The organism is Micromonospora chersina, assembly GCF_900091475.1.
GTDB classification, from domain to species: Bacteria; Actinomycetota; Actinomycetes; order Mycobacteriales; family Micromonosporaceae; genus Micromonospora; species Micromonospora chersina.
The window spans coordinates 6541599-6598657 of record NZ_FMIB01000002.1; the positions used below are offsets into that span (position 1 = coordinate 6541599).

General features: G+C 73.1%; 55 protein-coding genes and 1 pseudogene (2 of these 56 cut by a window edge). 35 read left to right on the forward strand and 21 right to left on the reverse strand.

Going from position 1 to position 57059, the window contains the following annotated elements:
• The 4 genes from GA0070603_RS30420 to GA0070603_RS30435 form a co-directional block, all read left to right on the forward strand.
• Positions 1–657, forward strand: the 3' portion of a protein-coding gene (locus GA0070603_RS30420; protein ID WP_167544616.1) for an ornithine carbamoyltransferase. The gene continues 294 nt to the left of window position 1, outside the view; only the last 657 of its 951 coding nucleotides appear in the window; its start codon lies off the left edge, out of view; its stop codon occupies positions 655–657.
• The gene (gene ectB, locus GA0070603_RS30425; RefSeq protein ID WP_091321113.1) at positions 654–1907 is read left to right on the forward strand and encodes a diaminobutyrate--2-oxoglutarate transaminase; all 1254 of its coding nucleotides are present in this window, start codon (positions 654–656) and stop codon (positions 1905–1907) included. Before GA0070603_RS30420 ends, ectB begins: the two co-directional genes overlap by 4 nt.
• A gap of 24 nt (positions 1908–1931) precedes the next feature.
• Complete coding sequence (locus GA0070603_RS30430; RefSeq protein ID WP_091321115.1) at positions 1932–3503, forward strand: glycosyltransferase; 1572 nt, start codon at positions 1932–1934, stop codon at positions 3501–3503.
• 339 nt (positions 3504–3842) lie between these two features.
• Positions 3843–4541 carry an SDR family oxidoreductase gene (locus GA0070603_RS30435; RefSeq protein WP_244282658.1) on the forward strand — a complete coding sequence of 233 codons (699 nt, stop codon included), beginning with the start codon at positions 3843–3845 and terminating at the stop codon, positions 4539–4541.
• A gap of 237 nt (positions 4542–4778) precedes the next feature.
• Here the strand turns inward: GA0070603_RS30435 and GA0070603_RS30440 are convergent, their stop codons facing one another.
• From GA0070603_RS30440 to GA0070603_RS30455, 4 genes are all read right to left on the reverse strand, one after another.
• On the reverse strand, positions 4779–5123 hold the full coding sequence (locus GA0070603_RS30440) for a hypothetical protein (protein WP_139131957.1): 345 nt from the start codon (positions 5121–5123) through the stop codon (positions 4779–4781).
• A 129-nt stretch (positions 5124–5252) separates the two neighbouring features.
• The gene (locus GA0070603_RS30445) at positions 5253–7001 is read right to left on the reverse strand and encodes a hypothetical protein (protein WP_091321122.1); all 1749 of its coding nucleotides are present in this window, start codon (positions 6999–7001) and stop codon (positions 5253–5255) included.
• A 172-nt stretch (positions 7002–7173) separates the two neighbouring features.
• Positions 7174–7839, reverse strand: a complete 666-nt coding sequence (locus GA0070603_RS30450) for a response regulator transcription factor (protein ID WP_091321124.1) — start codon at positions 7837–7839, stop codon at positions 7174–7176.
• Positions 7815–9026: a sensor histidine kinase gene (locus GA0070603_RS30455; protein WP_091321126.1), complete on the reverse strand. Its 1212-nt coding sequence runs from the start codon at positions 9024–9026 to the stop codon at positions 7815–7817. The genes GA0070603_RS30450 and GA0070603_RS30455 overlap by 25 nt, the downstream gene beginning before the upstream one ends.
• A gap of 106 nt (positions 9027–9132) precedes the next feature.
• Here GA0070603_RS30455 and GA0070603_RS30460 point away from each other — a divergent pair, with 106 nt between their 5' ends.
• From GA0070603_RS30460 to GA0070603_RS30475, 4 genes are all read left to right on the forward strand, one after another.
• On the forward strand, positions 9133–9891 hold the full coding sequence (locus tag GA0070603_RS30460; RefSeq protein WP_091321128.1) for an ABC transporter ATP-binding protein: 759 nt from the start codon (positions 9133–9135) through the stop codon (positions 9889–9891).
• Positions 9888–11774 (forward strand): FtsX-like permease family protein, encoded by a 1887-nt coding sequence (locus GA0070603_RS30465; RefSeq protein WP_091321131.1) that lies wholly within the window; start codon positions 9888–9890, stop codon positions 11772–11774. The genes GA0070603_RS30460 and GA0070603_RS30465 overlap by 4 nt, the downstream gene beginning before the upstream one ends.
• A gap of 106 nt (positions 11775–11880) precedes the next feature.
• On the forward strand, positions 11881–12135 hold the full coding sequence (locus GA0070603_RS30470; protein WP_091321133.1) for an RNA polymerase sigma factor: 255 nt from the start codon (positions 11881–11883) through the stop codon (positions 12133–12135).
• Between the two features lie 45 nt (positions 12136–12180).
• Positions 12181–12639, forward strand: a complete 459-nt coding sequence (locus GA0070603_RS30475; protein WP_091321135.1) for a peroxiredoxin family protein — start codon at positions 12181–12183, stop codon at positions 12637–12639.
• Here GA0070603_RS30475 and GA0070603_RS30480 read toward each other — a convergent pair.
• Positions 12594–13142, reverse strand: coding sequence for an HPP family protein (locus GA0070603_RS30480; protein WP_208862972.1), 549 nt, complete (start codon positions 13140–13142; stop codon positions 12594–12596). The two genes, GA0070603_RS30475 and GA0070603_RS30480, sit on opposite strands and share 46 nt — an antisense overlap.
• 4 nt (positions 13143–13146) lie before the next feature.
• Complete coding sequence (locus GA0070603_RS30485) at positions 13147–14016, reverse strand: alpha/beta fold hydrolase (RefSeq protein ID WP_091321138.1); 870 nt, start codon at positions 14014–14016, stop codon at positions 13147–13149.
• A gap of 90 nt (positions 14017–14106) precedes the next feature.
• Here GA0070603_RS30485 and GA0070603_RS30490 point away from each other — a divergent pair, with 90 nt between their 5' ends.
• Entirely contained in the window at positions 14107–14667 is a 561-nt protein-coding gene (locus GA0070603_RS30490; protein WP_091321140.1) for a TetR/AcrR family transcriptional regulator, read from the forward strand.
• Positions 14668–14737: 70 nt separating this feature from the next.
• On the opposite strand, the gene GA0070603_RS30495 is transcribed toward GA0070603_RS30490, so the two are convergent.
• The 4 genes from GA0070603_RS30495 to GA0070603_RS30510 form a co-directional block, all read right to left on the reverse strand.
• A complete protein-coding gene (locus GA0070603_RS30495; RefSeq protein ID WP_091321142.1) occupies positions 14738–15109 on the reverse strand; it encodes an ArsR/SmtB family transcription factor in 372 nt (123 codons plus the stop codon).
• 109 nt (positions 15110–15218) lie between these two features.
• Positions 15219–16088 carry a DUF6745 domain-containing protein gene (locus tag GA0070603_RS30500; protein ID WP_091321144.1) on the reverse strand — a complete coding sequence of 290 codons (870 nt, stop codon included), beginning with the start codon at positions 16086–16088 and terminating at the stop codon, positions 15219–15221.
• 119 nt (positions 16089–16207) lie between these two features.
• A complete protein-coding gene (locus tag GA0070603_RS30505; protein ID WP_139131958.1) occupies positions 16208–17254 on the reverse strand; it encodes a hypothetical protein in 1047 nt (348 codons plus the stop codon).
• Positions 17255–17390: 136 nt separating this feature from the next.
• Positions 17391–17879, reverse strand: a complete 489-nt coding sequence (locus GA0070603_RS30510; protein WP_091321148.1) for a hypothetical protein — start codon at positions 17877–17879, stop codon at positions 17391–17393.
• A gap of 122 nt (positions 17880–18001) precedes the next feature.
• Here GA0070603_RS30510 and GA0070603_RS30515 point away from each other — a divergent pair, with 122 nt between their 5' ends.
• The gene (locus GA0070603_RS30515; protein WP_091321150.1) at positions 18002–18856 is read left to right on the forward strand and encodes a DUF4253 domain-containing protein; all 855 of its coding nucleotides are present in this window, start codon (positions 18002–18004) and stop codon (positions 18854–18856) included.
• 28 nt (positions 18857–18884) lie between these two features.
• On the opposite strand, the gene GA0070603_RS30520 is transcribed toward GA0070603_RS30515, so the two are convergent.
• Complete coding sequence (locus GA0070603_RS30520; protein WP_091322457.1) at positions 18885–20000, reverse strand: MerR family transcriptional regulator; 1116 nt, start codon at positions 19998–20000, stop codon at positions 18885–18887.
• Between the two features lie 692 nt (positions 20001–20692).
• On the opposite strand from GA0070603_RS30520, the gene GA0070603_RS30530 reads away from it, so the two are divergent.
• Together GA0070603_RS30530 and GA0070603_RS30535 are read left to right on the forward strand one after the other, a co-directional pair.
• Positions 20693–21907 (forward strand): hypothetical protein, encoded by a 1215-nt coding sequence (locus tag GA0070603_RS30530; RefSeq protein WP_091321154.1) that lies wholly within the window; start codon positions 20693–20695, stop codon positions 21905–21907.
• A 140-nt stretch (positions 21908–22047) separates the two neighbouring features.
• On the forward strand, positions 22048–22461 hold the full coding sequence (locus tag GA0070603_RS30535; protein WP_208862973.1) for an MmcQ/YjbR family DNA-binding protein: 414 nt from the start codon (positions 22048–22050) through the stop codon (positions 22459–22461).
• 22 nt (positions 22462–22483) lie between these two features.
• Here the strand turns inward: GA0070603_RS30535 and GA0070603_RS30540 are convergent, their stop codons facing one another.
• Positions 22484–23107: a TetR/AcrR family transcriptional regulator C-terminal domain-containing protein gene (locus GA0070603_RS30540; RefSeq protein ID WP_244282659.1), complete on the reverse strand. Its 624-nt coding sequence runs from the start codon at positions 23105–23107 to the stop codon at positions 22484–22486.
• Here GA0070603_RS30540 and GA0070603_RS30545 point away from each other — a divergent pair.
• Positions 23081–24361: an FAD-dependent oxidoreductase gene (locus GA0070603_RS30545; RefSeq protein WP_244282660.1), complete on the forward strand. Its 1281-nt coding sequence runs from the start codon at positions 23081–23083 to the stop codon at positions 24359–24361. The two genes, GA0070603_RS30540 and GA0070603_RS30545, sit on opposite strands and share 27 nt — an antisense overlap.
• 190 nt (positions 24362–24551) lie before the next feature.
• Entirely contained in the window at positions 24552–25979 is a 1428-nt protein-coding gene (locus GA0070603_RS30550) for a DHA2 family efflux MFS transporter permease subunit (protein WP_091321158.1), read from the forward strand.
• Between the two features lie 99 nt (positions 25980–26078).
• Here GA0070603_RS30550 and GA0070603_RS30555 read toward each other — a convergent pair whose 3' ends face one another.
• On the reverse strand, positions 26079–26720 hold the full coding sequence (locus tag GA0070603_RS30555) for a TetR/AcrR family transcriptional regulator (RefSeq protein ID WP_091321160.1): 642 nt from the start codon (positions 26718–26720) through the stop codon (positions 26079–26081).
• Positions 26721–26754: 34 nt separating this feature from the next.
• On the opposite strand from GA0070603_RS30555, the gene GA0070603_RS30560 reads away from it, so the two are divergent.
• A complete protein-coding gene (locus GA0070603_RS30560) occupies positions 26755–27093 on the forward strand; it encodes a rhodanese-like domain-containing protein (RefSeq protein ID WP_091321162.1) in 339 nt (112 codons plus the stop codon).
• Here GA0070603_RS30560 and GA0070603_RS30565 read toward each other — a convergent pair.
• From GA0070603_RS30565 to GA0070603_RS32705, 4 genes and pseudogenes are all read right to left on the reverse strand, one after another.
• Positions 27083–28075, reverse strand: a complete 993-nt coding sequence (locus GA0070603_RS30565) for a glycosyltransferase family 2 protein (RefSeq protein ID WP_341864950.1) — start codon at positions 28073–28075, stop codon at positions 27083–27085. The two genes, GA0070603_RS30560 and GA0070603_RS30565, sit on opposite strands and share 11 nt — an antisense overlap.
• A gap of 35 nt (positions 28076–28110) precedes the next feature.
• Positions 28111–29892 carry a putative glycosyltransferase family protein gene (locus tag GA0070603_RS30570; protein ID WP_341864951.1) on the reverse strand — a complete coding sequence of 594 codons (1782 nt, stop codon included), beginning with the start codon at positions 29890–29892 and terminating at the stop codon, positions 28111–28113.
• A gap of 69 nt (positions 29893–29961) precedes the next feature.
• On the reverse strand, positions 29962–30282 hold the full coding sequence (locus GA0070603_RS32275; protein ID WP_091321165.1) for a DMT family transporter: 321 nt from the start codon (positions 30280–30282) through the stop codon (positions 29962–29964).
• 315 nt (positions 30283–30597) lie between these two features.
• Positions 30598–30960: pseudogene (locus GA0070603_RS32705) on the reverse strand (NAD(P)H-dependent oxidoreductase); the annotation flags it as partial.
• 139 nt (positions 30961–31099) lie between these two features.
• Between GA0070603_RS32705 and GA0070603_RS30585 the strand changes: the two are divergent.
• The 4 genes from GA0070603_RS30585 (at position 31100) to GA0070603_RS30600 (ending at position 36901) form a co-directional block, all read left to right on the forward strand.
• On the forward strand, positions 31100–31675 hold the full coding sequence (locus GA0070603_RS30585) for a TetR/AcrR family transcriptional regulator (protein WP_091321167.1): 576 nt from the start codon (positions 31100–31102) through the stop codon (positions 31673–31675).
• Positions 31676–31756: 81 nt separating this feature from the next.
• Positions 31757–32824 carry an FAD-dependent oxidoreductase gene (locus tag GA0070603_RS30590; protein ID WP_208862975.1) on the forward strand — a complete coding sequence of 356 codons (1068 nt, stop codon included), beginning with the start codon at positions 31757–31759 and terminating at the stop codon, positions 32822–32824.
• A gap of 82 nt (positions 32825–32906) precedes the next feature.
• Positions 32907–36242 (forward strand): bifunctional lysylphosphatidylglycerol synthetase/lysine--tRNA ligase LysX, encoded by a 3336-nt coding sequence (gene lysX / locus GA0070603_RS30595; protein WP_244282661.1) that lies wholly within the window; start codon positions 32907–32909, stop codon positions 36240–36242.
• Entirely contained in the window at positions 36239–36901 is a 663-nt protein-coding gene (locus tag GA0070603_RS30600) for a DUF998 domain-containing protein (protein WP_091321171.1), read from the forward strand. Before lysX ends, GA0070603_RS30600 begins: the two co-directional genes overlap by 4 nt.
• 49 nt (positions 36902–36950) lie before the next feature.
• On the opposite strand, the gene GA0070603_RS30605 is transcribed toward GA0070603_RS30600, so the two are convergent.
• Positions 36951–37601, reverse strand: a complete 651-nt coding sequence (locus GA0070603_RS30605) for a fasciclin domain-containing protein (protein ID WP_091321172.1) — start codon at positions 37599–37601, stop codon at positions 36951–36953.
• Positions 37602–37766: 165 nt separating this feature from the next.
• Here GA0070603_RS30605 and GA0070603_RS30610 point away from each other — a divergent pair, with 165 nt between their 5' ends.
• The 15 genes from GA0070603_RS30610 to GA0070603_RS30680 all read left to right on the forward strand — a co-directional run bounded on the left by GA0070603_RS30610 (position 37767) and on the right by GA0070603_RS30680 (position 52832).
• Entirely contained in the window at positions 37767–38945 is a 1179-nt protein-coding gene (locus tag GA0070603_RS30610) for a sensor histidine kinase (protein WP_091321174.1), read from the forward strand.
• Entirely contained in the window at positions 38942–39619 is a 678-nt protein-coding gene (locus tag GA0070603_RS30615) for a response regulator (RefSeq protein WP_091321176.1), read from the forward strand. Before GA0070603_RS30610 ends, GA0070603_RS30615 begins: the two co-directional genes overlap by 4 nt.
• A 91-nt stretch (positions 39620–39710) precedes the next feature.
• The gene (locus GA0070603_RS30620) at positions 39711–40631 is read left to right on the forward strand and encodes an ABC transporter ATP-binding protein (RefSeq protein ID WP_091321178.1); all 921 of its coding nucleotides are present in this window, start codon (positions 39711–39713) and stop codon (positions 40629–40631) included.
• Positions 40628–41455, forward strand: a complete 828-nt coding sequence (locus GA0070603_RS30625; RefSeq protein ID WP_091321180.1) for an ABC-2 transporter permease family protein — start codon at positions 40628–40630, stop codon at positions 41453–41455. The genes GA0070603_RS30620 and GA0070603_RS30625 overlap by 4 nt, the downstream gene beginning before the upstream one ends.
• Before the next feature lie 114 nt (positions 41456–41569).
• The gene (locus GA0070603_RS30630; protein WP_091321182.1) at positions 41570–42826 is read left to right on the forward strand and encodes a cyanophycinase; all 1257 of its coding nucleotides are present in this window, start codon (positions 41570–41572) and stop codon (positions 42824–42826) included.
• Between the two features lie 193 nt (positions 42827–43019).
• Positions 43020–44444 carry a hypothetical protein gene (locus GA0070603_RS30635; RefSeq protein ID WP_091321184.1) on the forward strand — a complete coding sequence of 475 codons (1425 nt, stop codon included), beginning with the start codon at positions 43020–43022 and terminating at the stop codon, positions 44442–44444.
• Between the two features lie 95 nt (positions 44445–44539).
• Positions 44540–45421, forward strand: a complete 882-nt coding sequence (locus GA0070603_RS30640; protein ID WP_091321186.1) for a MurR/RpiR family transcriptional regulator — start codon at positions 44540–44542, stop codon at positions 45419–45421.
• A 94-nt stretch (positions 45422–45515) separates the two neighbouring features.
• On the forward strand, positions 45516–46463 hold the full coding sequence (locus GA0070603_RS30645; protein ID WP_091321188.1) for a transporter substrate-binding domain-containing protein: 948 nt from the start codon (positions 45516–45518) through the stop codon (positions 46461–46463).
• A gap of 116 nt (positions 46464–46579) precedes the next feature.
• The gene (locus GA0070603_RS30650; RefSeq protein ID WP_091321190.1) at positions 46580–47434 is read left to right on the forward strand and encodes an amino acid ABC transporter permease; all 855 of its coding nucleotides are present in this window, start codon (positions 46580–46582) and stop codon (positions 47432–47434) included.
• Positions 47431–48192, forward strand: a complete 762-nt coding sequence (locus tag GA0070603_RS30655) for an amino acid ABC transporter ATP-binding protein (protein WP_279627507.1) — start codon at positions 47431–47433, stop codon at positions 48190–48192. Before GA0070603_RS30650 ends, GA0070603_RS30655 begins: the two co-directional genes overlap by 4 nt.
• Positions 48192–49397 carry a M20/M25/M40 family metallo-hydrolase gene (locus GA0070603_RS30660; RefSeq protein WP_091321193.1) on the forward strand — a complete coding sequence of 402 codons (1206 nt, stop codon included), beginning with the start codon at positions 48192–48194 and terminating at the stop codon, positions 49395–49397. Before GA0070603_RS30655 ends, GA0070603_RS30660 begins: the two co-directional genes overlap by 1 nt.
• Before the next feature lie 79 nt (positions 49398–49476).
• Entirely contained in the window at positions 49477–49830 is a 354-nt protein-coding gene (locus tag GA0070603_RS30665) for a cupin domain-containing protein (RefSeq protein WP_091321195.1), read from the forward strand.
• A gap of 151 nt (positions 49831–49981) precedes the next feature.
• A complete protein-coding gene (locus tag GA0070603_RS30670; RefSeq protein WP_091321197.1) occupies positions 49982–50755 on the forward strand; it encodes a (Fe-S)-binding protein in 774 nt (257 codons plus the stop codon).
• A gap of 53 nt (positions 50756–50808) precedes the next feature.
• Complete coding sequence (locus GA0070603_RS30675) at positions 50809–52218, forward strand: lactate utilization protein B (RefSeq protein ID WP_091322465.1); 1410 nt, start codon at positions 50809–50811, stop codon at positions 52216–52218.
• A complete protein-coding gene (locus GA0070603_RS30680) occupies positions 52215–52832 on the forward strand; it encodes a LutC/YkgG family protein (protein ID WP_091321200.1) in 618 nt (205 codons plus the stop codon). Before GA0070603_RS30675 ends, GA0070603_RS30680 begins: the two co-directional genes overlap by 4 nt.
• Here GA0070603_RS30680 and GA0070603_RS30685 read toward each other — a convergent pair.
• Both GA0070603_RS30685 and GA0070603_RS30690 read right to left on the reverse strand, forming a co-directional pair.
• On the reverse strand, positions 52827–54425 hold the full coding sequence (locus GA0070603_RS30685; RefSeq protein ID WP_091321202.1) for an efflux permease Rv1217c-related protein: 1599 nt from the start codon (positions 54423–54425) through the stop codon (positions 52827–52829). The two genes, GA0070603_RS30680 and GA0070603_RS30685, sit on opposite strands and share 6 nt — an antisense overlap.
• Positions 54422–55309 carry an ABC transporter ATP-binding protein gene (locus GA0070603_RS30690; RefSeq protein ID WP_167544617.1) on the reverse strand — a complete coding sequence of 296 codons (888 nt, stop codon included), beginning with the start codon at positions 55307–55309 and terminating at the stop codon, positions 54422–54424. The genes GA0070603_RS30685 and GA0070603_RS30690 overlap by 4 nt, the downstream gene beginning before the upstream one ends.
• 192 nt (positions 55310–55501) lie before the next feature.
• On the opposite strand from GA0070603_RS30690, the gene GA0070603_RS30695 reads away from it, so the two are divergent.
• A complete protein-coding gene (locus GA0070603_RS30695; protein WP_244282662.1) occupies positions 55502–56797 on the forward strand; it encodes a cation:proton antiporter in 1296 nt (431 codons plus the stop codon).
• On the opposite strand, the gene GA0070603_RS30700 is transcribed toward GA0070603_RS30695, so the two are convergent.
• A protein-coding gene (locus tag GA0070603_RS30700) for an ArsB/NhaD family transporter (protein ID WP_091321204.1) crosses the window boundary here: on the reverse strand, positions 56779–57059 show its final stretch. Its footprint extends 1018 nt past the window's final position; 281 of the gene's 1299 nt are visible here — the last part of the coding sequence; its start codon lies beyond the right edge, outside the window; the stop codon is at positions 56779–56781. The two genes, GA0070603_RS30695 and GA0070603_RS30700, sit on opposite strands and share 19 nt — an antisense overlap.

Here is a 57059-nt window from a genome sequence, read left to right on the forward strand (position 1 = left end):
GAGTACCTCGATGTGGTCGTGGTGCGCACCAACGGTCCGCAGCACGAGATGGTCGACCTGGCCCGACAGGTCCCGGCGACGATCAACGCGCTGTCGTACCACGAGCATCCGACCCAGGCCGTCGCCGACCTGTGCGCGATGCGCGACCACTTCGGCGACACCGGGCACCTGCACCTCGCCTATCTGGGCGAGGTGAACAACACCGCCCGCTCGCTGGCACTGCTTGCCGCGACGCTGCCGCACATGAGGCTCGACCTGTACGGGCCAGAGGGGACAGGTTTCACGGTCGACGAACTGGCGGCGCTGAACGCGATCCGCGGCGTCGGCGCGGTGCGCCAGTTCGACACCGTACCGGCCGCACCCGAGCCGGTCGACGTGGTCTACACGACGCGGTGGCAGTCGATGGGCGCGCCCCGGCCGGAAGCCGACTGGCCGTCCCGGTTCGCCCCGTTCGCGGTCACCAAGGATCTGATGAAGCAGTTCAGCGGATCGACCGAGGCGGTGTTCATGCACGACCTGCCGGCCGTTCGTGACCAGGAGGTCGAGTCCGACGTGCTGGATGGCGTCGGCGTGACATCTCTCGTGGCGAACCAGGCGCGCCACAAGGCCTCCGCCGCGGCGGCGGCCCTGCTGTGGTCGACCGGGGAGTCGTCGTGAACGTCTTCGAGCGCCGCGAGTCCGAGGTCCGCAGCTACAGCCGCCGTTGGCCGGCCGTGTTCACCCGGGCCGGGGGCAGCTGGCTCCACACGCCCGACGACACCCCCTACCTGGACTTCTTCGCCGGGGCCGGCACCCTCAACTACGGCCACAACGATCCGGTCCTGAAACGGGCGCTGATCGCCTACCTGGAGAACGACGGCGTCACCCACGCCCTCGACATGTGGACCGATGCCCGGGCCGACCTGTTGGAGACGCTCGAGTCGAGGATCCTCGCCCCGCGCGGGCTCGACTACAAGGTCGTGTTCCCCGGGCCGTCCGGTGCGAACGCGGTGGAGGCAGCGCTCAAACTGGTGCGCAAGGTCACCGGCCGGCAGTGGGTCGTCCATTTCGCGAACGCGTTCCACGGCATGACCCTCGGCGCGCTGTCCGTGAGCGGAAACCCTGCCGTTCGCGGCAGCGCCGGGATACCGCTGGCCTACCGCGCCGAAATTCCCTTCGACGACCGCTGCAGCGATGTCGGGAACCTCAAGGAACGGCTCGCGGCCTCCGACGGCGGGCTCGCCGGGACGGCTGCCGTCATCGTGGAGACCGTGCAGGCGGAGGGCGGGATGAACGTCGCCCGGGCCGAGTGGCTGCGCGAGCTGGCCGCAGTATGCCGGCAGCACGGGATCCTGCTCGTCGTCGACGACATCCAGATGGGCTGCGGGCGTACTGGATCGTTCTTCAGCTTCGAGGAAGCCGGGATCGTGCCGGACGTCGTCTGCGTGTCGAAGGGCATCAGCGGCTACGGACTCCCGATGGCGCTCACGCTGATCCGGCCCGAGCTGGACGTGTGGCGACCAGCCGAGCACAACGGCACATTCCGCGGTTTCAACCCGGCGTTCGTGACCGCCGCCGAGGCGATGCGCACCTACTGGAGCGACGACGCGTTGGCCACGTCCGTCCGGATCAAGGGCGGACGGATCGCCGCCGGCCTCGAGCAGATCGCCGCCGCCTATCCCGAGGCGCGGCTGGCGACCCTGGGTCGCGGTCTGGCCCGCGGCCTGCAGACGCCGTCGGGCGAGACGGCCGACCAGGTGAGCGCCGCGGCGTTCCAGCACGGCCTGCTGGTGGAGACCTGCGGCCGGGACGGCGAGGTGGTGAAGCTGATGCCGCCGCTGACCGTTGCCAGCGGGGACATCGACCTGGCGCTGGAGATCCTCGACGCCTCGGTGAAGTCGGCGCTCGCCGCCGCCGTCCGAGCCTGAGGCGGCGAGGTGTCGCGCGATCGGGTGCTGGTGCTGACCACCGGGGAGAAGGACTGGTGGTGGAGCATGGCCGAGGTACTCCCGACTGTGGAGCGGGTGTGGACCGCGATCGGTCGCTCCGACCGGGCGGAGGTCCGGATGCTCCGCGTGCCCCTGGCGCCGGACGTCGTGGAGGAGGTCCTCGTCTTCGCGCCGACGCGCATCGTGGTCACCGTGGTGACGCCCGGCACCATCGAGGTCGCCACATCGTTGCGGCAGCGGATGGCCGGGCGGCCACCGATGATCCTCTACATGTACGGCGATGCCACCGAGGGCCTCCATGCGTTCGGCGGCTTCGCGGACATCCTGACCGAGCGGGACACGTTCGTGTGCTCGTCGGAGGCTGACGCCGCAGCGACCCGCCGCTGTTTCCCGCGAGCCGACGTTGTCGCGATCCCGTTTCCGCTCGTGGACCAGTTCGTGCTGAACCGTGGACCACAGGGGCCCGTGTCCGTGCGGCTGGCCTACGTCGGCCGCGTCTCGGAGCAGAAGAACCTGCACACCCTGCTGCTCGCGCTGTGGATCGTCCGGGCGGTCTACGGTGAGACCCCGGGCCTGGACGTGTACGGCGCTGTCGACGGACTGGGCAGCCCGAACATGGGCCTGACGTTCCCCGACTACGGCGAATACCTGCGGCGCCTGACCGCGCGGCTTGGTCTCGAAGACACGGTGACGTGGCACGGGTTCATGCCGCGGGACTGGCTCTTCGACCACGTGCACACGGCACCGCACGCCATGGTGTCGCCGAGTCTGCACTCTGACGAGAACTTCGGCTCGTCGGTCCTCGCCTCCCTGGTCAACGGCCAGCAGGTGGTGACGACCGAGTGGGGCGGCCACGTCGCGTACCGGCAATGGTTTCCGGAGCAGTTGACCCTCGTGCCGGTCCACCGGACCACGACGGGTCCGGCGATCGATCCGGTAGCACTGGCCCACGCGATCCGGCTTGCCCTAGGGCGGGCGTCCGCCGTGTCCGTGAGCGATGCGGACCTCGACCGGGCCCGCACCGCGTTCTCTGAACGCATCGTGGTTGCCCGCACGCTCACGCTGCTCGACCGGCCCTGCGGCGACGCCGTGCCGCTGGCGAAGTCGCCGGAGCAACGACATCTCGATCGCCAGCGGGCCCGGTTCGGCGGCGGCCGGAAGATCTTCGAGGATTACGCCGACCCCGTCGCGCGCCTGTTCTTCGAGGCGTACGGCATGCGGGCCGCCCTGACCTTCGACGCGGGCGAATCGTATGTACTGCCGCCGTGGGTGGAACTCGTCGACGGCGTTCTGCGCGTCGACGACCCGCACCGCGGGTCGACGAGCTATCCGGTCGAAACGGAAGCCGCGGAACCAGTGATCCTTACGGCGTGCCCGTCGATGGACACAATGCGCCTGCCCCTCACGCTCGCCGAGGCCCTCGTCACCAGCGGATACGCCTTCGTGCTGCCCCGGGTCACCGGGCCGGCCACGCGAGACGTGGAGGACGATGGCCGGCGCGTCGGATTAGCGCAGCTTGATCCGGGACGGCACGCGCCGGATCCGCGGCGCGGCGATCGCAGTATCCGCGCATGACTCACGGTCGTTCGTCCGAACGCTCTCTGGTCTGATGTTTCGCGCTGTCGTGGGTGGACACGAAGACGGCCTTCGGTGATCATGTCGTCTCGCCGAAGAAGAGCATGACCCGCAATCGACGGCCGTGATGAGCGGGTTCCGGGCCTCCGGGTTGGTTGGGTGTGGCTCAGGTCGTTTGCCCGGGCGATGCGCCTGGTGACGGAGGCCCGACCGGCGGGGGGTGACAGCGCCGGAGCCAGTCAGACCGATGACGGATTCGACGCCGAGGATGCAATATCCTGCACGCGTCGGCGGTGAAGATCATGACCTGAGCCGGACCGGAGGATGAGGAGAAGCGCCGTGTCCAAGCGAGTTGCCGTGGTCACCGGGGCCAACCGGGGCATCGGCAAGGAGGTCGCCCGCCAACTCTCCGCCCGTGGCGACACCGTCCTGCTCACCGCCCGGGACACGAACAAGGCCGCCGCGGCCGCCGACGAACTGGCCGCCATGGGCGGCACAGTCGTCCCGTACCCGCTGGACGTGACCGATCCCGCCGCCGCGACCGCTCTCGCCGCCGTCATCGGCGACCGGTACGGACGGCTCGACGTGCTGGTCAACAACGCCGCCATCTCGTACGACACCTGGGCGGAGGCGAGTGGTGCCGATCTCGACGCGGTCCGCGTCGCACTGGAGACCAACCTGTTCGGCGCCTGGTCGCTGACCCAGGCGCTGCTCCCACTGCTGCGCGCCGGCGGCCACGGGCGCATCGTCAACGTCTCGAGCGAGGCCGGCTCCCTGACCGGCATGGGCGGCGGCACCCCTGCGTACAAGGTGTCCAAGGTCGGGCTGAACGCACTCACCCGGATGCTCGCGGCCGAACTGCGCCGCGACGGCATCCTGGTGAACGCCATCTGTCCCGGCTGGGTTGCCACCGACATGGGCGGCCCGGGCGGCCGCCCGGTGGCCGACGGTGCGGCCGGCATCGTGTGGGCCGCCACCCTGCCTGACGACGGACCGACCGGCGGCTTCTACCGGGATCAGCGACCACTGCCCTGGTAGACCCTCGTGCCGGCCCGGGGCCTCGGGACAGGAACCGGGCGACGAATTGAGCCACCGCCTGGCGTCAATGGCCCGTCAGCTGCACTTGCACCACTTGAGTGAGCCGCTCGTCTCCAGCGTGCAGGCCCCCGTACACGTGTCCTGGTCGCAGCGGAGGCCACCGCAGCCTCCACTTTCGAGAGGACATCTGCCGGTGGCTGCCGCGGATACCCCGGTCACCCCGGACACTCCGGTTGCCTATTCTTCGGTGGACAGGAAGTGCGGGGCGACGCCGCGCTGCGCGAGCTCAGCGAAGGCGATCACCTCGATAAGCCGTCCGTCCGGGCCGAAGCTCTCGGCGATCGCTCCGTCCGTACGCACGAGGCCGTCGGCCGTCAACTCGAAGCGCTCGTAGTGGTCTGCCGACGCGGTGTCGTCGAACGCCACCTTCAGCAGCGTCTTGCCGCCGTCGACGTCGCTCCGGGCGACCGCCCCGAGACTGACGCGCTCGATGACCACCCCGTCTGTCTCCAGGCGTTCGTCGCTCGTAAGTTCATGCCGGCGGTAGGCGTCCGTCCACTCGTCACCGAAACGCACGCGCACGGCGCGGTCCCCGCCCGGGCCCGCTCCCCTGGAGAGATCGCCATTGGTAAACACTGTCGTGGTAGCCATTGATGAGTCCCGCGAGTGCCGGGCGGGCGGCCGGGTGGCCGCCCGCCCGGACGGGGCAGGTCAGCAGTGGGGGAGGCGGAAGCTGGCGATGCGGGTCTGCCAGCCGTTGCCGGTGGGTGCCTGGGCTGCGCCGGCCTGGGTGTAGTACTCGTTGACGTACCAGAAGGTGCAGTCGTCGACGGGGTCGATGTTTATGGAGCTGTAGTCGCCCCAGCGGGAGTTGAGGCTGGTCTGGGCGGCGGTGCCGTTCACGATGGTTCCCTCGCCGAGGGTGAACTGGCCGCGCCGGTCGCCGGCCAGGCGGCCGGTGTAGCGGATGCCGGGGTAGACGTCGGTGCCGTTGACAACGCTGTAGCCGGCTCCGATGTTGCCCTTGCGGTCCTGGGCGACGCTGCCCATCCAGCGGTTGACGGTGTCGTTGGGGGCGAAGGTGCCTTCCTGGTGGATGGTGTACCTGCCGCGCTTGTCGCGGCGCAGTTCCCACCAGCGCATGCCGGCTTGGCCGGGCAGCGCCTCCACGGACTGGTTGGTGACCATGGACTCGTACGAGCCGAACGTGCGGTAGGCGAGCCGCCAGGTGGGCCGCTGCCGGTAGGAGAGCACGTCGAGGTACTGGTCGCGGTTGGTGATGCCGGGCTGGGGCAGGCAGTCACGAGCGGTCGGCTGGCAGGGGAACACCGAATCGAACTCGGCAGTGGGAAGTTGGGTCTTGAGGCCGATGGAGGCGCTCGGAGCGGCATTCCAGATGACGTTGAACTCCCAGACGTTGACGGCGTCGAAGGCCGCGCCGTAGCCGGCGCCGTCGTCCTGGGTGCCGACGATCGGCGCGGGGGAACCGGCCGGCGGTGCCTTCGGTCCGTCGACGTCGGCGGGGAGCAGACCGTCGCCGATGAGGTTGAGCGGAACCTTGCCCTCCTGGAGCAGGAAGCTCACCGCCCGGGCGTTCGGGTCGCCGGCGATCATCCGGCTGCGCTCGAGTCCGTAGACGCCGATGCCGTAGACGGAGGCGTCGACGGTGCCGAACTCACGGGTCGTGATCAGGTAGGAATCGCCCCAGACCCCGTACTTCGGATAGTCGGGGAAGTTGTAGCCGGTGCTGAAGGCGTAGCGGTAGTAGGAGCCGGTCGGGTCGCCGGTGGTGGAGATGGCGACGCAGTTGTAGAACAGGTTGGCCGGCTCGTCCGGGTAGTCCGAGCCGCGGGTGGTGAACTGGGTGAGGATCCACCGGTCGGCCCGCTGGTCGTAGAGGACGACCGGATCGCCGGAGTTCTCGGCGCACTCGTCAACCGCGAAGCCCGCCCACAGGTCCCCCAACGCCAGGGGGCCGAGCAGCAGGCGACCGTTCTTGGCGTAGACGCCGAAGACGAGGTTGACCATCTCGACGTAGTGGTTCGGCCCGACGTCACCGACCGGATCGGGCGGGTTGACCCGGCCGCCGAGGACGGTGAAGTTGTCCTGGTTGCTCAGGCCTTCGAAGTTCGCGGTGGTGGCGCCGATCGTCCTTGGCGGCTTCCTGGCCTGGACCGCCTTGTCGGGGGAGTGGCCGCGGTCGCTCAGCCGCGGGCCGCGCTCCTCGGGCAACAGCGGCGGTGTCGGCGCCGGCGAGCGCCGGGCGGTGCGCGCGACGTCGCGCAGGGGCGCGGTCACGTCGAAGGCGGCCGGCTTGCTGAAGGTCGCCTTGCCGGTCGCGGGCGCCGGGTCCGGTTGTGCCTGGGCGGTGTGAGCGGGCGTGAGCAGGCTGGCCAGGAGTACGCCGACTCCCAGGCCCGCCAGACGTCGGATGCGTCGTCGTTGACTTCCGTCGATCACGTGGTCCTCCCATCGATCCACAACGGTAGATCCCTTGGGAAACCCTATGGGGCGGTCACCGCCAAACCGCAGGGTGAATCGCGTCTGCAGCTTGGTGCGGGAAGTGACAATCCGGCTGATGACCGGGTGGCGCAGGTCGCGAGGGGCCGGGGTGCCGCTCGACGACGCGGCTTCACGCCCGTCGCAGGTAGGTGAGCACGGCGGAGACGCGGCGGTCGCGGTCGGGGTCGAGGGGCAGCTTGGCGAAGATGCTGCCGATGTGCTTGCGGACGGCGGCCTCGCTGACGAACAGCCGGGCGGCGATGGAGTTGTTGGTGTGGCCCTCGGCCATGAGGGCCAGCACCTCACGTTCCCGGTCGGTCAGGGTGGCGAGCGGTCCGTCGTCGCGCCGGCGGGCCAGCAGATGGCGGACCACGTCGGGATCGATCACGGTGCCGCCCTCGGCGACCCGCGCGACGCTTTCGAGGAACTCCCGGACGTGCCCGACGCGGTCCTTGAGGAGGTAGCCGATCCCGCCGCCACCCGTGGCGTCGAGGAGTTGCGCGACGTAGGCGTCGGCGATGTACGCGGACAGCAGCAGGATGCCCAGGCGCGGATGGCCGTCGCGGATCTCCACCGCGGCGCGCAGGCCCTCGTCGGTGTGGGTGGGCGGCATGCGGATGTCGGTGATGACGACGTCGGGCGCGGTCCCGTCGACGTAGGCGCGCAGCGCGGGCGCGTCGCCGACCGCGGCGATGACGTGGTGGCCCGCCCGCTCCAGGATTCCGACGAGGCCCTCCCGCAGCAGCGCGGCGTCCTCGGCGAGCACGATCCTCAGGCCGGTTGGCTTGTCGGGCACTGCATCCTCACCTCCGTCGGACCTCCGGCAGGGCTGGCCACCGTCACCTGGCCGTCGAGCGCGGCGAGCCGGGCCGCCAGCCCGGCCAACCCCGTGCCCCGGGCCGGGTCCGCGCCGCCGACGCCGTCATCGACGACGGTGACGATGAGATCGCCGCGGTGGATCCAGCCGTGCACCGTCGCCGAGCGGGCCCCGGCGTGGCGGGCGATGTTCGTCAGCGCCTCGCTGACGAAGAAGTAGGCGGCGGTCTCGACGGGTCCGGGCAGTCGCGGGACCTGAAGATCGACCGCGACGGGCACGGGGGAGGCGTCGGCGATCTCGTGGACCGCCGGCGCGAGGCCGTGGTCGCTCAGCACCTGGGGATGGATGCCCCGGATCGTTGCCCGCAGCTCGCCCAGTGCCGCCTCGGCCTGCCGCTGGGCCTCGCGCAGCAGCACCAGGCTGCGGCCGTCGGAGACCTCCAGTTCGGCGCTGCCCAGGGTCATGGCGAGCGCGACGAGACGCTGCTGCACGCCGTCGTGCAGATCGCGCTCGATCCGACGGCGTTCGACCTCGAACGCGTCGACAAGTCCCCGGCGGGAGCGGCGCAGGTCGGCCACGGCGGCGGTCAGTTGCGCGTCGGGCGCGGCGAGCAGCGTCCGCACCAGCGCCGCCTGGCCGCACGCGAGCCAGGTCATGACGTACGCCAGGGCGACGAGAACCACGACGCCGGCCGGAACGGCGAACCAGGCTTCGGCCCGTGTCTCGATGCGCCATCCGGTCACCTCGACCGGCTCGTACCCGACCAGCCACGGCGCGAGCAGGAGCACCGCCGGTACCGGCACCAGGAGCAGCGCGACGGCATCGACCACCCACAGCACGGTGGCGAGCAGCACCGCGTGACCGATCTCGGGCCAGCGGCCGGCGGACCCACCCACGGGAACGGGGAGCACGAGCCGCAGCCGAAACCGCTCCATGCTCGCGACGGCCCCGGCGAGTCTCGGCACGCCGGCCAGGATGACGAGGCCCACCAGGATCACCACGGTCAGCAGCCCGAGGCCCACGAGGGTGACGAGTCCGACAAGGACGGCGATCCCGAGTGGCACGGTCGAGGCCAGGTAGCCGAGCGACCACCACGGCCACGGTGAGACGAGGAACCGGTCCGGGCGCGCGCGGACGGCACTCCAGGCGTCCGGGTACGAGCTCACGCCTGGACCCTACGGGCTCCCCGCCCGCTCCGAGGTAGCGCCCGCGCTACCCCTTCGGGGCGTGCGGGCCACTGCGCGGACCGCCCGTCCCGGGTGGCATGGACCCATGCCCACCGACACCATTGCGATCACCCTCGACGGGGTGTCCCGCACCTACCACTCGCGCGCCGGCCAGGTCCCGGCACTGCGCGGCGTCACCCACCGCTTCCGGCGGGGCACCTTCACCGCCGTCATGGGGCCGTCCGGGTCGGGCAAGTCGACCCTGCTCCAGCTTGCCGCCGGCCTCGACCGACCGTCGCGGGGTCGCGTCACCATCGGCGACACCGATCTGGGACGGCTCGACGAGACCGCGCTGACAAGCTTCCGCCGTACGGCCATGGCCTTCGTGTTCCAGTCGTACAACCTGCTCGACGCGCTGACGGCGTACGACAACGTGGCCCTACCGGCCCGGCTCGCGGGACAGCCGATCGATCGAGCCGCCGTTCTCGACGCACTGAGGCGGGTGGGGTTGCACGACCTGGCCCACCGGCGGCCGCCGGAGCTGTCGGGCGGCCAGCAGCAGCGGGTGGCGATCGCCCGGGCCCTCTACAGCCGCCCGGCTGTCCTGTTCGCCGACGAGCCCACCGGCGCGCTGGACCGTGGCACGGGCCGGGTCGTCCTGCACCTGTTGCGCGAGGTGGCCGACGACGGGCAGACGGTAGTGATGGTCACCCACGACCCGCTCGCCGCGTCGTACGCCGACGAGGTGCTGTTCCTGGCCGACGGGCGACTGGTCGCCCGCCTCCACGGCGCCGACGCAGCGCAGGTCGCCCAGCGGATGAACGACCTCGAACGGGTGACGGAGCCCGACGGTGGGCAGCGATGAGCGTCGCCTTCCTCGCCCGCCGGACCGTACGGACGTCCTGGGCCGCCTATCTGGGCGCCTTCGTCGCCATGGCGGTCGGCGTCGTGCTGATCGGCGTCACCGTGATCCTCATCGGCGCGGTCGACGCCACTTTGGCCCGCGGGGTGACCGCCGACCAGCGCCGCCAACTGGACGATCTGACCTCGATGTTCGGGATCATGTCAGCCGTCGCGCTGTTCCTGGCGCTCTTCGTCGTCGGCAGCACCTTCGGTTTCGCGGTGGCCACCCGCCGCCGTACCCTCGGCCTGCTCCGCCTCGTCGGCGCCACGCCCCGGCAGGTGCGCCGCCTGATCCTCGGCGAGTCGGCCGTCGTGGCCCTCGCCGCGACCGTCGTCGGCTCCGGGCTCGCCACACTGCTCACCCCGGTGGCCCTCCGGCTCCCGCACACCCTCGGGATCTCCGACCTCCGCCTCGCCCCTCCCTCCCCCTGGACCGCATGGCTCGTGGCCGGCGGCTGCGGTGTCTCCGTGGCTCTCCTCGGAGCGTGGCGTTCGTCGCGGCGGGCCGCCACGATCCCGCCCGCCGCCGCGCTGCGCGAGGCAACCGTCGACCGCGGACGCCTCACGGTCGGGCAGGCGCTGATCGCCGCGCTCAGCCTGGCCGCCGCCGTCGCCGCGGCGATACTCGCCCCCCGCATCGCCCCGCTGTTCACGCTCATCTTCGCCGTCCTGCTCCCCGAGGTCGTCGTGGTCGGCCTCATGGCGGTCGGGCCGCTGGTGATCCCGCGCCTGACCGGGCTGCTCGCGCGACCGTTCGTCGACCATGACGTCACCGCGCGCCTGGCCCGGGACGAGCTGCGCGCCGATGTCCGGACGACCACGGCCGTCGCCGCGCCGGTCGTCGCCATCTCCGCCATCGCCGGATCGATGCTGCTCGCGCTCAGCTTCAGCGTCGACTGGACGAGCGCCCAGGACCGGGCCCACCTCGCAGCGCCCGTCGTCGTGTCGACCACCGACCCGGGCGCCGCCACCGCGCTCGCCGACCATCCGGCCGTGGCCGTGGCCGACGTCCGCCGGACAGTCCAGCTCCCGATGGGCGACGATGATCAGGACGTCGATCTCGTCAACGCGGACGCGGCGACAGCGGCGCGCGGCCTGAGCGCCGTGCAGGGCAGCCTGGCGGACTTCCGGGGACCGGTGGCCGCGGTGACGCGGAGCCGGGCGATCGACGCCGAGACCGGACTCGGCGCCACCCTCCACGCCCGCATCGACGGCCGTCCCGTCGACCTGCGCGTGGTGGCGGTCGTCGCGGACGCCCCCGACCTCTACGGCGAGGTGCTGATCCCCGCCGACCTCGCGCCCGACCTCGACTCCGGGGCCGTCACGGCCTTCGTCATGCCGCGCCCCGGCCTGTCCCCGGACGACCTCGCCCGCTCGCTGAAGCAGACCCTTACCGGCCCTGGCAACGAGGTCCTCGCCGCCGACGACTGGATCGACCGGACCGCGGCCGCCACCCGGCGGGCCAACAACCTCGGCCTGACCATCCTGCTCGGACCGGCCGGCCTCTACTCGGCCCTGGCCATCGTCAACGCCACCCTGATCGGCGCCGCGCAACGGCGCCGACCCCACCAACTCGTACGACTCCTCGGCGCGACCCCCCGGCAGGTACGCCGCTCGGCGCTGTGGCAGGCAGCCCTGGTCACCGGCGCCGGCCTGCTCCTCGGGGCCGCCACCACCGCGTTCCTCGGCTGGCTGGTCCGCCGCGCCACCACTGCCGACCTCGCGGGCACCGGCGTCGCCGTCCCCGTCACGGTCCCCTGGCTGCCGCTGATCGGCATCGCGGTCGTCTGCGTGGCGCTGGCCGCGACCGCCGCGGTGACCGGCATACGGGTCAGCCGTCGATAGCGGCCAGCCCCAGGGTCAGCTCGTACCCCGGTCCGCGAATCCTTTTCGCCGCGGGCCCACTCTTACGGGGGTGTCGAACGCATCGAGCCGGACGGGAGGGCGGGGCATGAGCGGTGCCGAGTGGGCCAGCGCGCAACTGGTCGCCGCCGCCCGGGACGGCCACGTCGAGTCGCTGACCGCGCTGGTCGCCAACACCCGTCCGCACGTCCTGCGCTTCGCGCACACCCGCGTGCTCGTCCTTCGTGATGTGCAGGGATACCCGGGCCGCGCGGTCGCGGACAGCCTCGGACTGAGCCTCGCCGCGATGAAGTCCCAACTGCACCGGGCGCGCACGAACGTCAAGGCCGCGCTGCGGCACTGAGCGCCTTCTCCATTCCTCTCCTTCCGCCTCTTCCGGGAGTTCACCATGCTCGACATCAACACCCCCGTGCCCGACCTGGACCTGGTCGACGCAACCGGCGCCTCCGTCCGGTTGCACGACTACCTGGACCGGACGCACGTGCTCCTGTACTTCATGCGGGCCACCACCTGCCCGGTCTGCGTTCGGCACGTGCGTGATCTGGCGCGGCACGTCGACGAGTACGCCGCCCTCGGGGCGCGGATCGTGGTCGTCGTACCGGAGGGGCTGGCGACCGCCCGCGCGTGGGCGGCCCGGCAGGCGCTGCCGTTCCCGGTCGTGACCGGGGCGTACGGCAGCGCCCACGAGGCGGTCGGCCTCCTGCGTACGGTGTTCGGGGCCGTGCAGCGGTCCGGCACGATCCTCGTCGACCAGGCCGGACTCGTCAGGTACATCAAGGCGGCGACGTTGCCGACGGCCGGCTACGACCGCGCGGCCGTGCTGCGCGCCCTGACCGCACTGCGGTGACCACACCCGCGCCAGGACGGCCGGTAGTCGTAGCGGGGAAGGAGCCGCCCGCTGACCAGCGCCGTCCCGAGCACGATCGACACAGCGGGCAGCACCGTGTGAAGGGGATAGCCGGGGCTGGTGCCGGTCAGCCCGATGAACGCGGCGCAGACGGCCGCCGGTGCGTGCGGCGCCTCCAGCAGCAGCATGGCGACCACCGAGGACACCGCTGCCGCGGTCGCGGTCCACACCGAAGGGCCCGCGGCGGCCGTGATCGCCACCGCGATCGGGGTGCAGGACCCGTAGCTGATCAGCACTGCGGCGGGTCGGGCCAGCGGCGCGCGGGGCGCCATGGCCAGGACCGCCGCCGTCGCGACGAAGGGCAACGCGAAGACGTCCAGACCGGTCAGCTGTTCGGTGACGGCGAGCAGGGCCGCCGCGCCGAGCAGCATGCTGCCCGCGCTCAGCGCGACGACCCTGGCCTCCCGACGGCTGGTTCGTGACCGCAGGGTGACGGCAGACACGGCTCTACCGCGTCCGCCGCAGGAAGGCACGAATCAGTCCGGCGATCTCGTCGCCGTGGGTCTCCAGCGCGAAGTGACCGGTGTCCAGCAGATGGACCTCAGCGTCGGGCAGATCCCGGGCGTACGCCTCGGCGCCGGCGGCGCCGAAGATCTCGTCGTGCCGGCCCCAGGTGACGAGCGTGGGCGGCCGGTGCTGACGGAAGTACCGCTGGAAGTCCGGGTAGGCGTCCAGGTTGAACTGGTAGTCCCAGAAGAGTTGCAGCTGGATCTCCTTGTTGCCGGGCCGGTCCAGGCCGGTCTGGTCGAGCAGCCACGTCTCCGGGGCGATCCGGTCCAGGCGGTCCGCCGGCACGCCGTGGGTGTACTGCCAGCGGGTCGCGTCCACCTCCAGCAGTCGCCGGACCGCGGGCTCGTGGGCCTGGCGGTCCTTGGCGTGGTCGAACAGGACGTTCCAGAACGGCGTGAAGCCCTCCGTGTAGGCGTTGCCGCTCTGGGTGATCAGCCCGGTGACCCGCTGCGGGTGGCGGCTGGCGATCCGCAGGCCGATCGGTGCCCCGTAGTCGTGCAGGTACAGCGCGAACCGGTCGATGCCGAGGGTGTCGAGCAGGCCGAGCGTGATGTCGGTGAGCCGTTCGAAGCTGTAGTCGAACCGGTCCACCGGCGGGGCCGACGACTGCCCGAAGCCGACGTGGTCGGGGGCGACGAGGTGGAACTCGTCGGCCAGCGCGGGGATGAGGTTGCGGAACATGTGCGAGCTGGTGGGGAAGCCGTGCAGCAGGACCAACGTCGGCCGGCTCGGATCCCCCGCCTCGCGGTAGAAGACCTGCTGGCCGGCGACGGTGACCAGGTGATGGCGGGTGGCGAAGGGCGACATGCCGACTCCTCGACGACGGTGGAGAACGGTCGTTCTCCGGCTGGTTGCTACCGTAGGAGAACGACAGTTCTCCGCGCAAGGGGCTTTGACATGGACCACACGACGGCCGAGACCCAACTGCTCGACGCGGCCGACACGCTCTTCTACGAGCGCGGTATCCAGGCCGTCGGCATGGACGCCATCCGGGCGGCCTCCGGCGTCTCGCTCAAGCGCACCTACCAGCTCTTCCCCTCCAAGGAGCACCTGGTCGAGGCGGTGCTCCGGCGGCGGGACCTGGCCATCCGCGCGGAGCTGGAGGCGTACACGTCGGCGCGGACGACCCCGACGGAGCGGATCCTGGCGGTCTTCGACTACCTCTACGAGTGGTTCCGCCAGCCCGACTACCGAGGGTGCGCCTTCATCAACTCCTTCGTCGAACTCGGCGCCGGGTCGGAGAACGTCGCCGAGATCGTCCGTACCCACAAGCGGGCCTTCGCCGACCACATCGCCGCCCTGGTCGCGGCCGCGGACCTGCCACCGGCGCGCGTCGGGCAACTGCTCATCCTGGCGAACGGGGCGATGGTCACCGCGGCGATCGCCGGCAGCCCCGAGCCGGCCCGCGAAGCCCGCGAGGCCGCGCAGCGCCTGCTCGACGAGGGCGTGCCGGACTGACCGTCCCGCCGAACGCCGTCGATCAGCTCCACGGTTGCGAGCCGCCGCTGCACGGCTACGGCAGCGTCGGTCAGCGGGCCTTCCTGGTCGCCCGCTTGCGGGGTGGCGTCAACAGCTCGGCGATCGCCGCGATCGCGGACGGCACCAGGCGGTAGTACGCCCAGACGCCCCGCTTCTCCCGCTCCAGCAGGCCGGCCTCGGTGAGGATCCGGAGATGATGGCTGACGGTCGGCTGGGAGAGGCCGAGCGGCGTGGTGAGGTCGGTGACGGACGCCTCGCCCTCGGGAGCGGACTGGATCAGACTGAGCAGTCGCAGCCGGGCCGGGTCGGCGACGGCCTTCAGCACTCCCGCGAGCCGTTCGGCGTCGGCACGCTTGATCGGCTCACCGGCAAGCGGCGAGACAGCAGGTGCGGCGGTTTTCGGGGTTCCCACGTCATGCATCGTCCCACCAACACCATCGATACGCTGGCAGAACCGATGACCGGGCCACCGACACCTGTGCGCCGGCCGGGACCGGCGGGTGCCCGTCCCGGCCGGCTGTCGACTCAGCTCACCTGCTCAGGAGTGGTTGCCAGCCGTCGCGGTAGCGCAGGCCGCGAGGTTGCAGTCGGATCTGGTCGTGCACTGTTCCGGAGACCGGCTCGGTGCGTATCACCTGGGGCCGGTCCACCACGACGCACACCTCCTCGCCCGGCCACCACCAGCCGCAGGAGCGGGCCAGGTCGGCCCAGCCGTCGAGGTGTTCGGCCTCGTCCGGCCCGTACCCGGCAAGGCCGAGCCGACGCAGCGTGTCGTAGTAGGCGATCCATGACGCGTCCTGCTGCCCGTACCAGCACACGGGTACCGGGCCGTCGTCCGCGAGCGCCGCACGCACGGGTAGGCGGTACCCGTGCGCGAGGCTGCGGTGCAGTGCCGCGCGTACCCCTTGGTGCAGCACGACAGCGAGCGGAACGCCGCTGTCGAGCGCCTGCAGCGGCGCCAGTTCGGGCCATGGTTCCTTGGTCTTGCTCGCGCGCACGGGTGACAGTTCGGGATCGGTGTGCGCGACGCCCGCGCTCAGCGCGCCGCGCAGTTGAGAGGTGATCATGGCAATGTCGCTTGCCACCGGTGCCGTGCCGCGCGGCCGGGGGTCCCGGATCCGCTCGTAGAGTTGATCAAGCGTGGGCCAGCCGCTGGTCAGGGCGCGTGCCTTGTCCGGCGAGTCGACCCATTCGAACCGCGGTCGCGGCCGTGACGCCCTCGCGTAGATGCTGGTCAGGCAGCGCTCGGCGGTCGGCCTGTCGGCCGGCTGCGTGGACAGGGCGTGGTCGAGCCATTCCTGGCGGATCCGGATGGCCTGCTGCCACAGGTCGTGAGGGCTGCCGCTGCGAACGGCCTGAGAAGGTTTCGCGGCGTCGGTGCGCCGCGCGGGGGCGCTCACCGCGCCTGGGCGTCGCCGCCCTTCCGGTAAGAGATCATGGAACGACTATGGCCCGTGGCGCGGCACCGGCGCAAGGCGGTTCTCCGCCTGTCCTCTGCCCCCGGGATGTTGCCGGCCGCTCAGAGCGAAAGGGCGGTGCTCGTGGCCCGCTCCGGGCGAGGCCGGGTGGCGATCGCGTAGCCGGTGGTGGTGACGCCCAGTGCCGCTCCCCAGCAGAGGAACACCAGCAGGGTGGCGGTCACCGCCCACCCCTCACGCACGTCCGACCATTGCGTGTCGCCGGTGAGGACCTGCCGCACGAGCACGGCCGTGCTCAACACGCCGTAGGTGACAAGCGTGAGCGCCGCCACCCCGGCGGGGACCACCGCCAGGAGCCGGGGAACCTGTCGCCCCCGCAGTCCCGGCACCCAGCGTGGGAACTGCTGCCCCCAGCGCTGGGTCAACCCGAGAACGAGCAGGCCGGCGAGTGGCGGAACGAGGGTGATCGCCACGCCGGTCCAGGTCGAGAGGTTCCGGTGGATGTCATCCAGCTGCCGCTGCGGAATTCCGAACGGAACGCCGAGCACCCACAGCCCGTGCGGCACGGCCCAACCGACCACCGGCAGAGCGGCCGCCACGTACGCCCAGCGGCGGGTCCACCGCGGCACCGGCCGGTACCCGGCCTCCCGTGCTTCGCGCCGGGGCGCGCAGGAGTTGGCGAGCCCGATGAACAGCAGACCTCCGGTCGCCAGCACGACCCGCGCGCCGAGGTCGCGCCAGTCCGAGGGGCGTCCCGCCAACGCCGCGGGGATCTCGAAGAGCAGATGCAGCGGGAACGCGAGGACCAGGAGCAGCACCGCTGCCGCCCAACTGCCGGCGGCCGAGTAGCGGCCGGGGAACCGGACCGCGCACACGACCAGCACCGCGAGGGCGGCGCCCACCCCCACCGCTCCCCACCCCGCCCAGAACGGCAGTGTCTCGACCCGGGCCGCGCCGCACCCGCCCGCCGGGTCGACCAGTCCGGTGCGGTCGCAGGCGGTGTACCCCCACCGGCCACCCGCGATCCAGTACGCCCGCAGCGTCACCTCGGCGACGACGAACACGCCGCAGGCCATCGCCCACGAGGTCTTCCGGTCGACAACTCGACCGACCACCCTGGGACTGGCAGGACAAGGCTTGATGGTCATGGGGCAATGCTCTGTGGCGACTCGCGGCGCTGTCCTCCCTGTAGCAGGGGACGCGCTCCCTCTCCCGGGGGAGTGCGGACCTCGACGCACCAGCCCGGCCGGGAGGTCAGGACGAGAAACGGTCGGCCAGGTCGTGTCAGTTGGTCGCGGTGAACCAGCCCCGAACCTGGGGGCGGCTGGTCAGCAAGAGCAGCGCAAGCGCCACGAGCACCTTGGCGACGTTGACCGCCCGGAGCCACCAGGGGAGCGGCTGGACCAGCGTCAGGCCGGAGCCGAGCAGCACGGCCACCGAGATGAAGACCACCTGCCGGTACGCCTTGCGCTGGCCCGTCCGCAGCCCGTGGATCACCCACAGGTAGCCGAGCGCGACCAGCGCCACGGGCAGCGCGCGGGACCACACCGAGGAGCGCATCGTCTCCCGGGCGGCGGCCAGGTCGGCGCCGGCGGGCAGGTCGAGCTGGGCGAGCCGGTAGTCCAGCAGCTGCTCCTGGAAGACCAGGATCACGCCGGCGAACAGGGCGCTCAGGGCCAGGTTGGCGAGCATGAGCACGATCATGCGGCGCACGTGCGGCGGCGTGGCCGAAGCGGCGTCGGGATCGGTGGCGGGGGCGTGCGGTGTCGTCATCGGCAGGGATCAGATCACACGACGCCGTCCCGCGCCGCCCCGGTCTCCCGCACACTCAGCCACCGACCTTCCCGGCGAGGACCCACCCCCACGCCGCGTCGATGATCGGCCACACTCCTACCGTGCGAAACGACCTCGACCAGATCAGAGCCGCCTTCGTCGGCACGCCGCTTGCCGGCCTGCCGATCGGGCACGGCCCGGCGGGCACCGTCCTGGTCGCCGACGTCGACCCTGACCGCCTGCACCCGGCCTGGCAGGCCGCCGACGCGCTGGTGCCGGTCCTCGGACGCCGGCCCGTCCTGGTCACCGACGACTTCGACGGCACGCTGCGGTTCCGGCCCGAGCCGGAGCCGGGCCCGTCGGAGTCGGAGCTGCGCGCGTTCGCCGAGGCGGCCGAGGCTTCCGATCCCTGGTCGATCTACCACCACTACAGCGAGGACGAGGAGGTCTACGAGGGCGAGGTCGGGTACTACGCGCGTGGCGTGGCCGGCGTCGCCCTGACGGCACTGGTGTCGGACGTGGCGTTGCCGACCGAGCGTCAGGCGCTGGAGAGGACGCTGTACGACCGGCTGCTCGCCGACGCCGACCTGCACGCCCGGGTGTTCGCCAGCGTGCGGTTCCTGACGCGGACCGACTACTGGTACACGCCGAACAGCGTCCTGCTCATGCTGCTGCCCACAAGCGACATCCGCAGCTCGGGGTACTGGGTGGACTTCTACGGCGCCCTGACCTCCGAGTACCAGCGGAGGCTCGCCGAGGTGTTGGCGCAGTGGCGTCACCGGTGGGACGCCCGCCTGGTCGCGTCATGGGGCACCATGCTGCAGTTCCAGGTGGGTCGTCCACCCGCGCCGGGTGACGAGGCGTGGGCCGCCGCCGGGCAGCTCAAGGCGCTCGCCCCGAACCTCGACCTCAACCGGTGGGAGGTCGCCGTCGCCCTGTCCGCCGGTGACGCGTGGTTCGTGCACAACCGGCCCTGACGAATCCGACCAGCTCGCGCACGGCGGCTCAGGCGACGAGCAGGCGGAGACCGAGCTCCGCCGTGTCGAGGGCGACGATGTCGCGGTTGCGCTCGGCCCAGCGACCGGAGGAAAGATCTTCGCGCAGCGTGCTGACCGCCCGTTTCTCCGCCTGCGGTCCGACTCTGGTCCACACCGAAACCGCACGGCGTACGCGTTCGTCCAGGTACGCCTCGGGCCGGCGCCAGTACGCCTCGAAGAAGCCGTCGGCGCAGTCCCACGGGACCAGCACCGGCTCCGCGCGTCCTCCGATCGCGCGGGTCAGGTCGGCCAGGGACGGCCAGCCGACGAGGAGGTCCGCGAACTCCGGCAGGTAGTCGCGGGTGAGCCAGAACCGCTGACGCCAGCCGGTGTCGTCGGCGTCGTACGTGAACACGACCACCCGGCGGGCCACCCGCCGCATCTCCCGCAGTCCGGCGACCGGGTCCGGCCAGTGATGGACGGTGCTGACCGCCATGGCCGCGTCGAAGGACTGATCCTCGAACGGCAGACTCTCCGCGGCGGCGGCCACGCACGGCGCCGCGCCCGCGGGACGCTGCGCCCGCATGACCGCCGACGGCTCCACCGCCGTGACGTCCCGGTCGGGTGGTTCGTAGGAGCCGGTGCCGGCCCCGACGTTCAGCACCGTCCGTGCGTCCCCCAACGCCTCCCAGATGCGCGCGGCGATCCGTGGCTCCGTGCGCCGCGTCGCCGGGTACGCGGACCCGATGGTGTCGTACAACTGCGCGCCGAACACCTTCAGCTGCTCCTCGGGCGTCGTCCTGATTCCCATCGCTCGTGCCTCCAGTTCCCTGTCGATGGCCGTCACCATGGCGGCGGCACGGTCGCGCTGGTCCATGAGCAGCCCACGCAGCCGGCACAGGTGCGCGACCGCGTCGGTGGCCGGATCGTCGACCAGATCCGCGATCTCCCGCAGGCCGAAGCCGAGCCGCCGGTAGGCGAGCACCTCCCGGAGCCGCTCCACATCGCTCGCGGAGTAGGCCCGGTGCCCCGCCGCGGTCCGTGTGGACGGCTCCAGGAGGCCGATCTCGTCATAGTGGTGCAGTGTGCGGACGCTGACGCCGGCCAACTCCGCCACACGTCCCACGGTCAGGTGCTCCTCCACGCCACCGATCATGTGCCCTGACGCCGCGTGAGGAGCAAGTGCTCCGTCCGGGCGTTCACCCTCCTCGCCGGTACCGGGCCGGCCCTGACCTTCGGTCGGGCCCGGTCGTGAGCGAGCGCGCGCGGACCGCCGCGTGATGCGGTCCGGGGCGTGGCCACCGTGCCTGTCGCCGCGGCTCAGGCCCACGGCGGCGGCCCGTGGCGCGATCCGCCCGCGGCCGACGCCCGGCCATTCGGTTGCCGAGCCGTTCGGGACGACGGGGCACGCCGTCGTCGAGGACGACCGGAAGCGGGACGGGCCAGGGGCTTTCGCGGGGGGACGGGTCGAGCAGGTGCCGGCAGGGGTTCCGCTCCAGGGCGGCGAGGCCGGGACGGCAGTGGACGCAGCGGAGCGCGAGCAGGGGAAGGCGGGTGCCGCGAAGGACCCAGGGCGGCATGACATGAGGACGCGTTGACATGATCTCTCCGAAGACCTGACGGAAGGCATGGGAAAAGAGCCGACGGCGACGTCGGCGACCGATGCACGGGGAAGGTGTCAGGTCTGGAGAGCGGGCGGCGTCACGCGGAGTGAAGTCCTCTGTGAGTGGGTCGGACACGACGAACGGGTGACACGATAGGGCCGGCCGGACTGGCCCGGCCACCCACTTTCGTCCTGCTGCCGAGCACTGGCGCGGCCCTGCGATCATCGGCGCCATGCGCAAGATTGCCGCGACGGTGGCCGCTGTCCTGCTGGCGTCGGGCTGCACCGCCGGCACGAGCACCTCGCCGGCACCGTCGGGACCCGCCGGCGGGTCGCCCGAAACCGTCGTCACCAACGCGCCGGCGCCGGCCTGGCGCCTGGCCGCGTTGCCGGAGCTCGGCGGGCCGACAAGCGTGCTGTGGGACGTCGTGGCGGTGGACGCCACGCACGCGTGGGCCGTCGGCAGCGAGGCCTACTCGCCCGACCAGCCGAACGACACCGGCACCCCGTTGATCCTCCAGTGGGACGGGACGCGCTGGGCACGCGTGGCGCTGCCGGCGATCACGTGGCACGGTCGGTTCGACCTCGTCGCGGCCGACTCGCCCTCGAACGTCTGGGCGGTCGGCAGCACGGCCGCCGCCCGCCCGGAGGACCAGGAGACGCACGTCCTGCACTACGACGGAACCGCCTGGCGCGAGGTGTCCCTCCCGCGGCGCGACAGCGGAAGCTACGCGCTGATCACGGGGCTCACCGTCGCGGGCGGACACACCTGGGTGGTGGGCAACCGGCTCCACGAGGTGATCATCGAGGAGTGGGACGGCCGGTCCTGGCGGTCGCACCGGTCGCCCGCCGAGTGCCGCACCGGCGGCACATCGATAGGTGGCATGCCGAACTTCTGCACCGTCACCGCGATCAAGGCATTCCGGGCGGATGACGTCTGGGCTGCTGGCAACGGCGCGTGGACGGGGTTCAAGGGTCCGCTGCTCTTCCACTGGAACGGCTCAGGCTGGCGTACGGTTCAGGTGGGCGTCAACGGACGGGAGTCCTCGTTCCAGGCGCTCGCGGGTCGTTCGTCCGGCGAGCTGTGGGCGGTCGGGGACGGTGGGTTGGCCGTACGTGGCGGCGGTGGATCCTTCGAGATCCTGGGTGGTGCGCCGGAAGGCGCGCTGCCCGACGTGGCGACCGACCCGGCCGGGGTGCCGTGGCTCATCGACAACTCCCCGGCGCCGAGCGCGGCGCTCGCCACGTACGGCGCGGGCGGGTGGGTCGACATGCCCGCGCCGCAGCCGGCGGGCGCGGTCGGCATGAGCCTGCACGGGATCGCCGGGACGCCGGGCAGCCCGCTGATGTTCGCGGTGGGAGCGGCCGATCTCCCCACCAACCCGCGCTACCTGCGGGCGGTGATTCTCGAGTACGTGCCGGCCCAGCCGACCGAACCGCGTGCCTGACCCGAACCCCACCAACCGGCGGTGAGCGTCCGCCTCCGCGCCTGAGCCCAGGCGCCTGTCGGGCCGCCGGCGCGGACGGCCGCGCCGGACCGGCGGTTAGGCTGTCCGGATGCGGGAGGCGCTGTCCGGGAGTGACGTCGATGGCTGACGCGGACGATGTGCGTCACCTGGCGCTGGCGCTGCCTCACGTGGTCGAGATCGACAGCCAGGGCTTCGACTTCCGGGTCGCCGACAAGGGCTTCGTCTGGTCCTACCCCGAGCGCAGACCCGGCACGCCACGCCGCATCCGGACCGATGTCGCGGTGCTGTACGTGGGCGACGAGGCGGAGAAGCAGGCCCTGCTCCTCGGCGAGCCCGAACTCTTCTTCACCACGCCCGCGTATGACGGGTTGCCCCTGGTCATGCTGCGGCTGGAGCGGGTGAGCGTCGATCGGCTGAGGGAGCTTGTCACCGACGCGTGGCGCATGCGCGCCCCGGACTCGCTCGTCGGTGACCTCGATGACGGCGTCGAGCCGTCGAACCCGGATCTGAGCGGAGCGCAGCCCACCTGCTGACCGCTGCCCTGCGAGCGGGTGGTCACGTGTGGGGGCGGCTGGTGATGCCGTCCAGGACGGTGACCAGGTTGTGATGGAAGGTCTCCTCGGCGTCGAGGTGGGCGCCGTCGACGACGAGCCGGGCGACGGTGGGGTAGCGGCCTGTTTCGAGCATGCGTGTCAGGTACGGCCCGAGGGCGGCCTGCCAGGCGGACACGTCGGTGCCCGTCGAACGGGCGGTGCGTCGCTCGGTGATCTCCCTGCGGAGCGCTCCGACGACGAACGCGTTGAGTGCGCCCAGGGCCCGTTGGAGATCGTCGACACTGCGCACGCCGGGGGCCTGGCTGAGCGCCGCCGCCGTCGATTCGCCGACGGCGAGCGCGTGCGGTCCCAGGTGCGGCCTCGCGCCGAGCAGGTCGGCGAACCATTCATGGTCGAGGGCGGCTTCGCGTGTCCGGTGGACGATGGCCAGGACGGTGGCGCGCCAGCCGGAGTGCTGGCCGGCCTCGGCGATCCGGGCGTAGACGGCGTCGACCATCAGATCGAGCAGCTCGGATCTGTTGACCACGTAGTCGTAGAGCCGCATCGGGCCGACGCCCAGCTCTTTGGCGATCTTGCGTACCGACAGCCCGTCGAGGCCGTGCGCGTCGGCGAGCCGGATCGCCACGGCGGCGATCTTCGCGCGGCTCAGCGGCACGGGCGCCGCCCGCGGCTGAGGCTCGGGCCGTTCCCAGATGGGCAGCGGCGCGCTACCGTACGGCGTATCCACGAGATACAGTGTACGGTAATGGAGGCCCTGATGCGAATCGCGATTGCCGGTGGTGGCCTGGGCGGCCTGACGCTGGCCCGGGTCCTGCACCGGCACGGCATCGACGCGGTGGTCTACGAACGCGAGGCGGGCCGGTCCGCGCGAGCACAGGGCGGATCGCTCGACCTGCACCCTGAGTCCGGACAACGGGCCCTGACCGACGCGGGCCTCACCGGCCGGTTCCGGTCCGAGGCGCGGCCGGAGGGCGAGGAACACCGGATCCTCGACCCGGCCGGACGCACCCTCGTGCACCACAGGCCACCACCCGGCTCGTTCTCCGGGCGCCCCGAGATCGACCGCCGCGCACTGCGTGATCTCCTGCTCGATTCGCTCCCCGGTGACGCGGTGGCCTGGGGGCACCGGCTCGTCGCGGCGACGCCACGACCCGGCGGAGGCTTCGGGTTGACGTTCGACGACGGTCACCGCGCCGACTGTGACGTCCTCGTCGGCGCGGACGGCGCGCGCTCGGTCGTCCGGCCGCTGCTGACCGACGCGGCACTGTCCCCGGTGGCCACCCTGGTGGAGCTGAGCATCGGCGACGCCGACCGGCGCCATCCGGACCTCGCCGAGCTGGTCGGCCCCGGAAACCTCTGGTGCATCGGCGTGCGCCGGATCCTGGCGGCGCAACGCCTCGGCGAGGGCACGATCCGGGTCGGGATCTCCCTGCCTGCGGACGATCGGCACCTGGACGCCTACCGCAGCAGGCGCGCTCTGCTGGACATGTTCGACGGCTGGGACCGCAGGCTCACGGCACTCATCGAGGCCGGCGACGGCCCGCCGATCCCTCGCAGGATCGAGGCGATGCCCACCGGTACGCGCTGGGTCCACCGGCCGGGCGTCACGCTCATCGGTGACGCCGCGCACCTCATGCCGCCGGTTGGCGAGGGCGCCAACCAGGCCATGCTCGACGCCGCCGAACTCGCCGCCGAACTGGCCGGCAGTCCCGCCGACCCCGACGCCGCGATCCAGGCGTACGAGAAGGCGATGTTCGCCAGAGTCCACCCGATCGCCGAGATGTCCGCACGGGTTCAGGCGATGATGCTGTCGCCCACCGCGGCCGACGACATCGTCCGCTTCTTCACGCCACGCGCCGAGCCGGCAGCCGCGGACTGACACCGCGCGGCGGCCGGCCTCACACCCTTGTGGACGCTCCCTGGGTGGAGGCGTGCGACCTGCTCGCCGACGCCGGCGGACTCCTCGACCTGGCACCGACACGTGGCGGGGACTTGACACCTGATACCCCCGGGGGGTAAACCTTTAGCCATCACACATACCCCCTAGGGGTACTGAAGGAGTGGTCGCAATGTCATCCGGTTCGAAGCGTTGGTGGGCTCTGGGACTCATCGCCCTGGCCCAGTTCATGGTCATCATGGACACCTCGATCATCGGCGTCGCACTACCACGCATACAGGCTGATCTCGGCTTCTCACCGGAGAACCTGTCCTGGGTGTTCAACGCCTACGTCGTCGCGTTCGGCGGCCTGCTGCTGCTCGGCGGCCGGCTGTCCGACCTGCTCGGCGCCCGGCGCGTCTTCGCCGCCGGCTGGTCCGTCCTGCTCATCGGCTCGGCCGTCGCCGGCCTGGCCGACAGCGTCGCTGTCGAGCTGGCCGCCCGCGCCGTCCAGGGCGCCGGCGCGGCGCTGATCGCCCCGTCGGCGCTCACCCTGCTGATGATGCTCTTCGGCGGCGAACCCCGGGAGCTCACCCGCGCGCTCGCGCTCTACGGCGCCGCGGCACCGGCCGGTGGCACCGCCGGCGTCTTCCTCGGCGGTGTCATCACCGAGTACATCAGCTGGCCCTGGGTCTTCTACGTCAACATCCCGATCGCCGCGCTCGCGCTGCTGGCGACGCCTGCCCTGATGCCTGCCGGCGGCACCCGCCGCGGCTCGCTGGACGCCATCGGCGCCGTCGCGGTGACCGTCGGGCTCGGCGCCGCCGTCTACGGAGTCGTCCGCGCCCCCGAGGTCGGCTGGGCCTCCGGACAGACCTGGCTGGTCCTCGCCGGAGCCGCCGCCGCCCTGGCCGCGTTCGTCGCCATCCAGGCGTCCCGCCGTGAGCCGCTGATGCGCCTGTCCATCTTCCGCGCCCCGAACCTCGCCGCCGCCAACATCGCCCAACTGCTGCTCGGCGCGGCCTGGATCCCGATGTGGTTCTTCCTCAACCTCTACCTGCAGCAGGTCCTCGGCTACAGCGCCTTCCCCAGCGGCGCCGCGCTGCTGCCGATGACGATCCTCATCATGATCGGCATGATCGCCCTCGCCCCGCGGGCCATCGCCCGGTTCGGCCCGAAGCCCATGGTGGTCACCGGCCTCGTGGTGCTCGCGGTGGGGCTCGGCTGGCTCGCCCTGGTGCGCCCCGAGGGCACCTTCACCGTCGACGTCCTGCCCGCCTCCCTGGTCGCCGCGCTGGGCATGTCCCTGGCGTTCATCCCGTCGCTCGGCACAGCCATCTCCAGCGCCCGACCCGAGGAGGGCGGACTCGCCTCCGGCATCGTCAACACCAGCTACCAGGTCGGCTCCGCGCTCGGCCTGGCCGCGATGACCGCGGTGGCCTCGTCCGCCGGCGCCGACCGGCTCGGCGACCTGCCCGCCCTGACCGACGGCTACTCCGCCGCCTTCGCCGGCGCCGGAATCCTCGCCGCCGCCGGCGCGGTCATCGCCGGGATCACCCTTCGCGGCGCCAGGCGCCAGCCGGTCGCGGAGGCGGAAGCGGAGGCGGTGAAGGTCGGCTGATCGGAGGGCAAGGAGTCGACCCGGCGACAGGTGGCCGGTGGATCAGTCCCAGCGTGGCTGATCCACCGGCGCCGTTCCGCGACAGCGGCCCCGCGACCGTCAGGTGGTCAGGGCGGCGGCCAGCCGCAGGGTCGCCGCTCGCAGCCGGTCGGCTCCGATGTCGTCGAGGGCCGCGCGTACGTGCTCGGCGGCGAGCGTGGCGAGCAGGGTGTGCGCCTCGGCGGCCGGATCCGGGCGGTCCGCGAGGAGCAGCGTCACGTGCCGGTGCCAGAACCGGTACGCCCCGATCCGGTACCGGGCGCCGGGCGCGGCGGTCTCCGAGATCCGGACCAGGTCGAGGTGGTCGAGCAGGTAGTCCAGGTACGCCTCGACGAAGGCGTGCAGCCGGTCCCGTGCCGGCGGCGACGCGTCGGCCGGGCCGGGCCCGAGGGGCGCGGGGCCGAACAGGATCGCCTCCTGCAGCGCGCGCTCGTGGGTGTCGAGCAGGGCGGTGGCCAGCCCCGCCTTGTCACCGAACCGCCGGAACAGGGTGCCCTTGCCCACTCCCGCCGCGGCGGCCACCGCCTCCATGGAGACCCCCTCGACGCCGTGCTCGCGGAACAGGGTCGCGGCGGCGTCCAGCACGGCGGCGCGGTTGCGGGCGGCGTCGGCCCGCTCGCGCGGGGGTGTCGTACGCAACTCGACGAGTTCGGCCGGGGGAGTGGCATAAGCGGACCGCGGTCCGCTATCGTTCCGAGGCATAAACGGACTGTAGTCCACTTCTCTGGAGGTTGTCATGACTGCCCGGATCAGCCGCGAGGAACTGCGTACCGCCATCGAGGCGGGGACCGTCACGGTCGTCGACGCGCTGGGCGGCGAGTACTACGCCCGGCAGCACCTGCCCGGCGCCGTCCCGCTGGTCGAGGCCGAGGTGGCCGACCGCGCCGGTGAGCTGCTGCCGGACCGGAACGCGCCCGTCGTCACCTACTGCTCCAACCCGGCCTGCCCGAACAGCGGCCGGGTGGCCGACCGCCTCACCGCGCTCGGCTACACGAACGCCCGCAAGTACGCCGAGGGCATCGAGGACTGGGTGGGCGCCGGACTGCCCACCGAGTCCGGGGCGCTCACCCGCTGAGGCGGCGCGGGGAGGTCGTGCCCGCGACCTCCCCGCACGGGGCCTGCCCGCTCTCCCTCCGCAGGCCCTCCGTCTCCTGGACCAGGTAGTGCGGCCGGCGCTTGGTCTCGTAGTAGATCCGGCCGATGTACTCCCCGATGACGCCGAGAATCATCATCTGGATCCCGCCGAGACCGATCACGCTGACGATGATCGTGGTGTAGCCGGGGACGTCGATGCCCTTCTCGACGGCGTCGGCGACCACCCAGATCATGTAGCCCAGCGCGATCAGGGTGAGGAACAGGCCGCCGTAGATGGCCAGTCGCAGCGGTCGGTTGTTGAACGACAGGAGACCGTCGAACGCGTAGTTGAAGAGCTTGCCGAACGTCCACCGGCTCCGGCCGGCCTGGCGTGTCTCGTTGCGGTGCGCGACCACGACGGTCCGGAACCCGATCCAGGAGAACAGTCCCTTGGAGAACCGGTTGTACTCGGGCATGGCCAGCACGGCGTCCACCGCGAGCCGGGACAGCAGCCGGAAGTCGCCCGCCCCGTCGAGCAGCCGTACGTCGCTCCACCAGTTCACCACCCGGTAGAACGACCGCGAGGCGAGCATCCGCAGGAGCCGGTCACCGTGCCGGTCCCGGCGGGCGATCACCTGGTCGAAACCCTGGCGGTACAGCGCCACCATCTCGGGCAGCAGTCGCGGCGGGTGCTGCAGGTCGGCGTCCATGATGACCACGGCGTCCCCGGTGGCGCGCTCCAGGCCGGCCAGCATCGCCGCCTCCTTGCCGAAGTTCCGGCTCAGCGACGTGTACCGCACCCTCGGGTCGCCCGCGGCCAGCCGGCGCAACGCCACGAGGGTGCCGTCCGCGCTCCCGTCGTCGACGTAGACCACCTCGACGTCCACGTCGGTCAGCTCGGCCAGCGCGGCGGTCACCGCCCGGTGCAGCCCCTCCACCGACGCTTCCTCGTTGAAGCAGGGCACCACTACCGACAGCCGCACGTCCTCACCTCGCCCGCCTCGTACCCGGAGAGCCCTCACCCGAGGTGGTAGACCAGCACACCGTCGATCTCCTCCCGGGTGATGCCCAGGCCGTCGACCGGCCGGGCGGCGATGCCCTCCCACGGCGTCCCGGCGGCCCGGTCGGGCATGGCCACCACCGACCGGATCCCGATGCCGCGCAGGTAGGCCACGCTTGTGGGATCGGGGAAGGAGGCCGCCGCCGTCCGGGTCTGCGCCAGGGTGGCGGGCTCGAAGCCGGCCAGCCCGTTCGCCACCCGGGGGAACCCGTCGGTCGTCCACAGCATGTAGTGCAGGTCGTTCGTGCCGCCGATCGGCAGCAGCAGGACGGGTTCGTCAGCCGCCCGCAGCGCGGCCGGTGGCCGCGGCACCTCCGGGTGCGGCGTGCGGTTGACCCCTTCGAGGGCGACCAGGGCCAGCGGTACCAGGAGAACCGCCGGCGCCAGGAGCCGCGTCCACCTCGTGGTCGGCGGCCGTCTCGACTCGGCGATCGCCGTCACCAGGCCGGCCGCCAGCACCGCCAGCAGCAGGCTGGTCCAGTGCATCATCCGGCCCGGCGTCCGCAGTGCGTCCCAGCCGGGCAGGTGCCGGGACAGCGTGAGGTAGCCGGGGTCGCCGTCGCCACCCAGCGTGGCGCCCAGCCCCAGCAGCACCGTCCCGAGGACGCCCAGCCCCAGCGCGATCCGCTGCCGCACCGGGTAGACCGAGACGAACAGGCCCGCCATGGCCATCCCGATCAGGGCCATCCCGGGCAGCAACGCCATCTCGGGGGGCCAGGACAGCTGTTCCCGGGCCGCCGCGTGCGGCTCACCCCACAACCAGGAGTCCGCCGGCGCGGTGACGAAGCCGATCAGCGGCGGCGAGAACATCTCCGTCCAGTCCAGGGACCGCACGGCCTGCGGATTGAGGTCCACCACCCGCAGGTAGACCAGCCCCAGGAGCAGCGTCACCGCGCCGAAGACGAGCCCGCCGGCCAGGTCGGCCAGCAGCAACCGGCGGCCGAACGGGGCTCTCTCCCGCCGCCACCACGACCAGCCGTAGCAGCCGGCGGCCACCAGCACGGCGGCGAGCAGGAAGTAGACAAGTGGCAGCCCGATGCCGAAGCCCAGGCTCACCTGCCAGGCGGCGACGACCCACCCCGCCAACGCCCACCCCGGCCGGCGCCGCTCCGGCCGGTACCCGTGCCGCAGCGACCAGCCGTGCCCGCGCGCCAGCATCGCCAGGGACAACGCGATCCCGCCGCTGGAGATGATGTTCAGGTGGCCCGCGTGCGCCAGCCGCCACGGCGCGTACGCCCACGCGACCCCGGCGACCGCACCGCCCCACCGGCCCGCCCCGAGTTGCCGGACCAACGCGTACGCCCCGACGAACGCCAGCGCGTGCACCAGCACGTACATGAGGTTGTAGTGGACCAGGGCGGCCTCGAAACCCGAGCCGAGCGCGCCCATCGGGGCGTACCCGAGGAGGGTGTCGCTGTAGGCGAACGTGTACCGCTCCGGGTAGAACGTGTTCGAGTGCCAGAGGTCGAGGGGATGGTGCACCAGGGCGTGGCCCGCCCAGGACATCTGCCACGCCTGCAACGTCGGGTCGCCGAGGTCGCCGGGCACCGTGCTCGCCGGATGCCGCATCGTGGGCCAGGTCAGTGCCACCGCGAGCAGCAGGCCACCGACGATCGCACCGGTCCATTCGTGGCGCAGCCAGCGCCACCACGCCCGGCGGTCAGCGGTCGGGGCGGTGGGGGTTGGGCTGTGGCCGTCGCTCGCGGCGACCGGCCGGCCGTCGGCGGCTCGGGTGGACACGGATATGCATGATCCTCGATGCTAGCCGCGTTGTCGACGGTCGGTCCGAAGTGTGGACTCGCGGAGTGGTCAGTCGGAGCTGGTGACCCGGGCGAGCATGATGCCGCCGGTGATCATCGCCAGCGCGGTGAAGCGGCCGACGCTGACCGGGTCCTTGTGCACGACGATGCCGAGCGAGATCGCGCCGATCGCGCCGATGCCGGTGAACACGGCGTAGGCGGTGCCGACCGGCAGGTCCCGCATCGCCCGGGAGAGCAGGTAGACGGCGGCGGTTCCGAGGATCAGGCAGAGCAGGGTGGGGCCCGGCCTGGTGAAGTTCTGCGTCGGTCTGATGGTCTGCGACCAGACGATCTCGACGAGACCGGCGAGCACCAGGGTGAGCCAGCTCATGCCGGCCGCCGTGCGGTGCTGGCCGCGGGGGTGGCCACTTCCCGCGCCAGTGCTTCCGCCGCCTGCCGGGCTTCGGCGTACGACCGGCGGTAGGCCTCGCGCCAGTGGTCGAGCGTCGGGTCCACCGTGGAGTTCACGAACTCGGCGTTGACGAAGGTGACGTCGTCGACCTGGAAGTGGCCGTGGAAGAAGTCGCGCAGGTACCGCTCGTGGTGGTCGAAGGGCTCCCGGGGGGTGCCGGGGGCGTAGGAGCCACCACGCGCGCCGGCGACGGACGACCTTCAGGTCCAGTCCGGCGCGCGGGAAGGTGACCTGGTCGATCCACAGCTTCAGGCTCGCGGGGACGGAGAAGTTGTACATCGGAGCACCGATGAGCAGGACATCCGCGGAGATCAGTTCCGCGAGCAGGGGTTCCACCACGGCCCACGCCGCCCGCTGCGCCGGTGTCCGCACCCCCTCCGCGAGGCTGCCGGGGTCGGTGATGCCGTGCGTCAGCGCGTGGTCGCAGATCTCGGTCCACGCCTCGCCGATGACCGGGACGGGGGAGGCGGCGAGATCGCGGTAGGTGTACGTCGCGTCCGGGCGGGCGGCCCGCCACGCGTCGGCGAACGCCGCGCTGAGGGCGCGGGAGTGCGATGTCCGGCGGGCGCTGGTGTCGAGGTGCAGCAGGTGGGGCATGGCTTTCGGTCCCTACGCGAGAGGAAGTGGACGCAGTGTCCGGTTGGCTCCGACGCTAGCAGTTAAGTGGACGTCGCGTCCACTTAACCGCGGCGGGGCTCACCGGTAAGTGGATGCCATGTCCGGTTAGGCTGTCGTGATGGCGGAGAACCTCCTGGCCCCGGCCCCGGCGGAACGGGCCGACGCGGCGGCCAACCGGCGACGCATCCTCGCCGCGGCGGAACGCCTGTTCGCCGAGCGCGGGCCGCAGATCTCTATGACCGAACTGGCCGGCGCCGCCGGGGTCGGCCGGGCGACGCTCTACCGCCGCTACCCGGACGTCACCTCCGTCGCTGTCGCCCTCCTCGACGTGCACGAACAGGACCTCCAGCAGCGGATGATCTCCGGGCCGCCACCGCTCGGACCGGGCGCCTCGCCGCGCCGGCGCCTCCAGGCGTTCTACGCCTCCATGGTCGATCTGCTCGAACAGCACCTGCCGTTGGCGCTCGGTGCCGAACAGGGCGCCACCCGCTTCGCCACCGGGGCGTACGGATTCTGGCGGACCTTCGTCAGCTCCCTGATCCGGGCCGCCGGCCGGGAGGACGACGCCCTCGCCGACGCCCTGCTCGCGCCGCTCGCTCCCGAGCTCTACCGGTACCAGCGCCACGAGCGCGGGCAGACCGTCGACCAGGTCAAGAGCGCGCTCGCCCACCTGGCACAGGTCCTGCCCGACTGAGTTCGGTCGGGCCGGCCTCCGGGCGGTGTGAGATCCCTCCCCGGTGGGAAGGCCCGCACACCCGGAGGCGTTGTGCGGCACGTGCCGAAGACGGATGTGGTGGTGATCGGGGCCGGTCAGGCGGGCCTGTCCAGCGCGTACCACCTGCGCTCCTCCGGTCTCGACTTCGCCGTCCTGGACGCCGACCGCGCGCCCGGCGGAGCCTGGCGGCACCGCTGGCCGACACTGCGCATGGCGACCGTGCACGGGATCTTCGACCTGCCCGGGATGCGCTTCACGCCACCCCCGCCGGACGAGCCGGCCGCCGAGGCGGTGCCGGCGTACTTCGCCGACTTCGAGCGGGAATTCGGCCTCGACGTGCGGCGGCCGGTCGCCGTCACGGCCGTCCGGGACGCCGGCGACGGACGGCTCCTCGTCGAGACCGACAAGGGCACCTGGACGACCCGCGCCCTGATCAACGCCACCGGAACGTGGACCCGGCCGTTCGTGCCGTACTACCCCGGACAGGAGACGTTCCGCGGGCGGCAGTTGCACACCGCCCACTACCGGGGCCCCGCCGAGTTCGCCGGGAAACGCGTGGTCGTCGTCGGGGGCGGAACGTCGGCCGTGCAGCTCCTGGTCGAGATCGCCGACGTCGCGGCGACGACGACCTGGGTCACCCGCCGCCCGCCGGTGTTCCGGGACGGGCCGTTCACGCCGGAGCACGGTCGCGAGGTGGTCGCCAGAGTCGACGCACGCGTCCGCGCCGGCCTGCCCCCGGGAAGCATCATCAGCGCCGGCGAGCTGGCGTGGACACCGCAGCTCCGCGACGCCCGGGAACGCGGCCTCCTCGTACGCCGGCCCATGTTCGACCGGATCGTCCCCGACGGCGTCCGGTGGCCCGACGGTGCGGCACAGGACGCGGACGTCATCCTCTGGTGCACCGGCTTCCGGCCGGCGCTCGACCACCTGGCCCCGCTGCGGCTGCGCGGGCCCCGCGGCGGCATCGTCATGGACGGCACCCGGGTGGTCGCCGATCCCCGGATCCACCTGGTCGGCTACGGGCCGTCCGCGAGTACCGTCGGCGCGAACCGCGCCGGTCGGGCGGCCGTCCGCGAGCTGCGTGCGCTCCTGGCGGCGCCGGCGGACCCGCACGGCGTCGCCGCGTAGCTTTCCGGAGAGGGCCGGCGGCGGGCGTGGCTACGATCAGGCCGGTCGAGGCCGGGGCGTCACCGGCACGAGGGAGGCCACGTTGACCCCGAGCACCGCGTCGCGGACGGTGGCGGACGCCCGGCGCGCCGACCCGGACTGGCGACGCCAGGTGCCGCGGGCCTTCGCCACGCTGCTCTGGGTGATCGCGGTGGTCTGCGCGCTGGCCGCGCTGAGCAGCGCCGTCCGCTCCGACATCCAGCCGGTGCGCACCGCCATCGACGCCCTGCTGCTGCCCGCCCCGGCGAACCTGGCGTACGCGGTCTTCCTCGGCACGCTCGCCTCGGCGGTGCTGCGCCGCAAGCGGCTGGCGTACTGGGTGCTGGTCGTCTACTTCACCCTCAGCCTGGCCGTCGGCGTGCTGGCCGGCGTGCTGCTCCTGGTGATCGGCAGCAACGACCTCACCGACGACGCCGGGGAGCGGCTGTTCACCTCGCTGGAGACGGTCGGGGTGTGGGTGGGCATCGCCTTCGCCGCCGGGGCGCTGGCCCTGCTGCTGGCCGCCCGTCGGGAGTTCTACGCCCGGGTCCGCAGCGGCAGCCTGTGGCGGGCCCTCGGGGTCTTCCTCGGGCTGGCGGCGGTCGCGGTCGGGCTCGGCTACCTGCTGCTCCTCGTCGAGCCGGGCAGCCTGCGCACCTGGGTGGACCGGCTCGGCTACGCCGTCGAGAAGGTGTTCGGCGGCGCCGTCACCCTGGACGTCACCCGGCAGGGGCAGGCGCCCGGCTGGGTCAACCTGGTGCTCGGCGCGTTCGGTGGAATCGCCTTCGTCGCCGGCCTGTTCACCCTGCTCCGGTCGCAGCGGGCCGCCGCCGTGCTGCACCCCGACGAGGAGGAGCGGATCCGGGAACTGCTCGCCCGGCACGGCGGGCGCGACTCCCTCGGCTACTTCGCCACCCGCCGGGACAAGGCGGCGATCTTCTCGGCCAGCGGCAAGGCGGCGATCACCTACCGGGTGGTCAACGGCGTCAGCCTGGCCAGCGGCGACCCGGTGGGCGACCCGGAGGCGTGGGGGCCGGCCATCGAGGCCTGGCTCGAACAGGCCGGCGCGTACGCCTGGACCCCGGCGGTGATGGGCGCCAGCGAGGCGGGCGCCCGGGCGTACCACCGGCACGGGCTCAAGGTGCTGCACCTGGGCGACGAGGCGATCCTGCTGGCCCGCGAGTTCGACCTGGACGGGCGGGACATGCGCCCGGTCCGCCAGGCCGTGCACCGGGTGGAGCGGGCCTGCTACACGGCCCGGGTGCGCCGGCACGCGGAGATCCCGGCGGGGGAGCTGTCCGAGCTGGCGAGGCTGGCCACGGCCTGGCGGGACACCGAACACGAGCGGGGCTTCTCGATGGCGCTGGGCCGGCTCGGCGACCCGGCCGACGGTGACTGCGTGCTGGTCGAGGCGCGGGACGCGGACGGCCGGGTGCGGGCGTTGCTGTCGCTGAGCCCGTGGGGCGCCGACGGGCTGTCGCTGGACCTGATGCGCCGGGACCGGTCGGCCGAGAACGGCATCACGGAGTTCCTGGTCGCGGCGCTGATGGGGGAGGCGCCCCGGCTCGGCGTCGAACGGGTGTCGCTGAACTTCGCGGTGTTCCGGTCGGTCTTCGAGCAGGGGGCGAGGATCGGCGCCGGCCCGGTCATCCGGCTGTGGCGGCACACCCTGCTCTTCTTCTCCCGCTGGTGGCAGCTGGAGTCGCTGTACCTCTCCAACGCCAAGTACCAGCCGCACTGGACGCCGCGCTACCTGTGCTTCGGGGAGCGCCGGGAGCTGGCCCGGGTGGGCCTCGCCGCGGCGGTCGCCGAGGGCTTCCTCGCCCTGCCGGGCGGCCGGCCCACCCCGCTGCACGGCGTACCGCCGGCCGGCGGCGGAGTGGGCTACGTGCCGCCGGCCGCCGCGACGGTCCGGGCCGTGCCGCCGGAGCCGGCCGCGGTGCACCTGCCCGAGCAGATCCGGGTACGCCTCGCGAAGCTCGACCGGCTGCGCGCCGAGGGCGTCGACCCGTACCCGGTGGGCTTCGCGCGCACCGACGACTGCGCGGCGGTGCGGGCGCGGCACACCGGGCTGGCGCCGGACACCGGCACCGGGGAGACCGTGTCGGTGGCCGGCCGGGTGCTGCTGGTCCGCGACCACGGCCACGTCTGCTTCGCGACGATCCGGGACGGCAGCGGCGACCTCCAGTTGATGCTGGAGCACGACCTGGACCGGTGGCGCGCCACCGTCGACATCGGCGACCACGTGGGCGCCACCGGCGAGGTGTACGCGACCCGGCGCGGCGAGGTGTCGGTGCGGGTGGCCGACTGGCGGCTGACCGCCAAGTGCCTGCGCCCGCTGCCGGACAAGCACCACGGGCTCGCCGACCCGGAGGCCCGGGTCCGGCAGCGCTACCTCGACCTCGCCATCGACCCGGCGGCGCGGGACCTGCTGCGGGCCCGCGGCGCCGCCCTGCACAGCCTGCGGGCCTCGCTGGCGGACCGGGACTTCCTGGAGGTGGAGACGCCGATCCTCCAGCGGGTGCACGGCGGCGCGAACGCCCGCCCGTTCGTCACCCACAGCAACGCGTACGACCTGCGGCTGAGCCTGCGGATCGCCCCCGAGCTGTACCTGAAGCGGCTCGCCGTCGGCGGGATGGAGCGGGTGTACGAGCTGGGCCGGGCGTTCCGCAACGAGGGCGTCGACCACAGCCACAACCCGGAGTTCACGGTGCTGGAGGTCTACCAGGCGTACGCGGACTACCACGTGATGCGCGAGCTGGCCCGGGAGCTGATCGTCGCGGCGGCGGTCGCGGTGCACGGGTCACCGGTGGTGCGCCGCCCCGGGACGGGCGACACCGTGGACATCGGGGGCGGGTGGCCGGTCCGTACGGTGAACGAGGCGGTCTCCGCGGCGCTCGGCGAGGAGGTCTCCGCCGACACCGACCTGGCCGCCCTGCGCAAGCTCTGCGATGCCGCCGGTGTGGCGTACGACCCGCGCTGGGAGCGTGGCGCGGTGCTGCTGGAGCTGTACGAGCGGCTGGTCGAGGCGCGCACCGACGCGCCGACGTTCTACCTGGACTTCCCGACCGACGTCTCGCCGCTGACCCGGCAGCACCGGGACGACCCGCGCCTGGCGGAGCGGTGGGACCTGGTGGCGTTCGGGATGGAGTTGGGAACCGCGTACTCGGAGCTGGTCGACCCGACGGAACAGCGGCGCCGGCTCACCGCGCAGTCGCTGCACGCGGCCGGCGGCGACCCCGAGGCGATGGAGCTGGACGAGGACTTCCTCACCGCGCTGGAGTACGCCATGCCGCCCACCGGCGGCCTGGGCCTGGGCGTGGACCGGCTGCTCATGCTGCTGACCGGCCGGTCGATCCGGGAGACGCTGCCCTTCCCGCTGGTCCGGGACTCCTCGTGAACCGGGCCCGGGCGCTGCCGGGGCTGGCGCTCGCACTGGCCGGGGTCCTCTACTCGTCGTGGCTGATCGGGCCACTGCTGAACCCGGCGTTCGGCCTCCTCGACGGGTACGCCAGCGAGCTGGCCGCCCGCGACCAGCCGTACCACCTGGTGTTCGGCCTGGGTGACCTGGTCGTCGGCGCGCTCGCGGCCGCGACCGGGGTGGCGCTGGCCCGGCGCGCCCGGGGCTGGCCGCGGTGGGCCTGGTGGGGGCTTGTCGCCTTCGGCGTGGCCACCGCCCTGGACGGCACGGTCAGCTCGATGGACTGCGCCCCCTCGGCCGACGCGCGCTGCGCCCGGCTCGCGGAGCTGGGCGAGCTGTCCTGGCGGGACCACTGGCACTCGGCCAGCTCGGCGGTGGCGATCGCCGCCGCCCTGGCCTCACTGTTCGCGCTGCTGATGAGCCGGCGCGGTCGCCGCGGGTCGTTCCGCTGGGGGCTGGCGGTGGCCGCGGTGCTGCTGGTGGGCACGGCCGGCACGCTGGTCGAGCTGATCCGGCCGGACGCCGCGCTGGGCGCCTGGCAGCGGGTCCAGCTGCTCGGCCTCTCCGGCTGGCTGCTCTACGCCGGCGGCGTCGCCGCCGCCCGGGGCGACGGGTCCCGGCACTCCACCGTCACCTGAGCGTCGTGGGGGCCGGCGCCCGGCGGGTGCCGGGCGCCGGCCGCGCGCGTCAGGGCAGGTCGATCGGGCGGAGCACCCGGTCGACCGCGTGGGCGATCTGCTTGTTGCCCTTGTTGATGTCGTAGCGCACGACCCGGGCGTCGCGGTCGCTGTTGTCGGCGTCGACCAGCCGCACCTGCCGGCCGTACCAGCAGCGCGTGACGTCGACCTCGACGGTGACGCCGAGCGCGGTGGTCAGCTCCGCCCCGTCGGCCTTGAGGGCGGCCCTGCGGTCGATCGTGGCGCCGGGCACCACGTGGTAGAGCAGCACGTCCTCCACGGTGTCCGTGCCGAGGCCGGCGACCGCGTCGAACGCCGCCCGCTCACCGGGCAGCGTGCGGGCGTGCGTGATGTCGCGGACCAGTTCCCGGAACGCGCGGTCGTCGGGCACGAACGCGGTCAGCGGGACCGAGCCGTCGGTGAGCACCTTCACCGGCGAGTCCGGCTTCGCCTGCAGCACCGCGAGCACCGCCGCGGTGAGCACGTCGAAGTCCCGGGGGTTGCGGTCGAAGCCGCTGGTGTCGGCCGTGAGCACGGCGGCCAGCGAGCGAGTCCCGGACGGCGCGGTGGCCGCCTGCGCGGGCGCGGCGACGGCGGTGGCGGCCATGGCCGCGGCCGTGGCGCCCACCGCGACGCGGGCGGCGACGCGAGACATCTTCATGGGTGAGCCTTTCGTCGATGGACCCCAGCGGTGACTGTCGTCACGACCCTTGTTCGGCGGGGTGGGCCCCGCCGGATGCACCCGAAGCAGGCGCCTTTCCGGGAGCGCTGCCGCCGCTCGCACCATCGCCGGGGCTGCCGCGGGCCACTGCCGTACCTTGACGGCATGGGACGACTCGAGCGGTGGCGCCGGGCCGCCGCCGCACGTCCGACGGTCGTCGACGCGCTGCCGGCCGCCGTGCTCTTCGCGGCGAGCCTCCTGCCGGTGAACCCGCCCGGCGGTCCTCCGCGCGCCCCGCTGACGGCCGGTGCGGTGCTCCTCGCCCTGGTCGGCTCCGCGGCCCTGGTCGTCCGGCGTCGGCACCCGCTGCCGGTCCTCGGCGTGGTCACCGTCGTCGCGGCCGCGGCGCTGCTCGCGCAGCAGGCCCGGGGGCCGTTGGTGCTCACCGTGGCCCTGGCGGCATACACGGTGGCCACCCGGACCGACCGGCGGACGGCCGTGGCGGCCGGCGCGGCCAGCGCCCTCCTGCTCGGCGCCTGCGCCGTCGTCGCGCTCGGCGTCGGCTGGCTCGACCCCGCCGTGGTGGTGCTGGTGCTCTGGTTCGGCGTGGCCGTCGCCGCCGGCGACGCGGTACGCAGCCGGCGCGCGTACGTGGCGGTGCTGGAGGAACGGGCACGGCGGGCGGAGCAGACCCGCGAGGCGGAGGCCCGCCGCCGGGTCACCGAGGAGCGGCTGCGCATCGCCCGGGAGTTGCACGACGTGGTGGCCCACCACATCGCGCTGATCAACGTGCAGGCCGGAGTGGCGGGGCACGTGCTGCGGCAGCAGCCGGACGCGGCCGAGGAGGCCCTCGGGCACGTACGCTCCGCCGCGCGGACCGTCCTCGACGAGATGGCCACCCTGCTCGGCGTCCTGCGCCGCCAGGAGGAGCCCGAACCCCCGACCGAACCCGCCCCCAGCCTGACCCGGCTCGACACCCTCGTCGACGGCTTCGCGGCCGGCCAGCCGGTGCGGTGGACGCTGGCCGGGCAGCCCCGCCCGTTGCCCAGCGCGGTCGACGTGGCCGCGTACCGGATCATCCAGGAGTCGCTGACCAACGCCCACCGGCACGCCCCGGGCGCCCCCGTCATGGTCCGCCTGCGCTACACCCCGGACGGGCTCACCGTCGAGGTGCGCGACCAGGGCGCCGGGGCGGGGTCCGAGCCGGGCACCGGTCTCGGCCTGCTGGGCATGCGCGAACGGGCCGAGGCGGTGGGCGGCGCCTTCCACGCCGGCCCGCACCCGGACGGCGGCTTCGTGGTCCGCGCCGACCTGCCCGCCCCGCAGGACGAGGAGAACGCATGACGGTCCGGGTTCTGCTCGCCGACGACCAGACCCTCATCCGCGCCGGGTTCCGGGTGCTGATCGACTCCGCGCCCGACCTGACGGTGGTGGGGGAGGCCGCCACCGGCCGGGAGGCGGTCGCGCGGGCCCGCACCACGCGCGCCGACGTCGTGCTCATGGACATCCGCATGCCCGACCTGGACGGGCTGGCCGCCACCCGCGAGATCACCGCCGACGAGGACCTGGCGGGCGTACGCGTGCTCATCCTGACCACCTTCGAGGTCGACGAGTACGTCTTCCAGGCGCTCCGCGCCGGCGCCAGCGGATTCCTCGGCAAGGGTGTGGAGCCGGCCGAACTGCTCGACGCGATCCGCACCGTGGCGGCCGGCGACGCCCTGCTGTCCCCGAAGGCCACCCGCGGGTTGATCGCCCGGTTCCTCGCCCAGCCCGAGCCGGAGCCGCCGGCCACCCCGGACCGGCTGCGGGCGCTCACCGAGCGGGAACGGGAGGTGCTGACGCTTGTCGCCACGGGCTTGAGCAACGAGCAGATCGCCCAGCGGCTGGTGGTGTCCCCGCTCACCGCCAAGACCCATGTGAACCGGGCCATGGCGAAGCTCGGCGCGCGGGACCGGGCACAGCTCGTGGTGTTCGCGTACCAGACCGGGCTCGTCCGGGCGGACCCGCCGACGGAGTAGGCCGGCCGCCGGCGTACCGCGCCCGCGGTACGCGCAGGTGTCCGCGGGTGGCCGACGCGGCGGCCGGCGTACGCGGGCGACGGTTGGTCACATGATCGACGTGACCGGACTCAGCAAGCGCTACGGCGACAAGCTCGCCGTGGACTCCCTGACCTTCCAGGTCAGGCCAGGCACCGTCACCGGCTTCCTGGGCCCCAACGGGGCCGGGAAGTCCACCACCATGCGGATGATCCTCGGCCTGGACGCCCCGACCGCCGGCACCGCGACGGTCAACGGCCGCCGCTACGCCGACCACCCCGCTCCGCTCCGGGAGATCGGCGCCCTGCTGGAGGCGAAGGCGGTGCACACCGGCCGTTCCGCCCGCAACCACCTGCTCGCCCTGGCCGCCACGCACGGCATCGGCCGCCGCCGGGTCGACGAGGTGATCGACCTTGTCGGCCTGCACGAGGTGGCCGGCAAGCGGGCCGGCGGCTTCTCGCTCGGGATGGGCCAGCGGCTTGGCATCGCCGCAGCGCTGCTGGGCGACCCGCGGGTGGTGATGCTCGACGAGCCGGTCAACGGCCTCGACCCGGACGGCATCCGCTGGATCCGTGGCCTGCTCAAGGGCCTCGCCGCCGAGGGACGAACCGTCTTCGTGTCCTCCCACCTGATGAGTGAGATGGCGCAGACCGCCGAGCACCTGATCGTGGTGGGCCGCGGCCGGCTGATCGCCGACGTCTCCCTGGCCGAGTTCACCCGCCGGGCGTCCCGCGCCACCGTCCGGGTGCGCTCCCCGCAGGCCACCGCGCTGCGCGACGTGCTGGCCGGGCCGGCGGTGACGATCACCGGCGGCGAGCCGGGCCTGCTGGAGGTCACCGGCCTGACCCGGGAGGAGATCGGCGACCGGGCGGCGGCGGCCGGACTCACCCTGCACGAGCTCTCCGCCACCGAGGCCTCCCTGGAGGAGGCGTTCATGACCATGACCCGCGACGCCGTCGAGTACGCCGGCGCCTCCGAGGGGAACCCGCGATGACCACGACCGCCGACCTGCCCGCCACCATCCCCACCGACGCCCGGGTCACCGGCGCCCGGGTGGTACGCGCCGAATGGATCAAGTTCCGCTCACTGCGGTCCTCCCTGATCATGCTGGCCGCCACGGTGGTCGTCTTCGCCGCGCTCGGCCTCGGCTTCTCGGCCTTCCTGGCCGACGCCACCATCGAGCCCGGCACGCCCGCGCCGCCCGGGGGCCCGTCCTCGCTCGACCCGCTCGGCGCGAGCCTCGGCGGGGTCAACCTCGCCCAACTGCTCATCGGCACCCTGGGCGTGCTGCTGGCGGCGGGGGAATACTCCACCGGCATGATCCGGTCCTCGCTCGCCGCGGTGCCCCGGCGGTGGCCGGTGCTCGCCGGGAAGGTCACGGTCCTGGCCGGCGTGTCCCTCGCCGTGCTCGTGCCGACCGTGCTGCTCACCTTCCTCGGCGGGCAGGCCGTGCTGGGCGACAAGGGCATCTCCCTCGGCGACGACGGCGTGCTGCGCGCCGTCCTCGGCACGGCCGGCTACCTGACCGCTGTCGGCGTGCTCGGCCTGGCGCTGGGCTTCCTGCTGCGGAACATCGCCGGCGCGCTGACCAGCGTGGTGGCCCTGCTGCTGGTCGTGCCGGGGGTGGTGTCCCTGCTCCCGGAGAGCTGGTCCGACGCGATCTCGCCCTACCTGCCGTCCAACGCCGGCCAGGCCGTGATGACCGTCGGGGCCTACCCGGACCTGCTGTCGCCGGGAGCCGGGGCGGCCGTCCTCCTGGCGTGGCTGGTGGCCCTCGTCGGCGCCGCAGTCGTCCTGCTGCGCCGCCGCGACGCCTGAGCGGTGGGAAGGCGGCGGGTCGCGTACGCCATCGGTCGTTCGATCGTTGTCGACGCCGGCCCGCTGCCGTACGCTCGTGCTCGGCCCGCCCTCACGGTCCTGTGAGGAGCAGTCATGCCCTTGAACCGCCTGCTGACCCTGGGGGTCGGCGTCTGCGCGGTCGCCACGCTCACCCTGCCGGCCGCCTCGGCGACGGCCGCCCCGTCCACCCATCGCGACGGCGGCAGCCTGGTGCTCGTCGGCGGCGCGCTCGCCGACGACAACAGCGAGATCTACGGCGACATCGTCCGGCTGGCCGGTGGCCCCGGAAAGGCCCGGATCGGCATCTTCACCGCCGCCGCACCGGTGCCCTCCGAGGACCCGGACGCCGGCACACCCGACTGCAACAACAGCGTCTGCAACGGCGACTACTACGCGGACCTGTTCCGCGGGTACGGCGTGGCCGACGCGCAGTGGATCCCCATCGACCTGGACCAGCCGACAGCCGCCGACGACCCGGCCGTGGTCCGGCAGATCGAGTCGATGAGCGGGTTCTTCTTCGGCGGTGGCGACCAGTACCGCTACGTCACCACCATGACCCGGGGCGCGGCGCAGCGCGACAGCGCGGCGCTCGCGGCCGTGCGGCGCAAGCTGCGGCAGGGGGCGGTGGTCGCCGGCACCAGCGCCGGCGCCCAGATCATGGCCGGCCGGGACATGATCACCGGCGGGTCCACCGAGCCGGGGCTGCGGGACGGCGCGAAGCCCGGCTACTTCGACGACCCGGGCGTGCTCGGCTACCTGCCGCACGGCGGGTTCGGGTTCTTCACCGCCGGCCTTGTCGACACCCACTTCTCCCGGCGGGGTCGCGAGGCGCGCTCCATCCGGCTCGCCTCGGACACCCACCACCACCGGGTCTTCGGGCTGGACGAGAACACCGCACTGGAGGTGACCGGCGTCGGAGGGCGCGGCCCGTCGCTGCGGGTGCTCGGGCAGCGCGGTGTCAGCGTGCTCGACCTGCGCCGTGCCCGGGTGACGGACCACGGTGGAATCTGGGGCATCGAGGGCGTGCGGTGGAGCCGGCTCACGGCGGGGGACGCGTACCGGGCCGCCGGGTGGCGGACCGTGGTGGCCGCGGGCAAGCCGCCGGTCGTCCCGGCGGACGGCCCGTGCGCTGTCGCGCCCTCGACGGACGTCTTCTACGACTACGCCATGGTGGGGCTGGTGGAGGGGCTGGCCGCCCAGGCCGGTTGCGCGTCCGTGGGCGGCACGTCGTACGAGAAGGACCCGCAGTGGGAGGCGCACCTGACCCGTGGCCGCGGCTTCGCCGCGTACCGGGGCGCCACGGCTGTCACGTTCACCGACGCCGTGATCGGCATCGCTCCGGCGGCCTGACCCGGTAGGCGCCGCCGTCCTGACCCGGCGGTGCGCTCCCGCCCCCGTGGCGGCAGCGCGCCGCCGGGTCGGTGTCGTTCCGGCCCGACCATCGGCAGCCGTTCGCGGGGCTGTAACAGAAGTTACGTATTGAGTGTGGCGATAGATGGTTGTAACTTCTGTTTCACAGATTCGTGGCCCCTTGGAGGTGCCCATGTTCCCTACCCGCAACCCCCGCCGAGTCGCCCTGGTGGCGGCCGCCGCCGCACTCCTCACCATCGCCCCGATCGGGGCCACCGCCGCGCACGCACAGGTGACCCGGGTCCGCCAGGGAAGCGCCGCCGACGTGAGCCGGGCGGCCTGGTCCGGCCCGGCGTACACGATGAACGGCTCCGGCGGCATCGTCACCGCCACCATGACCAGGGCGGTCGACGCCATCCGCGGCGGCACCGGCACGATCGACGTGGTCGTCGTCGCGGGTTCCGGGTCGGGGACCCCGGAGTGCGACGTCATCACCAAGCTGGCCGGGATCAACTCCTGCACCACGCTCACCCTGACCGCCGCCCGCGACGGCAACGACAGCCAGGCCAACACCGACATCCGCAACGCCGAGTTCGTCTACTTCGCCGGCGGCGACCAGTGCAACTATGTGGCCTGGAAGGGCACCGCCCTGGAGGCGTCGGTGGAGTCGGTGGTCGCCAAGGGCGGCGGGGTCGGCGGCGGCAGCGCGGGCCACCACGTCAACAGCGACATCGTCTACGACGCCTGCGCCGCGAGCGCCACCTCGTCGACCGCGCTGGCCAACCCGTACGACCGGTCACTGACCTTCACCACCGGCATGTTCCGCTGGCCGAACTACGCCAACACCGTCAACGACTCCCACTTCGTCACCCGCGACCGGATGGGTCGGACCATGGCGTTCGTCGCCCGGGCCGTCAAGGACGGGTTGGCGAGCGGTGGCAAGGCCTGGGGCGTCGGCGTCGAGGAGGGCGCCTCGCTCTACATCGACCGCAACGGCCTGGCGACGTTGAGCGGTCCCAGCGCGTACGTCGTCCTGGGCGACCACCAGCCCGAGGTGGCCGTCTCCGGCCAGCCGCTGACCTACACCAACTTCAAGATCTGGAAGCTGACCAGCGGCCAGACGTACGACTTCGCCAACCGGCCCACCTGCGGCTACTACCTGAAGAGCGTGCGGGCCGGGGTGCCCGACGGCAGCCTCTACAGCGGCACACCGGTGACCGACTGCTCCACCCCGCCGCCCTCCGGCGGGTCCAGCTACGCCGAGGCGGAGCCGAACGACTCGCGCACCGCCGCCAACGACATCACCGCACTGACCTACCCGGCCACCGTCACCGGCGACATGAAGAGCGCCACCGACCGGGACTACTTCGCCCTGACCCTCGCCGGCGGGCAGACGCTCACCGCGAACTGCGCGATCCCCACCGCCTACGACGCGGACCTCTACCTGCTGAGCTCGACCGGAAGCACGCTGACCCGGTCGGTGAACGACGGCGCCGGCGCGGACGAGTCGGTCACCCTGACCCGGACCGCGTCCGGCTCGGCGACCTACTACCTCGACCTGGAGGCGTACGCCGGCTCCGGCACGGCGGACTACTCCTGCACGCTCACCCGATCCTGACCCGGCGCCCCCCACGGACCGCGGGGCGAGGCACCGCCCCGCCCCGCGGTCCTGCCGTCCCGGGCTCGCCGGACGACGGCCGTTAGGCTCGGCGCGTGTCGAACCCCCATCCTGACGAACCCCACGGCGTGGGCGTGGCCGCGCTGGTCCGCCAGCGGCTGGGCGAGTGCAGCCCGGCCGAGCGCCGGGTCGCCCGCGCGCTGCTCGCCTCCTATCCGGCCGCCGGGCTGGGCACGGTAGCCGCGCTGGCCGAGCGGGCCGAGGTGAGCGCACCGACGGTGCTGCGCTTCCTGTCCCGCCTCGGATTCGGCGGCTACCCGGAGTTCCAGCGGGCGCTGCGCGAGGAACTGGCCGAGCGGGAGACCTCGCCGCTGACGGCGTACCGGGCCACCGAGCGCACCGGCGCGCCGCCGGAAGGTGCGCTGCCCCGGGCCGCGGCGACCCTGCCCGAGGCGGTCGCCGGGACCCTCGCCGAGCTGCCGCAGGGCGAACTGGACGCCGCCGTGCGCCTTTTCGCCGACCAGCAGCTACGCGTCACCGCGGCCGGCGGCCGCTTCTCCACGCTGCTCGCCCACTACCTGGTGCTGCACCTCATGCAGGTGCGCGGCAACAGCCGCCTGCTGCCGGCCGGCCCGGTCGAGCGCACCGACATGCTCGTCGACGTGGGCCGCCGCGACCTGGTCGTGCTGTTCGACTTCCGCCGTTACGAGGAGGCCACCCTCGCGCTGGCGCGCAACGTCACCGCGCGGGGGGCCAAGGTGGTGCTCTTCACCGACCGCTGGCTGTCCCCGGTGGCCGGCCTCGCCGAGGTGGTGCTGCCGAGCCGGGTCGAGTCGCCCTCGCCGTACGACAGCTTCACGCCCACGTTGGCGCTGGTGGAGACCCTCGTCGCGGCGCTGATCGACCGGCTCGGCCCGGTGGCCGGCGCCCGGCTCAAGGCCATGGAGGCGGCCCAGCAGGCGTTCGGGGAGGGCTGACGGCGGCGTTACAAGAAATTGTAATCTCGCCGAGACCGTAACGTCAGTTACAGTCCGGGGGCTGGTTGACACCTGGCCCCCGGAAGGACACCCCATGCGCATCCGCCAGTTCGCCCTGGTCGGCGCGACCACGGCCCTGCTCGCCGCCACCGCCGCCTGCGGCGGCTCCACCTCCTCCGCCGGCACCTCCGGCGACCAGATCAAGCCCGTCTCCGTCACCATCGAGGGCGTCGGCGCGGTCGACACCGACACCACGCTCGCGAAGAAGGTCCCCGCCGAGGTGCGCGACCGGGGCAGCCTCACCGTCGCCACCAACGCCCCCTACCAGCCGTTCATCGACTTCAAGGTCGAGGGCAAGACCGACGAGTTCAAGGGACTGGACTACGACCTGTTCCAGGCCGCCTCGGCCCGGCTCGGGCTGAAGGCGACCTTCTCCCAGCAGCCCTTCGACGGCCTGGTCCCCGGCCTCCAGGCCGGCAAGTACGACGCGATCGCCGGCGGCATCACCGACAAGAAGGAGCGCCAGCTGGTCGCCACCTTCGTCGACTACTCCGCCTCCGGCACCGGGTTCCTGGTCGCCACCGGCAACCCCCTCGCGGTCAGGAGCGTCGCCGACCTGTGCGGCCGCAAGGTCGCCGTGCAGAAGGCCAGCAACCAGGCGAAGAACCTCACCGCGTACGCCAAGGAGAGCTGCGCCGGCAAGCCCGTCCAGGTCAAGGAGTACCCGGAGAACCCGCAGGCCGTGCAGGCGCTGATCGCCGGCAACGTCGACGCGGTCGCCGCCACCAAGGTCAACCTGGTCGACACCGCCGCCTCGCTCAGCGGCAAGGCCGAACTGGTCGAGGACGCGTCGGCGCCCAACGGCTGGCTGGCCAGCCCGAACGGGTTCGGCTTCCTCAAGGCCGACAAGGACCTGGCCGAGGCCTACCGGGCCGCCGTGCAGTCGCTCATCGACGACGGCACCTACGACAAGATCCTCGCCTGGTGGAAGCAGACCCCGATCGCGGTCAAGCAGGCCACCATCGACCAGGCCATCGACTGACCCCGGCGGACCACCACCCCTGATCCGCGGTCGCCGGGCGCCCTCCACTTCCGTGAGGGCGGGCCCGGAGGCGCCCGGCGACCGCCGCCATCTTCCTCCGCAGGAGGCACCGCAGAATGACCACCGACACCACCGCGGTACGTGTCGTTCCCGTCCGCCACTACGGGCGCTGGCTGACCGCGCTGATCGTGTTCGCGCTGGCCGCCCTGTTCCTCCGGGCGCTGTTCACGAGCCCCAACCTCGAACCCGGCACCATCGCCCACTACCTGTTCAAGGACTACGTCCTCGACGGCGTGGTCACCACCCTCTGGCTGACCCTGCTGGCCATGCTGCTCGGCACGGCCGGAGGCATCGCCCTCGCCGTCATGCGGCTCTCGGAGAACCCGGTCCTGCGCGGCGTCTCGTGGACCTTCATCTGGGTCTTCCGGGGCACCCCGCTGCTGGTCCAGATCATCTTCTTCGGCTTCCTGGGCGCGCTCTTCCCCCGCATCACCCTGACCGTGCCGTTCACCGGCACCGTCCTGTTCGACCGGCCCACCAGCGTGGTGGTGACCGGAACCGTCGCCGCCGTGCTCGCCCTGTCGCTCAACGAGATGGCCTACGCCGCCGAGGTGATCCGTGGCGGGATCCTCGCCGTGGACGGCGGGCAGACCGAGGCCGCCGCCGCGCTCGGCATGAGCCCCACGCTCACCCTGCGCCGGGTGGTGCTGCCCCAGGCCATGCGGGTCATCATCCCGCCGATGGGCAACGAGACCATCACCATGCTCAAGTCGACAGCCCTGGTGTCCATCATCGCCGGACGGGACCTCATGACGGCCGTGCAGACCGTCTACCAGAACAACTACAAGGTGATCCCGCTGCTCGTGGTGGCGGCGATCTGGTACCTCGCCCTGGTCAGCCTCCTGTCGGCCGGCCAGTGGCTGATCGAGCGGCGGTTCGGCCGCGGCTTCACCCGGGGAGGCGTCCGATGACTCCGATGGTGCGCGCCGAGAGCGTCACCAAGCGGTTCGGCCCGGTCGAGGTGCTCAAGGGCATCGACCTGACCGTCCGGCCCGGTGAGGTGGCCTGCCTGCTCGGCCCCTCCGGCTCCGGCAAGTCCACGTTCCTGCGCTGCATCAACCACCTGGAGCGCATCGACGGCGGCCAGCTCTGGGTCGACGGCGAACTCGTCGGCTACCGCCGTCACGGCGACAAGCTGCACGAGCTCAAGGCCCGCGAGGTCGCCGTGCGCCGCCGCGACATCGGCATGGTGTTCCAGCGGTTCAACCTCTTCCCGCACCTCACCGCGCTCGGCAACGTCGTCGAGGCGCCGGTCCGCGTCCTCGGCACTCCACGTGAGCAGGCACGGGAGCAGGCCATGCGGCTGCTCGACCGGGTCGGGCTGACCGAGCGCGCCGGCAACTACCCGAGCCAGCTCTCCGGGGGCCAGCAGCAGCGCGTCGCCATCGCCCGGGCCCTGGCCATGCGGCCCAAGCTGATGCTGTTCGACGAACCCACCTCCGCGCTCGACCCCGAACTTGTCGGCGAGGTGCTCGACGTGATGAAGGGGCTCGCCGCCGACGGCATGACCATGGTGGTGGTGACCCACGAGATGGGCTTCGCCCGCGAGGTCGCCGACCAGGTCGCGTTCCTCGACGGGGGAGTGGTGGTCGAGGCCGGCACGCCGACCGACGTGCTCGGCAGCCCCCGCCACGACCGCACCCGCGCCTTCCTCGACAAGGTGCTCTGATGGATCCGCTGCTCACGGCGGCCGGCGACCGGCTGGCCGCGTACCACGACCGCCTCGCCCAACTGGTCGCCGTCGACTCCGGCTCCCGGCAGGTCGACGGGCTGCGCGCCGCCGCCGACCTCGTCCAGACCTGGTGCCTCGCCGCCGGGATGGCGGTCGAGCGGGAACCGGTCACCGACCCGGCCGGCACACCGCTCGGAGACGTGCTCATCGCCCGCCGCCGGGGCGCCGGCAGTCGCCGCATCCTGCTCGCCGGACACCTCGACACCGTCTTCCCGCCCGGCACGGCCGCCGCCCGGCCGTTCCGGATCCACGACGGCCGGGCGTACGGGCCGGGAGTCAGCGACGACAAGGGTGGCCTGCTCGCCGGCCTCGCCGCCGTCGAGGTGCTGGCCGCGCTGAACCTCGACGGGTACGGGGAACTGGTGCTGGTCTGCACGCCGGACGAGGAGATCGGCTCGCCCGGCAGCCGGCCGCTGCTGCGTACCCTCGGGGCCGAGGCCGACGTGGCGCTCTGCCTGGAATGCGCCCGCGACAACGGCGACCTGGTCTCGGCGCGCAAGGGCGTGGCCGACCTGGAGGTGACCCTGCGCGGCCGGGCCGCGCACGCCGGCATCGAGCCGGAACGCGGCGCCAACGCGCTGCTCGCCGCAGCCCGGCTGACGGTGGCACTGGACCAGCTCAACGGCCGCTGGCCCGGCGTCACCGTGAACGTCGGGCTGCTGGAGGCCGGCGGCCGGCCCAACGTGGTCGCCGACCACGCCCGGATGCTTGTCGACCTGCGCGCCTGGCACACCGGCGAGTACGAGGCCGCGCTCGCCGAGATCCGCCGGCTGGTCGCCGCCCCGTCCGTCTCGGGAGTACGCGGCGAACTGGCCGTGCACGCGCCCACGCCGCCGTGGGAGCCGGGCGAGGGCGGCCACCGGCTGACCGAGCTGGCGGCCAAGGTCGGCGCCGGGATCGGTGTGCCCGTGTCGCACACCGCCACGGGCGGCTGCGCCGACGCGAACCTCCTCGCCGAGGCGGGCGCGGCAGTGCTGGACGGGCTCGGCCCGATCGGCGGCGCCGACCACAGCCCGCACGAGTGGCTCGACCTCGACTCGGTCGTCCCACGGGTGGCGCTGCTGGCCGGCCTCGTCGACCTGGTCGCCGCGGTCGGGGTGGAGTGCCACGTGCCGCCGCACGAACGGATGACCACCGCGTGATCCGGGGGCCGGCCGCCGCGCCGCCTGCCATCCTCGGTGGACCGCCGGCGAGCCACGGGACAGGACAGGAGAGACGGACATGTCGCACCCTCCCGGTGTCGCGGAACCGCCGGCCGTCCGGCGTACCGAGCTGCAGCGGCACCCGGCCTCGGTGCCGGGCCGGTTGATCGTCCAGACGCTGTTCGAGATCCCGGTGGGGTCGGCGTCGGGCCGACACAAACACCCCGGTGAGGAGGTGGGCTTCCTCATCCACGGCACGGTCGCCATGGAGTTCGACGACCGGCCCACGCTGACCGTCCACGCCGGGCAGCCCTTCCTGATCCCACCCGGGGTCGTGCACAACGCGCGGAACGTCACCGCCGACGTCACCACCATGATGCTGTCGACGTACCTCGTCGACGAGAACGAGCCGCTGGTGACGCAGTGCCACTGACCCAGCGGGGCGTGTCCACGGCCTCCTCGCCGGCCTTCTCGACACCCACGACGGACCCGGCCTGAGCCGTTCCTCGGTAGCATCCTGGGGCAGGGGCGGGACGCCGGCGCCGCGGGCCCTCCGGCGCGAGACCCCGGACGGGTGGCTGAGGATGCGGATCGCACTGTTCGTGACCTGCCTCGCCGACACGCTGTTCCCCGAGGCGGCCAAGGCGACGGTGCGGCTGCTGGAGCGCCTGGGCCACGAGGTGGTCTTCCCCGAGGGGCAGACGTGCTGCGGCCAGATGCACGTCAACACCGGTTACCCGGACGAGGCGTTGCGCCTGGTACGCCGGCACGTGCGGGTGTTCGCCCCGTACGACGTGGTGGTGGCGCCGTCCGGCTCGTGCGTGGGGTCCGTGCGGCACCAGCACGCGACGGTGGCGCGCCGGGCCGGCGACGAGCGGCTGGCGAGTCGGGCGGAGGAGGTGGCCGCGCGGACGCACGAGCTGTCCGAACTGCTGGTCGACGTGCTGGGGGTGACCGATGTCGGGGCCTACTTCCCGCACCGGGTGACGTACCACCCGACGTGCCACTCACTGCGGATGATCCGGGTCGGTGACCGGCCGCTGCGGCTGCTGCGCGCGGTGCGCGGCCTGGAACTGGTGGAGCTGCCGCAGGCGGAGCAGTGCTGCGGTTTCGGGGGGACGTTCGCGGTGAAGAACGCGGACACCTCGACGGCCATGCTGGCGGACAAGATGCGCAACGTGCTGACCACGAGGGCGGACGTGTGCACGGCCGGGGACGCCTCCTGCCTCCTGCACATCGGCGGCGGGCTGTCCCGGCTCCGGGCGGGGGTGCGGACGGTGCACCTCGCGGAGATCCTGGCCAGCACCGAGGTGGACTCCCGCGGCGCCGGCCGGGACGTCGCGGGGGTGGCCCGGTGACCGCCCCGGGCGGGCCGGCCGGGGCCGCCGGACGCGGGACCACGTTCCTGGGCATGCCGGCGACCGCCCCGCCCGGAGTGGGGCACCTGCGTGGCGACGAGCCGTTCCCCGCCGCGGCCCGGCGGGCGCTGGCTGACGCCCAGCTTCGCCGGAACCTGCGGCACGCCACCACCACCATCCGCGGCAAGTCGGGGGCGGTGATCGGCGAGGTGCCGGACTGGCAGGAGCTGCGCGAGGCCGGCCGGGCGGTCAAGACCGACACCATGGCCCGCCTGCCGGAGCTGCTCGAACAGTTGGAGGCGGCGGTCACCACGGCCGGCGGCACGGTGCACTGGGCGGCCGACGCCGTCGAGGCCAACCGGATCGTCACCGACCTGGTCCGGGCCACGGGCGCCGACCGGGTCATGAAGGTCAAGTCGATGGCCACCCAGGAGATCGGCCTCAACGAGGCCCTGGAGGCCGCCGGCATCGAGCCGGTCGAGACCGACCTGGCCGAGCTGATCGTCCAGCTCGGACGGGACCGGCCCAGCCACATCCTGGTGCCGGCCATCCACCGCAACCGGGCCGAGATCCGGGAGATCTTCCTGCGCGAGATGCCCGGCGTCGACCCGGGGCTCACGGACGAGCCGGCGGCCCTGGCCGCCGCCGCGCGCCGGCACCTCCGGGAGACGTTCCTCAGCACGCGGGTGGCCGTCTCCGGGGCCAACTTCGCCGTGGCCGAGACCGGCACCCTCGCGGTCGTCGAGTCCGAGGGCAACGGGCGGATGTGCCTCACCCTCCCGCAGACCCTGATCACCGTGATGGGCATCGAGAAGGTCATCCCCGCCTGGCGGGACCTGGAGGTCTTCCTCCAGCTTCTGCCGCGGGCGTCGACGGGGGAGCGGATGAACCCCTACACCTCGATGTGGACGGGCGTCACCCCCGGCGACGGCCCGCAGGAGGTGCACCTGGTGCTGCTCGACAACGGGCGCAGCGCGGTGCTCGCCGACGAGACGGGCCGGCAGGCCCTGCACTGCATCCGCTGCTCGGCCTGCCTCAACGTCTGCCCGGTCTACGAACGCACCGGCGGGCACGCGTACGGGTCGGTCTACCCCGGACCCATCGGGGCGGTGCTGTCCCCGCAACTGACCGGTGTCGCCGACAACGCCTCCCTGCCGTACGCCTCGTCGCTCTGCGGCGCCTGCTACGACGCCTGCCCGGTGCTTATCGACATCCCGTCGATCCTGGTGCACCTGCGCGGGCAGGCCCCGCACCCGCGCGCCGAGGCGGCGGCGATGGCCGCCGCCGCGTACACCATGGACCACCCCGCGCTGTACGCGGCCGCGCAGCGCGGCGCGCGGCTGACCCGGCTCGCCGGCCCGCGCGGGCGGGGTCTGCCGCCTCCCCTGTCCGGCTGGACGGCCAGCCGCGACCTGCCGGACCCGCCGCCGCAGACCTTCCGCGACTGGTGGGCCGAACGGTGAACTCCCGTGACGTCGTCCTCGGTCGGCTCCGGTCCGCCCTCGGCGCGCCACCGCCGGCGCCGGCCGAGGTGACCCGGGGCTACCGGCCCGCCGGCGCGGTCGCCACCGACCTGGACCTGTTCGTGGACCGTCTCACCGACTACCGGGCCACCGTGCACCGGTGCGCCGCCGCCGACGTCGCCCGCGTGGTCGACGCGGTGCTCGGCGGCCGGCGGGTCGTCGTGCCGGCCGGGCTGCCCCGGCACTGGCTGCCCGACGGCGTCGAGGTGCTGCCGGACGACGACCTCCCGACGGAGCGGGTCGCCGCCGTGGACGGGGTGGTCACCGCGGCGGCGGTCGCCGTGGCCGAGACCGGCACCATCGTGCTCGACGGTGGCCCGGACCAGGGCCGCAGGATCATCACGCTGCTGCCCGACGTGCACGTGTGCGTGCTGCGGGCCGACCAGGTCGTCGCCACCGTGCCGGACGCCCTGGCCCGGCTCGATCCCCGCCGCCCACTGACCTGGATCAGCGGGCCGTCGGCAACGAGCGACATCGAACTGAGCCGGGTCGAGGGCGTCCACGGGCCCCGCAACCTGCACGTGGTCGTCACCTCGCCCGCGGTGTCGTCATGACCGCAGGTCGCGCCGCTGGAATGCCCACAGGCCCGCTCCCGTCACCGCGACCGCCGCGGCGAGCATGACGCCGGTCGCCGTCCAGTTCGGCGCGTGTGCGGGCACGGGTGCGAGGTGCGCGAACGGGGACAGGCCGCCGACCCAGGCGGGCGCGTGGACACTGTCGGCGGTCACCTGGAGCAGGAACCCGCCGGCGGTGGGCAGCATGCCGATGGTGCCGACCGCGCGGGGCGCCAGGCCGAGCGCCAGCGTGGCGGCCGCGGCGCCGAGCAGCGCCACCGGCAGCACGTTGGCGGCGCCGGCCAGCGCGGCGAGGAGCGGCAGGCCGCCGCCGGTCACCGCCGCGCCGATCCAGGTGGCGACGGCGGCCACGGCGGCGAGCGCGGCGGCGCCGGCCACGGTGGTGGCCACCTCGGCGGCCAGCAGTCGGGCACGGGTGACCGGTCCGGCGTGCAGGAGGGTCAGCCGTCCGGTGTTCTCCGCGGTGGCGAACGCGGCCAGCCGGGCGGTCGCGAAGGCGCCGACCGGGATGGCGAGCAGGGCGAACAGGGTGGCGGCGTACCCCCGGACCGTGCCGAGACCGGAGAAGCCGGCCTGGGCGGCGAGGTCGGCGAAGCGGGGATTCTCGGTCAGGAAGCCGGTGAGGGAGTCGGCGAGCAGGCCGATCAGCAGGAAGTACGCGCCGACACCCGCCGACCAGCCGGCGAAGGGCCGCACCACGCGCCGGACCGCGAAGGCGCCGACCGAGCCGAGCAGCCACCTGCGGGCCGGCCGGCCGGCCGGCGGGCGCAGCAGCCCGGCCCGGATGTCCCGCCGCCCGGCCAGGGCCAGCGCGGCGCACGCAAGCGCGGCAGCGGTGACGGCGAGCGCGAGCAGGGGAGCCCAGCGGTCGTCGCGGTAGGGGCGGGTCAGGGCGAGCGGCCCGTACGGGGGCAGCCACCGCAGCCAGGCCAGCGCGGGCACGCCGTCCCCGACCATGCGGGCCAGCAGCCCGACGCCGAGGAACGCCAGGCTGGCGCCGGTGGCCCCGGCGCGGGTGGGGAAGACCTGCGCGGCGCAGGCCGCCGCCGCCACGGCGAGCGTCCCCGCCAGGGCCAGGCCGGTGGCGTGCGGCAGCGCTCCCCGCGCGGGTGTGCCGGCGCCCACCAGGGCCCCGGCGAGCAGGATCCCGGTCAGGGCCATCGCCGCGGTCAGCAGGGCGAGGTGCCGGCCCAGGACGCCGGCCGGGGTGAGCCGGCCGGCGAGCAGCAGGTCCCACCGGCCGGCTTCCTCCTCTCCCCGGGTCACCCGGGTGGTCGCCAGCGCACCCCACGTGGTGAGGAGGACGGCCAGAACGGTGCCGGTGCGCCAGACGGTGAACCCGCCGGCGGTGTCCAGGGCGACGGGCTCGCCGAACAGCGTGCGGATCGCCGGGTTGCCGGCGAGCAGGGACAGCGCCTGGGTGGCGTCCGTGTCTCCCATGGTGCGGGCGTAGGTGGCGACCACGAGGGCGGACATGCCCGCGGTCACCGCGGCGACGATCAGCGCCGGGCGGCGCAGCTGGCGCGCCGCGAGGCGGGTCACCGCCCGGCCGGCTTGCCGGTCGGTGCTCACCGTTCGGCCTGGCCGTAGTAGTCGAGGAAGATCTCCTCAAGGCTGGGTTCGCGCACGGTGAGGGCGGTGACGTCGGCGGCGGCGAGGGCGCGCAGCGCCGCCGCGGGCGGGCCGGCCAGCGAGAAGCGCAGCATCCCGTCCGTCTGGTCGAGCAGGTCGATGCCGGGTACGTCGCTCAGATCGGGGGCGGCACCGGTGAACTGTGCGGTGATCTGGCCGCGGTGCAGCCGCCGCAGGTCGGGCACTGTCGCGACGTCGACGAGCCGGCCGGCGCGCAGGATCGCCACCCGGTCGCAGACGGCCTCCACCTCGGCCAGTTGGTGGGAGCAGAGGAACACCGCCTGCCCGTTGTCGCGCGCCTCGGCGACAGCCCGCCGGAACTGCAACTCCATCAGCGGGTCCAGGCCGCTGGTCGGTTCGTCCAGCACCAGGAGCGGAGCGCGGGTGGCGAACGCGGCGACGAGCGCGACCTTCTGCCGGTTGCCGGTGGAGTAGGCGCGGGCCGGTCGGGACAGGTCGAGGTCGAACCGGTCGACGAGGTCGGCGCGATAGTCGGCGTCGACGCCCGGGCCGGTGGCGGCCAGCAGGTCCAGCAGTTCCGCGCCGGTCAGCTGCGGCCACAGCGCCACGTCGGCCGGCACGTACGCCAGCAGGCGGTGCGCGGCGGCGACGTCGCGGGCGTCGACACCGAAGATCCATGCCCGGCCCGCGGTGGGACGCGCGAGGCCCAGCAGCAGGCGGATGGTGGTGGACTTGCCGGCGCCGTTCGGGCCGAGAAACCCGAACACCTCGCCGGCGTTCACGGTCAGGTCCAGACCTTCGAGTGCGCGGACCGCTCCGTAGCGCTTGCTCAGCCGGTCGGTGCGAATGGCGGGTGCGGGCACGGCGGGCCTTCCGACGTGTGCGGACAGGGACTGCCGACCAGGCTTCCCGGCGCACCACAGGTCACCGTACCCACCGTTCGCCACCAGCGGAAGGCACCCACGGGCCGGGGCCGATATGATCGGCGGGATCCGTGGAGCGCCGGGAAGTCTGGTCGGCACCATGCTCACCCGTGCGCTCCGGAGGGTTCCCCCGTGCTGCTGCTCTGCTTCGCCGCCGTCCTGCTCGCCGCCGTGCTGGTCTCGGCGCTGGCCAACCGGACGATCCTGTCGACCGCGGCGCTGTTCCTGGTCGCGGGGTTCGTCCTCGGCGAGGGCACGACCGGCGTGCTGCACCTGAGCGCCGACTCGCCGATCGTCGCGCAGCTGGCCGAGCTGGCCCTGTTCGCGGTGCTGTTCACCGACGGGATGCGGGTGGGCTGGGCGGACCTGCGGAGTGCCTGGCGGCTGCCCGGCCGGGCACTGGGGTGGGGACTTCCGCTGACGCTGCTGGTCACCGCGGTGCTGGCACACTACGTGGCCGGGCTCGGGTGGGCGGAGGCGCTGCTGATCGGGGCGATCCTCGCCCCCACCGATCCGGTGTTCGCGGCCGCGCTGGTGGGCAACGACAAGGTGCCGGCCCGGCTGCGGCACCTGCTCAACGTCGAGTCCGGCGTCAACGACGGCCTGGCGCTGCCGTTCGTGGTGGTGCTGCTGGCCGTCGCGGCCGGCTCCGACGACCTGCACCTGGGGGAGCTGGCGACCGAGCTGGCCGTCGGACTGGCGATCGGGGTGCTGGTGCCGCTGGCCGCGATCGCCCTGGAGCGGACCCGGTTCTTCGCCGCGTCGGCCGCGTACGCGCCGCTGAACGGGGTGGCCATCGGCCTGCTGGTGCTGGCCCTGGGCAAGGCCACCCACGGCAACCTGTTCCTGGCCGCGTTCGCCGCGGGCATCACCGTGGCCACCTTCGGGCCCCGGGAGCGGGCGGCGTTCGAGCACTTCGGGGAGAACGTCGCCGAGCTGCTGAAGCTCGCCGCGCTGCTGGTCTTCGGGGCGCTGATCTCACCCGGTTTCCTCGGCGAGATCCCCTGGACCGGCTGGCTGTTCGCGGTGCTGGCCATCGTCGTGGCCCGGCCGGTCGCGCTCTGGCTGTCGTTCCTGCGTTCCGGGCTGAGCCTGCGCGAGCAGGCCGCGGCCATGTGGTTCGGCCCCAAGGGCTTCGCCTCGGTCGTCTACGGGCTGCTGGTGCTCGAGGCCGGCATCGGGGCGGCGGACGAGGTGTTCCACCTGGTCGCGTTGACAATCGTCATCTCGATCCTGGCGCACTCCTCGACCGACGTGGTCATCGCCCGGGCGTTCGACGAGTCCGCGGAGACCCCGAACTGGCACGGCGTGCTGCGCCGCGCACGCCGGAGGGCGACGCTGCCCGGGCCGCGCGCCGGCCGCCGTGTCGCAGCGGCCGAGCCCGCCGCCGACGGCGGCGCCGCGGACGATCAGGCGAGAACGAAGTAGCGCAGCCACAGGTACGGCACGGCGAGCCCGACGGTGACCAGGGTGACCAGGAGGCCGTACCGGGTGAACTGCCAGAACGTGATCCGCTGGCCGGCACGTTCGGCCAGACCCAGCACGACGACGTTGGCCGAGGCGCCGACGGCGGTGGCGTTGCCGCCGAGGTCGGCGCCGAGCGCCAGGGCCCACCAGAGCACCCGGGACTGCCCGGCGCCGCCCTGCGCGTGGACGAGGTCGGCGACGACCGGGCTCATGGTGGCCACGT

Coding starts and splice junctions, on each gene's coding strand:
- GA0070603_RS30665 (WP_091321195.1), top strand. CDS start 49,477: ATGTCGCACCCTCCCGGTGTCGCGGAACCGCCGGCCGTCCGGCGTACC.
- GA0070603_RS30475 (WP_091321135.1), top strand. CDS start 12,181: ATGCTCGACATCAACACCCCCGTGCCCGACCTGGACCTGGTCGACGCA.
- GA0070603_RS30635 (WP_091321184.1), top strand. CDS start 43,020: ATGTTCCCTACCCGCAACCCCCGCCGAGTCGCCCTGGTGGCGGCCGCC.
- GA0070603_RS30505 (WP_139131958.1), bottom strand. CDS start 17,254: ATGACCATCAAGCCTTGTCCTGCCAGTCCCAGGGTGGTCGGTCGAGTT.
- GA0070603_RS30625 (WP_091321180.1), top strand. CDS start 40,628: ATGACCACGACCGCCGACCTGCCCGCCACCATCCCCACCGACGCCCGG.
- GA0070603_RS30460 (WP_091321128.1), top strand. CDS start 9,133: ATGCCCACCGACACCATTGCGATCACCCTCGACGGGGTGTCCCGCACC.
- GA0070603_RS30645 (WP_091321188.1), top strand. CDS start 45,516: ATGCGCATCCGCCAGTTCGCCCTGGTCGGCGCGACCACGGCCCTGCTC.
- GA0070603_RS30660 (WP_091321193.1), top strand. CDS start 48,192: ATGGATCCGCTGCTCACGGCGGCCGGCGACCGGCTGGCCGCGTACCAC.
- GA0070603_RS30560 (WP_091321162.1), top strand. CDS start 26,755: ATGACTGCCCGGATCAGCCGCGAGGAACTGCGTACCGCCATCGAGGCG.
- GA0070603_RS30670 (WP_091321197.1), top strand. CDS start 49,982: ATGCGGATCGCACTGTTCGTGACCTGCCTCGCCGACACGCTGTTCCCC.
- GA0070603_RS30585 (WP_091321167.1), top strand. CDS start 31,100: ATGGCGGAGAACCTCCTGGCCCCGGCCCCGGCGGAACGGGCCGACGCG.
- GA0070603_RS30630 (WP_091321182.1), top strand. CDS start 41,570: ATGCCCTTGAACCGCCTGCTGACCCTGGGGGTCGGCGTCTGCGCGGTC.
- GA0070603_RS30605 (WP_091321172.1), bottom strand. CDS start 37,601: ATGAAGATGTCTCGCGTCGCCGCCCGCGTCGCGGTGGGCGCCACGGCC.
- GA0070603_RS30535 (WP_208862973.1), top strand. CDS start 22,048: ATGGCTGACGCGGACGATGTGCGTCACCTGGCGCTGGCGCTGCCTCAC.
- GA0070603_RS30675 (WP_091322465.1), top strand. CDS start 50,809: ATGCCGGCGACCGCCCCGCCCGGAGTGGGGCACCTGCGTGGCGACGAG.
- GA0070603_RS30510 (WP_091321148.1), bottom strand. CDS start 17,879: ATGACGACACCGCACGCCCCCGCCACCGATCCCGACGCCGCTTCGGCC.
- GA0070603_RS30620 (WP_091321178.1), top strand. CDS start 39,711: ATGATCGACGTGACCGGACTCAGCAAGCGCTACGGCGACAAGCTCGCC.
- GA0070603_RS30550 (WP_091321158.1), top strand. CDS start 24,552: ATGTCATCCGGTTCGAAGCGTTGGTGGGCTCTGGGACTCATCGCCCTG.
- GA0070603_RS30485 (WP_091321138.1), bottom strand. CDS start 14,016: ATGTCGCCCTTCGCCACCCGCCATCACCTGGTCACCGTCGCCGGCCAG.
- GA0070603_RS30615 (WP_091321176.1), top strand. CDS start 38,942: ATGACGGTCCGGGTTCTGCTCGCCGACGACCAGACCCTCATCCGCGCC.
- GA0070603_RS30495 (WP_091321142.1), bottom strand. CDS start 15,109: ATGCATGACGTGGGAACCCCGAAAACCGCCGCACCTGCTGTCTCGCCG.
- GA0070603_RS30650 (WP_091321190.1), top strand. CDS start 46,580: ATGACCACCGACACCACCGCGGTACGTGTCGTTCCCGTCCGCCACTAC.
- GA0070603_RS30655 (WP_279627507.1), top strand. CDS start 47,431: ATGACTCCGATGGTGCGCGCCGAGAGCGTCACCAAGCGGTTCGGCCCG.
- GA0070603_RS30490 (WP_091321140.1), top strand. CDS start 14,107: ATGGACCACACGACGGCCGAGACCCAACTGCTCGACGCGGCCGACACG.
- GA0070603_RS30465 (WP_091321131.1), top strand. CDS start 9,888: ATGAGCGTCGCCTTCCTCGCCCGCCGGACCGTACGGACGTCCTGGGCC.
- GA0070603_RS30610 (WP_091321174.1), top strand. CDS start 37,767: ATGGGACGACTCGAGCGGTGGCGCCGGGCCGCCGCCGCACGTCCGACG.
- GA0070603_RS32275 (WP_091321165.1), bottom strand. CDS start 30,282: ATGAGCTGGCTCACCCTGGTGCTCGCCGGTCTCGTCGAGATCGTCTGG.
- GA0070603_RS30530 (WP_091321154.1), top strand. CDS start 20,693: ATGCGCAAGATTGCCGCGACGGTGGCCGCTGTCCTGCTGGCGTCGGGC.
- GA0070603_RS30470 (WP_091321133.1), top strand. CDS start 11,881: ATGAGCGGTGCCGAGTGGGCCAGCGCGCAACTGGTCGCCGCCGCCCGG.
- GA0070603_RS30555 (WP_091321160.1), bottom strand. CDS start 26,720: ATGCCTCGGAACGATAGCGGACCGCGGTCCGCTTATGCCACTCCCCCG.